Consider the following 55,472-nt stretch of genomic DNA (forward strand, 5'->3'; position numbering starts at 1 on the left):
TAACACTTCTGGACTGCGGTGTTACATAAATCGCGGACATAAAAAAACCGGCCTCGCAGCCGGTTTTTTGTTTCTACGGTTTAGAACGCAGCGTCCTTCTAACCGGAAAGCGCTGTTGGCCTTTGGCGAGCATTACCGTTCGGTACTGGCCACGCCTGAGGGCAGTGACCACGGCAATATTCGTGCGCTGATCGAGCATGGGTTGGCGGGTGTGAAGTTCGCAGCGCAGCCACTGACCCGCCGCTGATTCAATTGGATAACCCGGTTTAATGTGGGAGCTGGCTTGCCTGCGATAGCGGTGTGTCAGCCAACGCCGCTATCGCAGGCAAGCCAGCTCCCACAGTGATTGGGTTAACACTTCTGGACTGCGGTGCGACATAAATCGCGCGCATAAAAAAACCGGCCTCGCAGCCGGTTTTTTTGTTTCTACGGTTTAGAACGCAGCGTCCTTCAAACCGTCGAGGTAACGCTCGGCATCCAGTGCCGCCATGCAGCCAGCGCCGGCAGAAGTGATCGCCTGGCGGTAGACGTGGTCGGCCACGTCACCGGCCGCGAAGATGCCTTCGATGTTGGTGGCCGTCGCATTGCCTTCACGGCCGCCCTGCACGATCAGGTAGCCGTCTTTGGCATCCAGCACGCCTTCGAACAACGAGGTGTTCGGGGTGTGGCCGATGGCGATGAACACGCCATCTACGGTCAGCTCGTCGAAGCTGCCATCGTTGTTTTTCAGGCGAGCACCGGTCACGCCCATGTTGTCGCCCAGGACTTCATCCAGGGTGGCGTTGAGCTTGAGGATGATCTTGCCTTCGGCCACGCGGGCATGCAACTTGTCGATCAGGATCTTCTCGGCGCGGAAGGTCTCGCGGCGGTGAACCAGGGTCACGGTGCTGGCGATGTTGGCCAGGTACAGCGCCTCTTCCACCGCGGTATTGCCGCCACCGACCACCGCCACTGGCTTGTTGCGGTAGAAGAAACCGTCGCAGGTTGCGCAGGCCGAAACGCCCTTGCCCATGAACGCTTCTTCCGACGGCAGGCCCAGGTAACGGGCGCTGGCGCCGGTGGCGATGATCAGCGCGTCACAGGTGTACACGCCGCTGTCGCCGGTCAGGCTGTAAGGCTTTTTCGAGAAGTCGACCGCGTTGATGTGATCAAACACGATTTCGGTTTCGAAACGCTCGGCGTGTTCTTTCATGCGTTCCATCAGCACCGGGCCGGTCAGGCCGTGGACGTCGCCCGGCCAGTTGTCGACTTCGGTGGTGGTGGTCAACTGACCGCCCGCTTGCATGCCGGTGATCAGCAGCGGCTTGAGGTTGGCCCGGGCAGCGTAGACGGCAGCGCTGTAACCGGCAGGGCCGGAACCGAGAATAATCACTCGCGAATGACGGGTATCAGACATGACTCACTCCTATCGACCGCCCGGACTACAGAACGGCTGGAATAAAAAAGGACCGCGAAGCACTTGGGGAAGGCTTGAACTCGCAGATCCTGAAAATAATGGGTGCAGCGTATAGAGGGAGGCAAGATTAAGGAAATACGGAATAACAATCCAGCTCATAGGTGGTCTCTATCCCGTGCCCTCTATTAATCGACACCTTTGTTACCGTTAATGTCGTGATGCGGGCCGTGCTTTCCCGGTACCCCCAAAGCCGGTAAGGTCGGCGCGTTCGCCCCCATTGCCCGGAGTTATCCATGCCCGCCCCCGTTCTTTCAGGCCCACAATACCTGCGCGAAGGCCTCAAACTGGTGCTCAGCCCCGGCTTGCGCCTGTTTGTGCTGCTGCCGCTGGCAATCAACCTGATCCTGTTCGTCGGGTTGATCTACTTTGCCGGCCATCAGTTCAGCCTGTGGGTCGACACCCTGATGCCGACCTTGCCGAGCTGGCTGAGCTTCCTCAATTACCTGTTGTGGCCTTTATTCGTGGTGCTGGTGGTGCTGATGGTGTTTTTCACCTTCACCATGCTCGCCAACATCATCGCCGCGCCGTTCAACGGCTTTCTGTCGGAAAAGGTCGAAGTGGTGGTACGCGGCACCGATGATTTCCCGGCGTTCAGCTGGGGCGAACTGGCAGCCATGGTCCCGCGCACCCTGGCCCGGGAAATGCGCAAACTGGGCTACTTCCTGCCCAGGGCCATCGGCCTGTTTATCCTGTCGTTCATTCCGGTGGTCAACCTGGTGGCCGCACCGCTGTGGCTGCTGTTTGGGGTGTGGATGATGGCGATCCAGTACATCGACTACCCGGCCGACAACCACAAGCTGGGCTGGAACGAAATGCTCGCCTGGCTGCGCAAGAAGCGCTGGCAGAGCATGAGTTTTGGCGGCATCGTTTACCTGGTGTTGCTGATCCCGGTGGTCAACCTGCTGATGATGCCGGCGGCGGTGGCGGCGGCGACGTTGTTCTGGGTGCGTGAACAAGGCGCCGAGGCAATGGCGGTGAAGAAAGCCTGAGTACCCGCGTCTCAGGCCGAAAACCGATGGCGGTCAGCTGCAATGCATATATCCCGACAGCGAATCCTGCCAACCTTTGTCAGGGTCAAAGCCGCGAACAAGACCGCCATTCGACCCGCCGAGAAAAGTCCCCATTCCGTGCTGGATCATGTAGCTCGGGACATAGTCGGGAGGCCCTGCCCGATCGACAGCAGCACAGAGCGAGGCAAGGCTGCTTGAGCCTATTTCCAGCCTTGGCCGCAGGAAGCTCATGAAGAAACTCTCTCGCTGCTCTTGCGTCAAATCAGCAAAATTATTCCTCTGCAAGACGGTGACTGCCTGATGGGCACTTCTGTCCGAAACACGAAGCTGGTCGAAACGGCCGAACGTCCCGGCCACAACATACAGCTGGGCCGCTTTTTCATAATCCCCCGCCTGGATGCAAGCTGCCACGCCGGGGTAGATATCGGCAGGCGTGTGCTTGTTGGTCACAGAAGCAATCGGCACGCAACCCAGCGTGTCATTTGACTGCAGGTTTCCCACACTTTCGTAATTCGTAATTTTCCCGTCACTGCTCGTTTGTAGGGTGTATTGGGGTAATCCCGTGTTGTGAGTGGTCGTTGGCGGGGTGGCGCAACCTGCCAAGGCGGCAGCGACTATCCAGACAAAACGCTTCATCATGATCCCTTTGGTAAACGTTCAATGTAAGAGGTCGCCACAGCGATTCCAGTACCTGGGGCCAACTCCCGAAAAAGAATAGTGCACAATTGCCATCATGCATTTCGTATTTTCCCGAGACGTCACAAATCCATCATCCGAAAGACACAATGACGACATGGCCCGCGCCGACACTGTGGGTCATGACGACAGCTTCGCTCCACATCACCCTGATCACCGAAACCTTCCCGCCAGAGATCAACGGGGTGGCCAATACCCTTGGCCGCCTGTGTGACGGTTTGCGCGCGCGCGGGCATCAAGTCGAACTGGTTCGCCCGCGCCAGGGCAGCGACCAGAGCCGGCCCAGCGACGACGGCCTGATGCTGTGCCGCGGCTGGCCATTGCCGGGTTATCCGGGGCTGCAATGGGGCCAGTCGTCGATGCACAAGCTGTTGCGGCGCTGGACCCGCCAGCGTCCGGATGTGCTGTATATCGCCACGGAAGGGCCGCTGGGTCTGTCGGCGTTGCGGGCGGCGCGGCGCCTGGGGATCAGCGTGGTGAGTGGCTTTCATACCAACTTTCAGCAGTATTCCAACCAGTACGGCCTGGGCATGCTGAGCCGGGTGCTGACCCACTATCTGCGCTGGTTCCATAACCGTTCGACCTTGACCCTGGTGCCCAGCGCCAGCCAGCGCATGGAGCTGGAACGCCGCCATTTCGAGCGCCTGGGCATGCTCGCCCGGGGCGTCGACAGCCAGTTGTTTCACCCGGCCAGGCGCGACAACGGGTTGCGTGAAAGCTGGGCATTGAACAGTGAGCAAATCGCGGTGCTGCACGTAGGACGCCTCGCCCAGGAGAAAAACCTCGGGCTGCTCAAACGTTGCTTCGAAACACTGCAGGACACCTATCCACTGCGCCAGATGAAACTGATCATCGTCGGCGATGGCCCACAACGGGCGATGCTGGAAAAGGAACTGCCGGAGGCGATTTTCTGCGGCACCCTGCGGGGTGAAGAACTGGCCAGGCATTACGCGTCCGGGGATGTATTCCTGTTCCCCAGCCTCACTGAAACCTTCGGCAACGTGGTGCTGGAAGCCATGGCGTCCGGATTGGGGGTGGTGGCGTACGACCAGGCGGCTGCCACGCAGCACATTCGCCATGGCTACAGCGGCGTGCTGGCAATGCCGGGGGATGAAGAAGCGTTTTGCGATGCAGCCAAGTGGCTGCTGGAAGAACCCGAAAGTTTAAGGCGGGTGCGACTCAATGCCCGACAACACGCCAGCCGTCAGGGTTGGCCGGCGATTATCGAGCAGTTTGAGCGGCAGTTGCGTGGGGTGTGTGGCGAGCAGCCGGTGATTGCAGCGCAATCACGTTTGATCTGACACCGGTGTTGGCTGTCAGATCGCTATCGCGGCAAGCCCTGCTCCCACAGGAAAATGCATTCCAATGGGGGAGCGGGCTGGCCAGCGATGGCGTCAGACCAGGCGCCGCTTACACCAACGTCGTCAACGCCTCACGACTGAACGGCAGGATGTCGCCTTCACGCCCTTCACGAACCTTCAGCGCCCAATCCGGATCCACCAGCAGCGCACGGCCTACGGCGACCAGATCAAACTCGTCGTTGTTCAGGCGCTCCAGCAGGTTTTCCAGGCTGGCCGGCTGCGCGACCTTGTCGGTGTTGACCATAAACTGCAGGAACTCGCCATCCAGGCCGACACTGCCCACGGTGATGGTCGGCTTGCCGGTGAGCTTGCGGGTCCAGCCGGCCAGGTTCAGCTCGGAGCCTTCGAACTCCGGCTCCCAGAAACGGCGCGTGGAACAGTGGAAAATATCCACGCCGGCGTCAGACAAAGGCTTGAGGAATTCACCCAACGCCTCCGGGGTTTGTACCAGGCGTGCGGTGTAGTCCTGCTGCTTCCACTGGGAGAAACGCAGGATGATCGGGAAGTCCGGGCCCACGGCGGCGCGGGTGGCCTGGATCAATTCGATGGCGAAGCGGGAACGGTTGGCCAGGCTGCCGCCGTATTCGTCGGTGCGCGGGTTGGTGCCTTCCCAGAAGAACTGGTCCACCAGGTAGCCGTGGGCGCCGTGGATTTCCACGCCGTCCATGCCGATGCTCTGGGCATCCTTGGCGGCTTGGGCGAACGCGGCGATGACATCCTGGATGTCTTGTACGGTCATGCCGTGGACGACAACGTTACCGTCCTTGAGCTTTTCGGTGGGGCCATAGGCGGGCACGCTGGCATCCGGCTCGGTGCCGATGCGCCGAACGCTGCCCACATGCCACAGTTGCGGGACGATCTTGCCGCCTTCGGCGTGTACCGCGTCGACCACTTTCTTCCAGCCGGCCAGGGCCGCTTCACCGTAGAAATGCGGGACGTTCGGGTAGCCATTGGACGCCGGGTGTCCGACCACGGTGCCTTCGGTGATGATCAGGCCTACACCGGCGGCGGCGCGGCGGCGGTAGTACTCGATCACTTTGGAATTCGGCACGCCGCCCGGGGAGAACGACCGGGTCATCGGCGCCATGACCACGCGGGTCGGCAGGTGCAGTGCGCCGAGCTGGAACGGTTTGAACAAGGCTTGGACAGGCATGGGAGCACTCCATCAGAACAGGAATTTATGATGTGGATAATATGGAGAGCGCAGCGTGCTGGATAGCACTATTGATTGGGGTGATTAAGGGGTAAAAGCGGGAAGACTTTGGTGGCTGGCTTTTGTGGCGAGGGGGCTTGCCCCCCGTTGGGCTGCGTAGCGGCCCCAGCAATACCAAGAGGATAGCCAGATAGAGATCAGTGTCAGGTTTCAGGGCTGCTGCGCAGCCCAACGGGGGACAAGCCCCCTCGCCACAACAAGCTCTATCACAACAAGAGAGCGTGTATCAGCTCAATGCTTTTTCGATCGCCTGCACGATGGCAGGGTCATCCGGCGGTGTACGCGGCGAGAAACGCGCCAGGACACGGCCGTCTTTACCCAGCAGGAATTTTTCAAAGTTCCAGGTGATGTCCCCGGGAAACTCGGCGCCCTCACCCGCCAGCAAGCGATACAGCTGGTGGCGATCGTGGCCATTCACCTCAAGCTTGCTGCCCAGGGGAAAGGTCACGCCGTAGTTGAGGCTGCAGAATTCCTGGATTTCTTCTTCGGTGCCCGGTTCCTGCCCAGCAAATTGATTGCACGGCAGGCCGAGTACGGTGAAACCCTGGCCTTTGTATTGCTGATAGAGGTTTTCCAGCGCAGCGTACTGTGGTGTCAAACCACATTTGGAGGCGACGTTGACCACCAGCACGACGTGCCCCTTGAAGGGCGCCAGAGGCAGCTCCTGACCATCCAGGGCTTTGAGTTTAAGGTCGTGGAAAGCACTCATGACGAACTCCAGATATCCCATGTTCTTCGTAACGGCCATTCGAGATTACAGCCGCCAAGTCGGCAAGAATAGCCGCCAAATGAAAAAGGCGCCCGAAGGCGCCTTTTTCCAACTGACAGAGCGTCGCTCAGTCAATTAATGGTGGTGACCACCTTCGCCGTGCACGTGGCCGTGGGCCACTTCTTCCTGGGAAGCGTCACGGATAGCGACGATCTTCACCTGGAAGTTCAGGCGCTGGCCAGCCAGCGGGTGGTTGCCGTCGACGGTCACGTCGTCGCCGTCCAGGTCACGGATGGTGACGATTTGCATCTGGCCGTCCGGAGCGGAAGCGTGGAACTGCATGCCCACTTCCAGCTCGTCGACGCCTTCGAACATGCTGCGGCTCAGGGTGCTGACCAGTTCGGCAGCGTATTCGCCGTAGGCATCTTCAGGTTCTACGGCAACGGTCAGTTCATCACCGACCTCTTTGCCTTCCAGGGCCTTTTCCAGGCCCGGGATGATGTTACCTGCACCTTGCAGGTAGACCAGCGGCGCGCCGCCGGCAGAACTGTCGATGACCTCACCAGCGTCGTTGGTCAGGGTATAGTCAATGGAGACAGCCTTATTGGCGGCGATCGGCATGGGGCGAGACCTTTTGCAGAAGAATGAAGAACGGACAAGTCTAAACAAGGATTTGCCCGAAAGCGAACACAACCCGGACGGACGGGGTCGAACAACTGACCCGACGGTCGTCGGATTTCACCAGGACGAAGACCTGCACTGGGTCGTCGAGCTTTCCTGCGGCCACACCCAGCACCTGCGCCACCAGCCGCCGTGGCAATCCCGGGCCTGGGTCACGGACCCGGCGCAACGCCTTGAAAAAATAGACAAGCCCTTTACGTGCGGCTGGTGTGCGCAAGGCTCAGATAAAGATAACCTTGGCACCTGATTCCCGGTAGGCCGCCAGCCATAGGCCGCCACCGAAGCCATGCACCTCCAGAGAATTCGCATGCAGACTTTTTTTATCGCGCCCACCGATTTTGGTGTGGGTCTGACCTCCATCAGCCTTGGGCTGGTGCGTACCCTTGAACGGGCCGGGCTGAAAGTCGGCTTCTTCAAACCGATTGCCCAGCCGCACCCCGGCGACACCGGCCCCGAGCGCTCCACCGAACTGGTGGCCCGCACCCACGGCCTGAAACCGCCCCAACCCCTGGGCCTGGCCCATGTAGAGCGGATGCTCGGCGACGGCCAGCTGGATGAGCTGCTGGAAGAAATCATCACCCTTTACCAGCAAGCCGCCGTGGGCAAGGACGTGTTGATCGTCGAAGGCATGGTGCCGACCCGCAGCGCCAGCTATGCGGCCCGGGTCAACCTGCACCTGGCCAAGAGCCTGGACGCCGAAGTGATCCTGGTCTCGGCCCCGGAAAACGAAGTGCTCACCGAACTCTCCGGCCGCGTGGAACTGCAGGCCCAGCTGTTCGGCGGCCCGAAAGATCCAAAAGTGTTGGGGGTGATCCTCAACAAGGTACGCACCGACGAAAGCATGGAAGTCTTCTCGGCGCGGCTCAAAGAGCATTCGCCGTTGCTGCGCAGCGGGGATTTCCGCCTGTTGGGCTGCATCCCGTACCAACCGGAACTCAACGCCCCGCGCACCCGCGACGTGGCCGACCTGATGGGCGCCCAGATCCTCAACGCCGGCGATTATGAAACCCGGCGCATGACCAAAATCATCATCTGCGCCCGCACCATGCGCAACACCGTGGAGCTGCTCAAGCCCGGCGTATTGGTCGTGACGCCCGGCGACCGCGACGACATCATCCTCGCCGTCAGCCTGGCCGCCATCAACGGCGTGCCGCTGGCCGGTTTGCTGCTGACCAGCGACACCCTGCCCGACCCACGGATCATGGACCTGTGCCGGGGCGCCTTCCAGGCCGGGCTGCCGGTGTTGTCGGTGAGCACCGGCTCCTACGACACCGCCAACCAGCTCAACAGCCTGAACAAGGAAATCCCGATTGATGACCGCGAACGTGCGGAGATCATCACCGATTTCGTCGCCAGCCACCTCGACGCCCGCTGGCTGCACCAACGCTGCGGCACGCCGCGGGAAATGCGCCTGTCGCCGGCGGTGTTCCGTTATCAACTGATCCAGCGCGCCCAGGCTGCCAACAAGCGCATCGTGCTGCCCGAAGGCAGCGAGCCGCTGACCGTGCAGGCCGCGGCCATCTGCCAGGCACGCGGGATTGCCCGTTGCGTGCTGCTGGCCAAGCCGGCCGACGTGGAAGCCGTGGCCCGCGCCCATGGCATCGAGCTGCCCGAAGGCCTGGAGATTCTCGACCCCGACCTGATTCGCCAGCGTTATGTGGAACCGATGGTAGCGCTGCGCAAAACCAAAAGCCTCAACGCGCCGATGGCCGAGCAGCAACTGGAAGACACCGTGGTGATCGCCACCATGATGCTCGCCCTGGATGAAGTCGACGGCCTGGTCTCCGGCGTCATCCACTCCACCGCCAACACCATTCGCCCGGCCCTCCAGTTGATCAAGACCGCGCCGGGCTGCACCCTGGTTTCGTCGGTGTTCTTCATGCTGTTCCCGGAGCAAGTGCTGGTGTACGGCGACTGCGTGATGAACCCGCACCCCAGCGCGGCAGAGCTGGCGGAAATCGCCCTGCAAAGCGCCGACTCGGCCGCCGCATTCGGTATCACGCCGCGAGTGGCGATGATCAGTTATTCCAGTGGTGACTCCGCCACGGGCGAAGAAGTCGAGAAGGTCCGCGAAGCCACGCTGCTCGCCCACGAGGCCCAAAGCTCGCTGCTGATCGACGGCCCGTTGCAATACGACGCCGCCGCCAACGAAACCGTGGCCCGGCAACTGGCGCCCAACAGCCTGGTGGCGGGCAAGGCCACGGTGTTCGTGTTCCCCGACCTGAACACCGGCAACACCACCCACAAGGCGGTGCAGCGCAGCGCCGATTGCGTGAGCCTCGGGCCGATGCTGCAAGGCCTGCGCAAACCGGTCAACGACCTGCCCCGAGGGGCGCAGGTGGACGACATCGTGTACACGATCGCATTGACCGCGATTCAAGCCGCCAACCGACCTATGGATGTCTAAATGCTGGATTTTCTACCTGCCGCCGTGCGCGGGGTGATCGCCTCGCTGTTGCTGGCGCTGAACACGATCCTGTTGTGCTCGTTCCTGTTTATCGTGGCGCTGTTCAAGGCGTTGCCGTTTGCCAAGCGTTTCAGCGAATGGCTGATGAACCAGACCCACGAGGCCTGGATCAGCAACAACAAGGCCTGGATGAACCTGGTGCGCCGCACCCGCTGGCACATTAAGGGCCTTGAAGGCCTGGACTATGAACATTCGTACCTGGTGACCAGTAACCATCAAAGCTGGGTCGATATCATGGTGCTGCAATACGTGCTCAACCGGCGTATTCGCCCGCTGAAGTTCTTCCTCAAGCAAGCGCTGATCTGGGTGCCGGTGATCGGCCTGGCGTGGTGGACCCTGGGCTTCCCGTTCATGAAGCGCTACACCAAGGCCTACCTGGAAAAGCACCCGGAGAAGAAAGGCAAAGACCTGGAAACCACCCGCAAGACTTGCGCGAAGTTTCGCCACAACCCGGTGGGCATCTTCAACTTTGCCGAAGGCACACGGTTTACCCCCGGCAAGCATGCCCAGCAGAAGTCACCGTTTCGCTACCTGCTCAAGCCCAAGGCGGGCGGTATTGCGTTTGTGCTGGATGCCATGGGTGAACAGCTCAAATCGCTGGTGAACGTGACCATTCACTACCCTGCCGGGCGCCCGGGCTATTGGGATTTGCTCTGCGGGAATGTGAAGGACGTGGTGGTGCAGTTTGAGGAAGTGCAGATTCCAGCCGGGTTTATCGGCAAGAATTATGAGCAGGATGGGGAATATCGGTTGGCGTTCCAGGGCTGGATCAACCGGTTGTGGGAAGAGAAGGATGTGCTTCTCGAACAGCTTCACACAGATTTCCCAGAACGCCGCTGATCAACCTGTAGATACAATCCAATGTGGGAGCTGGCTTGCCTGCGATAGCGGTGGATCAGCCAAGAAGAAATAAACTGACGGTCCGCCATCGCAGGCAAGCCAGCTCCCACATTGACCGAGTTCACACTTGAAGATATGTAAAAAGCCCGCCACCGAGTCATCGGTGGCGGGCTTTTTTGTGCGCGTGACGCTTAGATCGCGCCGCGCTGACGCAGCAGCTCCAGCACTTGCTTGACGCTGTCTTCCAGCGACAGTGCCTGGGTGTCGATCACCAGATCGGCATTCAACGGCACGTCATACGGGAAGGATTCGCCCGGGATGTTATCCCCGCCCGCCGCGTACAAACCTTGCGGGTCACGCTCGGCGCACACCAGCGGCGAAGCCTGCACGTACACGGTCAGCAGACGATCACCGCCGATCAGCGCCTTGGCCTGTTCACGCCCTTCAGCATCCGGGGCAACGAACGCCGCCAGGGTCAGCAAGCCCGCTTCGTTGAACTGACGCGCCACGTGAGCGGCACGACGCCAGTTCTCGGTGCGCCCGGCACGGTCCTGGGGCAAGCCCTTGTTCAGGTCATGGCGCAGGTTCTGGCCATCCAGCACAAACACCGCACGGCCCATGTCGAACAACTTGCGCTCAACCGCGTAGGCCAGGGTGCTTTTGCCCGCGCCCGACAAACCGCTGAACAACACAGTTGCCGGTTGCTGGCCGAAGCGCTGGGCCCGTTCTTCGGTGGCCACGTGAGCCAACTTGCCATGCTGCGCCGCACTGCCGTGAGTCACCGGCGGCGCGATGATCATGCCGGCGGCCACGGTGCCGTTGGTCAACCGGTCGATGACGATGAACGAACCGGTGGTGCGGTTGCTCTCGTAACCGTCCAGGGCGATGACCGCGTCGAGGCTGACCTTGACCCGGCCGATCTCGTTCAGTTGTAAAGCGCTTGCCGGGCCTTCGGCCAGGGTGTTCACGTCCACGCGATGCACGATGCTGGTGATGGAACCCGGCACGTAGCTGGTGGCGCGCTTGATGTCGTACTTCTTGCCCGGCAGCATCGGTTCTTCAGCCATCCACACCAGCATGGCGTCGAAGGCATCGGTCACTTGCGGCACGTTGTCGGCGTGCACCAACAGGTCGCCACGGGAGATGTCGATCTCGTCTTCCATGGTCAGGGTCACGGCCTGGCCTGGGCCTGCGTGTTCCAGTTCACCTTCAAAGGTGACGATGGATTTGACCCGGCTGCTCTTGCCCGACGGCAACACCACAACCTCGTCGCCCTTGTGCACGATGCCGCTGGCCAGGGTGCCGGCGAAACCACGGAAGTTCAGGTTCGGACGGTTGACGTACTGCACCGGGAAACGCAGGTCGGTGTAGTTGCGGTCGTTGGCGATCTCGACGGTCTCGAGGATTTCCATCAGCGACTGGCCGGTGTACCAGGGCGAACGCTCGCTCTTGTTCACCACGTTGTCGCCCTTGAGGGCCGACATCGGCACAAACGCCATGGTGCTCGGCTTGAAGGCGATGCCATCGGCAAACTTCAGGTAATCGGCCTTGATCGACTCGAACACGCTTTGGTCAAAGCCGTTGATGTCCATCTTGTTGACGGCCACCACAATGTGTTTGATGCCCAGCAACGAGGCGATAAAGCTGTGGCGACGGGTCTGGGTCTGCACGCCGTAGCGGGCGTCGATCAGGATAATCGCCAGGTCACAGGTGGACGCACCGGTGGCCATGTTGCGGGTGTACTGCTCATGGCCGGGGGTGTCGGCGATGATGAATTTGCGCTTGGCGGTGGAGAAATAGCGGTAGGCCACATCGATGGTGATGCCCTGCTCACGCTCGGCCTGCAGGCCGTCGACCAGCAAGGCCAGGTCGATGTCGTCGCCGGTGGTGCCGGACTTTTTCGAGTCACGGGTGATGGCTTCCAGATGGTCTTCGTAGATCATCTTGGAGTCGTGCAGCAGGCGCCCGATCAGGGTGCTCTTGCCGTCGTCGACGTTGCCACAGGTCAGGAAGCGCAACATTTCCTTGCGCTCGTGCTGGCCCAGGTAGGCGAGGATGTCCTCGCTGATCAAATCAGATACGTGCGACATGACAGCCCCTTAGAAATAGCCTTGACGTTTTTTATCTTCCATCGAGCCTGCGCCATCGTGGTCGATGACCCGGCCCTGGCGCTCGGAAGTTCGCGTCAGGAGCATTTCCTGAATGATGTCCGTCAGCGTCTCGGCTTCGGACTCCACCGCGCCCGTCAACGGGTAGCAGCCAAGGGTACGGAAACGTACTTTCTTTTTGACGATTCGGGCTTTGTCTTCGTCAGACAGGTGCTCGAGTATGCGGTCGTCGTCGATCATGATCAACGTGCCATTCTTCTCGATCACGTCACGTTCGGCGGCGAAGTACAGCGGAACGATCGGAATGCCTTCCAGGTAGATGTACTGCCAGATGTCCAGCTCGGTCCAGTTGGACAGCGGGAACACGCGGATCGACTCGCCCTTGTTGACGTTGCCGTTGTAGACGTTCCACAGCTCGGGACGCTGGTTTTTCGGGTCCCAGCGGTGCTTGCTGTCGCGGAACGAGTACACGCGCTCTTTGGCGCGGGATTTCTCTTCATCACGACGGGCACCGCCGAACGCGGCGTCGAAACCATGCTTGTCCAGGGCCTGCTTGAGGCCCTCGGTCTTCATGATGTCGGTGTGCTTGGCGCTGCCGTGGGTGAACGGGTTGATATTTTGCGCCACACCATCCGGGTTGATATGGGTGATCAGGTCCAGGCCCAGCTCTTCGACCATTTTGTCGCGGAACTTGTACATCTCCTGGAATTTCCAGCGGGTGTCGACGTGCATCACCGGAAACGGCAGCTTGCCCGGGAAAAATGCCTTGCGTGCCAGGTGCAGCATCACGGCGGAGTCTTTACCGATCGAGTAGAGCATCACCGGGTTATCGAACTCGGCGGCGACCTCGCGGATGATGTGGATGCTTTCCGCCTCCAGCTGTTTCAGATGCGTCAGTTTGTCGACCATGGTTACTCACGGAAAAACGATCTTATGGACGGCCAGCGGGCCGTGTTCGAGCGGGGCATGCTAGCACAGCGCCTGATTCTATTGAGGGAGCCAGCTAGATCGAAACGGTATATCAATATACCGCCGGGTTTGGCCGGGCCAGGCGGATGAATGAGGGTTACCCAGGCAAAACACGGTCAAATGTGGGAGCGGGCTTGCTCGCGAATGCGGTGTGTCAGTCAATGCCTGTGGCGACTGATGCACCGCATTCGCGAGCAAGCCCGCTCCCACAGGTGGATTGCGCGTTTTCAGGTACACCAGGGTGTCTGCATCGCAGGCAAGCCACACACATTTGTCCGGCGGTGTTTTTCAGATCGGGTTCGGGCAATCGATGAACAGGTGTTCGAGGGCGAAACGTCGCGCCAGGTAGTCGCCCAACGCTTGCACACCATACCGCTCGGTGGCGTGATGCCCCGCCGCGATAAAGCTGATGTCGTTTTCCCGGGCACTGTGGAAGGTCTGCTCTGACGCTTCGCCGCTCAGGTACAGGTCCACCCCGGCCAGTACCGCCTGGTCGATGTAACCCTGGCCACCGCCGGTGCACCAGCCGACGCGGCGGATCATTTCGCTGCCTTCGATCAGCAACGGCTCGCGGCCCATGGCTTCCTGCACGCGGCGGGCAAAGTCGCGGGGCGACACCGGTTCGGCCAGGGAACCCACCAGGCCGACGACCTTGAGGTTGTCCGGGTCCAGCGGGCCTTCGACGGTGATGTCCAGTTGCCGGGCCAGTTGCACGTTGTTGCCGACTTCCGGGTGCAGGTCCAGGGGCAGGTGGTAGGCCAGCAGGCTGATGTCGTGCTTGAGCAGGGTTTTCAGGCGGCGCTGCTTCATGCCGGTGATACAGGGGCTTTCGCCTTTCCAGAAATAACCGTGGTGCACCAGCACCAGGTCAGCCTGGGCTTCGACCGCCGCGTCCAGCAATGCCTGGCTGGCGGTCACGCCGCTGACGATGCGCAGCACTTGCGGACGGCCCTCGACCTGCAGGCCGTTGGGGCAGTAATCGGCGATTTTTGCACTATTAAGGTAGCGGTCCGCTTCCTCGACTAAGGTGCTCAGGGCAACGGCCATAAAAGACTCCTAAATATCCCGTTCAGAGGCGCTCACGGCCTCGTATAATGCGCGACATTATGGGCGCTCTCCCGCCCCCTGCAACCCGTCAGGACTTTTCTTAATGCTCAAGGCACTGCGTTTTTTTGGATGGCCATTGTTGGCTGGCGTGCTGATCGCGATGCTGATTATTCAGCGTTATCCACAACTGGTCGGCCTGCCGACCCTTGATGTCAACCTGCAACAGGCGCCGCAAACCAGCGCGGTGGTACAAGGCCCGGTGACTTATGCCGATGCGGTGGTGATCGCCGCCCCCGCCGTGGTGAACCTGTACACCACCAAAGTCATCAACAAACCGGCGCATCCGCTGTTTGAAGACCCACAATTTCGCCGCTATTTCGGCGACAACTCGCCCAAGCAGCGGCGCATGGAGTCCAGCCTCGGCTCCGGCGTGATCATGAGCCCGGAAGGCTACATCCTCACCAACAACCACGTGACCTCAGGCGCCGACCAGATTGTGGTGGCCCTGCGTGATGGCCGGGAAACCCTGGCCCGTGTGGTCGGCAGCGACCCGGAAACCGACCTCGCAGTCCTGAAAATCGATTTGAAAGGCCTGCCTTCGATCACCATCGGCCGCTCCGAAGGGCTGCGGGTAGGTGATGTGGCGCTGGCCATCGGCAACCCGTTCGGGGTCGGCCAGACGGTGACCATGGGCATCATCAGCGCCACCGGGCGTAACCAGTTGGGCCTTAACAGCTACGAAGACTTTATCCAGACCGACGCCGCGATCAACCCCGGCAACTCCGGCGGTGCGCTGGTGGATGCCAACGGCAACCTGACCGGTATCAACACCGCGATCTTCTCCAAGTCCGGCGGCTCCCAGGGCATTGGTTTCGCGATCCCGGTGAAACTGGCCACTGAAGTGATGAAGTCGATCATCGAGCATGGCCAGGTGATTCGTGGCTGGCTGGGCATTGAAGTACAACCGCTGACCAAGGAACTGGCCGAGTCGTTTGGCCTGACCGGGCGCCCGGGTATCGTGGTGGCGGGGATCTTCCGCGACGGCCCGGCGCAGAAAGCCGGCCTGCAACTGGGTGACGTGATCCTCAGCATCGACGGCGAACCCGCCGGCGACGGGCGCAAGTCGATGAACCAGGTGGCGCGGATCAAGCCGACCGACAAGGTGGCGATCCAGGTGATGCGCAATGGCAAAGAGATCAAGCTGCAGGCCGAAGTGGGCCTGCGTCCGCCGCCTGCGCCGGTGAAGGAAGAGGAATAACCTTGGAAGGAGCCCGTTCGCGGGCTCCTGTTACCTAATATTTCAGCGGGAAATTATTCTCATTAGAGATGTTATATTGTTTCAATATCGCTATTGGAACGCTCTATCATGCCGTCTCGAAGATTTGCCCCGCTGGCCGGAATCGCCTTGGGTTTACTGGTGGACCCGGCCTACGCCGAAGACACCGCTCCCCTTGAGCTGGAAGCCACCCGCATCACCAGCGAGGCGTACGAATCGGCCACCGGCCCGGTCAAGGGCTACCGCGCCACCCGCTCCGCCAGCGCCACCAAAACCGACACGGCCCTGCAGGACATCCCACAATCCATCAGTGTGATTCCCGCCTCGGTGCTCAACGACCTGGGCAGCACCCACGTCGAGCGTGCCCTGGAATTCGCCGGCGGCGTGTCCAAACAGAACAACTTCGGCGGCCTGACGCTCTACGAATACAGTGTTCGCGGCTTCACCACATCAGAGTTTTACGTGGACGGTTTCAGCGCCAACCGCGGTTACCCGAGCACACCGGACGCGGCCAATATCGAACGCATCGAAGTGCTCAAGGGCCCCGCCGCCAGCCTGTACGGCCGTGGCGATCCGGGCGGCACCGTGAATATCGTCACCAAGAAGCCTCAGCCCGAGGCCTTCACCACCCTACAGACCAGCGCCGGCAGTTGGGACCGCTACCGCACCGCGCTGGACGTGAACACGCCGCAGGATAGCGAGGGCAACGTCTTATCGCGGGTCAACCTGACGGTGGAAGACAACCACAGCTTCCGCGACCACGTGGACGCCAAGCGGGTCTTCGTCGCGCCCTCCATCAGTTGGCAACTGGACCCGGACACCCGCCTGTTGGTGGAAAGCGAATTCGTGCGCCACCGCTCCACCTTCGACCGTGGCATCGTCGCGCCGAATAACCATTGGAGCGGCGTCTCCCGCTCGACCTTCCTCGGCGAGCCCAACGACGGCGATATCCGCAACCACAACAACCGCCTGCAAGCCACCCTCGAACAACACCTCAACGATGCCTGGCAACTGCGCCTGGCCAGCCATTACAAACAAGGCAGCCTGTGGGGCGACGCGTCGGAAAACCGCGCGCTGGATGCCGATGGCCACACCCTCAGCCGCCGCTACCGGGAACGCTCCACCGGTTGGCACGACAGCATCACCCAACTCGAACTGCGCGGGCGGTTCGACATCGGCCGTTGGCAGCATGAGTTGCTGATCGGCACCGAGTACGAGGACTACCGCAAGAAAGAACGGGTGACCACCATCGCCGGCGGTCCCTATGCCGTAGACCTCTATAACCCGGTCTACGGCCAGCCAAAACCCAACGACGCCCGCTCCGGCACCGACTTTTTCGAACAGGTGAAAAGCCAGGCCCTGAACCTGCAAGACCAGATCATCTTCACCGACCGTCTGCGCGGGGTGATCGGCGCACGCTTCGAACACGTCGAGCAGCGCACCGATGACTTCGCCCGCAACCACGCCAAAAGCCGGCAAAACCACGACGCCCTGACCCAACGCGCCGGCCTGCTCTACCAACTGACGCCGCAAGTGGGCCTGTTCGCCAATGCCTCCACCTCGTTCAAACCCAACAACGGCCTGGACGCCGGTGGCAAATCCTTCAAGCCGGAAGAAGGCGTGGGCTATGAAATCGGCATCAAGAGCGAGCTGTTGGACGACCGCCTGAGCACCACCCTCGCCGCCTTCCATATCGAAAAGGAAAATGTCCTGGCCCTGGACCCGGCCACCGACACCCAGCGCGCCATGGGCAAGGCGCGCAGCCAGGGTTTTGATCTGCAACTGACCGGGCAAGTGACCGACGCCGTACGGGTGATCGGCGCCTTAGCCTACATCGACGCCGAAGTGACCAAAGGCGACAACGTTGTCCCAACGGGCAGCCGGATTCTCGGCGTGGCCAAACGCAGCGGCAGCGTGCTGGGGGTGTATGAATTCCAGGATGGCCTGCTGCGCGGTTCCGACCTTGGCGCGGCCTTTACCTACGTGGGCGATCGCTCGGGTGAAGCCGGGGGCCGCTTCGAATTGCCGGCCTACCACACCGTCGACCTGCTGGCGCACTACAAGGCCAGTGACACCGTCACCGTGGGCCTGAACCTCAACAACCTGTTCGATGAAAAGTACTACGAGCGCTCCTACAGCAATTACTGGGTCAACCCCGGCGAGCCGCGCAATTTCACCGTCAGCCTGACCCTCACCCTGTAAAAGGACGTCACCATGCAAGCCTTAAAATCCCTGGCCGTGCTCGGCCTGCTGTTTGCCACCCAGGTCTCGGCCCACGGCCTGTGGACCGAAGAACGGCGCGGCAATATCGAAGTGATCTACGGCCACGGCGCCGAAGACAATGCGTTCAAGGCGCAGAAAATCAGCGGTGCCTGGGCCTATGACGCGGCCGGCAAAATGATCCCGGTGACCGTGGAACGCCTGCCCGACCATGCGCGCCTGAAGCCGCTCAAGTCGCCCGCCGTCTTGGCCGTGGCGCTGGATAACGGGATGTGGTCGCAGACGGCTGACAAGAAGTGGGTCAACCAGGGCCGCAGTAAAGTGCCGGGGGCGATCGAGTCGACCCAGACCTTCAAGTACAGCCTGGCGATTGACCAGCCGGGGGCGACGTTGCCGAAGCTGGATCAGATCAAGCTGCTGATCTTGCCGGAGGTTGATCCGCTGACGGTAGGACCGGGGAAATTGTTGCCGGTGCGGGTGCTGCTGGATGGCAAGCCGGCGGCGGGCATCAAGCTGATTGGGGATTATCGCAATGCACCGGGCACGCTGAGTACCGAGACCGATAAAGACGGCCGCGCCCAGGTGCTGGTGAGGAATGAAGGGCTGAATGTGATTGCGGCGCAGGTGGAGATCCCGCTGAAGGATAATGCCGATGTGGCGACTCGCGGACTGTTCAGCTCACTGACCTTCCTCGGCGAGCCGCATCACGAGTAACCCCGCAAAGCAATGTAGGAGCCGGGCTTGCCCGCGATGGCGATTTTTCAGTCGAGGCATCTGGTGACTGATCCACCGCTATCGCGGGCAAGCCCGGCTCCCACATTTGATCTCTATCGTTTCGACAATCGGATCACAGTGCAACCGGCGCTCTTTCACACAAGGTATTGAGCGCCACCGCCCACTGTGGGTCGTCATTCAAGCAAGGCACCAACACCAGTTCCTCGCCCCCCGCTGCACGGAATTGCTCCAGCCCGCGATCACCAATCTCTTCCAGGGTCTCGATGCAGTCCGCGACAAACGCCGGGCACATCACCAGCAGCTTCTTCACGCCTTGTTGAGCCAACGCTTCAAGGCGCGCCTCGGTGTAGGGTTCGATCCACTTGGCCCGGCCCAACCGCGACTGGAACGCCACCGACCACTTGCCCTCGGGCAAGCCCATGCGTTCGGCGAAGTCCCGCGCAACGCTGAAGCATTGGGCGCGGTAGCAGGTGGCAAGCACCTCGGGAGAGGCGTTCTGGCAGCAGTCAGCATCCTTGAAACAATGTTGCCCGGTAGGGTCGAGCTTGTTCAGGTGACGCTCGGGCAAGCCATGGAAGCTCAGCAGCAGGTGATCGAAATCCTGTTCCACATAGGCCCTGGCACTGTTGACCAAGGCATCGAGGTATTCCGGCTGGTCATAGAACGGCTGCAAGATCGCAAACGTGATCGCCAGCTTCTTGTCACGCACCACGCGCCGGGCTTCCTCGATGACCGTGGTCACGGTGCTGTCGGCAAACTGCGGGTACAGCGGCGCCAGGGTAACGTTCTTGATGCCCTGGCCGGCCAGCCGCACCAGCACCGTTTCAATCGACGGTTCGCCATAACGCATCGCCAGTTCCACCGGGCCCTGGGTCCATTGCGAAGTCATTTGTTGTTGCAAGCGACGGCTGAGGACTACCAGCGGCGAGCCTTCGTCCCACCAGATCGAAGCATAGGCGTGGGCCGATTGCTCGGGGCGCTTGATCAGGATCAGCGACACCAGCAAACGCCGCACCGGCCACGGCAGGTCGATGACGTAAGGGTCCATCAGGAACTGATTCAGGTAGCTGCGCACATCCGCCACCGACGTGGACGCCGGCGAACCCAGGTTGACCAGTAACAACGCGTGATCCGTCATGCAACATCCTATCTCTAGAGGCGGCTGGACAAGTCGTCCAGGGCCGCGTGCAACTCAGTGAACTGAAAAGTGAAACCGGCCGCCAACAGCCGCTGTGGCAACGCCCGCTGGCCACCCAGCAACAAGCCCGACAACTCCCCCAGGCCAATGCGCAAGGCAAACGCCGGCATGGGCATGAACGCCGGGCGGTGCAGCACCTTGCCCAGGGTCTTGGCGAACTCGAGGTTACGTACCGGGTGTGGCGCGCAGGCATTATAAGGACCGCTGGCGCTTTCCTTGTGCAGAAGAAAATCAATCAGGGCGATTTGATCCTTTATATGCACCCACGGCATCCACTGCCGACCATTGCCGATAGGCCCGCCCAGCGCCAGTTTGAACGGCAGCAACAGCCGCGACAAAAAGCCGCCCTCGGCTGCCAGCACCAACCCGGTTCGCACCAGTACCACGCGGATCCCCAATGCTTCGGCGCGCTGGGCCGTTTCCTCCCAGGCGATCGATAACTGGCTGCCAAAGTCGTCCTGCACCGGGCCACTGTCTTCGGTCAGCTCACGCTCGCCGCCGTCGCCGTACCAACCCACCGCAGAGCCGGAGATCAACACCGCCGGTTTTTGCTCAAGGCCCTCAAGCCACGCCAGCAAGGTTTCGGTGAGACCGATACGGCTGCTCCACAGCAGCGCCTTGCGTTTATGGGTCCAGGGGCGATCGGCAATCGGCGCGCCGGCCAGGTTGACCACTGCGTCTACCGGCTCGTTTACGTCTTGCAGGTGGGCAATGCCGTGCACCTGGGCGCCGCACAATTTAGCCACTTGTTCGGGATGGCGGCTCCAGACCGTGAGGCGATGGCCCTGGGCAAGCCAGTGTTGGCAGAGTTGACGGCCGATCAAACCCGTACCGCCGGTCAGCAAAATGTGCATGAGTTGTTCCTCGTGTAACGTTCGCCGACCACCGTTAGTCTATTTTATAGACAGGGATGTTTTAATCGGGCGCAACGCTGGTTAAACCTTCAGGTTTAACCATAGGTCACGCCAAACGATCAGGTACGCCAAAACTTATACCAAAAAACAATATTGTACAGCTATTGGTGTCGGCGTAGTCTGTACCCAACGGTAAAACGAGGCCTCCCATGACTGTTCCCATCGCGATCATCGGCACCGGCATCGCCGGTCTCTCCGCCGCCCGAGCGTTAAAAGACGCGGGGCACGTTGTACAACTCTTCGATAAAAGCCGCGGCAGTGGCGGTCGCATGTCCAGCAAGCGCAGTGATGCGGGGGCGCTGGACATGGGCGCACAGTACTTCACCGCCCGTGACCGGCGCTTCGTCAACGAGGTGCAACGCTGGCAGGCCAATGGTTGCGCCGAGCAATGGAAGCCCCAGCTGTACAACTTCAAGTCCGGGCAACTCACGCCCTCCCCCGATGAACAGATCCGCTGGGTCGGCACGCCGCGCATGAGTGCGATAACCCGCGCCCTGCTCGACGACTTGCCGGTGCAGTTCGGTTGCCGCATCACCGAAGTGTTCCAGGGCAAACAGCACTGGAACCTGCTGGATGCCGACGGCGAAAGCCATGGCCCGTTCAGCCACGTGATCATTGCCACGCCGGCCCCCCAAGCCACTGCGTTGCTGGCCGCCGCGCCCAAGCTGGCGAGTGCCGCCGCCGGGGTAAAAATGGACCCGACCTGGGCCATCGCCCTGGCCTTCGACAAGCCTTTGGACACGCCCATGGAAGGCTGTTTCGTGCAGGACAGCCCGCTGGACTGGCTGGCCCGCAACCGCAGCAAACCGGGGCGCGACACCACCCTCGACACCTGGGTACTGCACGCCACCAGCGCCTGGAGCAAGCAACACCTGGACCTGTCCAAGGAAGCGGTGATCGAACACCTGCACGGTGCCTTCGCCGAACTGCTGCACAGCGCCATGCCGGCGCCGTCCTTCACCCTCGCCCACCGCTGGCTGTATGCACGGCCGTCCACCAGCCATGAATTTGGCGTGCTGGCCGACGCCGACCTGGGCTTGTACGTGTGCGGTGACTGGTGCCTGTCGGGCCGTGTGGAAGGGGCCTGGCTCAGCGGCCAGGAGGCAGCGCGGCGGTTGATCGAGCACCTGCAATGAACCGCATCAATCCCGCCAAATTGCTGCTGTCGAAGTGGACAGCGGCCCGCCCGCAGCACAAGGAAAAACATTTCCTGGTCACTAAATTGCTGCGGGACGACGAAGGCGATGTGCAGGAGATCGAGCTGGAAGCCGTGATGAGCCATCGCGTGCAGCGCCTGGCCTGGCAAACCCTGCAAAACGCCGAAGACTGGAAAATCGGCTGGAAATAGCCGCCCGGCAAATACCTGTACAAATTATTTGACTTGTACAGCTTCAAACCTATGATGAAATTAAGTTGTACAGAAATTTAACTCTGTACAGGAATTTCACAGAGGTTTGGCCATGCCCAGCACCCCGTCCGCCAGCGGCAAACCGAAAATCGCCATCAGCGCCTGCCTGCTGGGGGAGAACGTGCGCTTCAACGGCGGCCATAAACAATCCCAACTGTGCAGCCAGACCCTCGCGGATTATTTCGACTTTGTGCCGCTGTGCCCTGAAGTCGCCATCGGCCTGGGCATTCCCCGTGAACCCATCCGCCTGGTGGGCGACCCGCTCAACCCCCAGGCCGTCGGCACCGTGCACCGCGAACTCAACGTGACCCGGCCGCTGGACGAATACGGCCAGCAAATGGCCGCTGAACACACTGACCTCTGCGGCTACATCTTCATGCAGAAATCCCCGTCCTGTGGCCTGGAGCGGGTCAAGGTCTATCAAGACAACGGCATGCCCATCGACGGCGGTGGGCGCGGCATCTATGCCCAGGCGTTTTGCGCGCGCCACCCTAACCTGCCGGTGGAAGAAGACGGTCGGCTGAACGACCCGGTGCTGCGGGAAAACTTCCTGACCCGGGTGTTTGTCTACGCCACCTGGCAGCAACTGCTCGCCGAAGGCCTGACCCGCCACCGCCTGCTGGAATTTCACTCGCGCTACAAATACCTGCTGATGGCCCACAGCCCGGTGCATTACAAAAGCCTGGGCAACCTGCTGGGCAGCATGCCCAGGGGTGTCGACCTCGACGCCTTGGCCGCCGGCTATTTCAGCGAGCTGATGAGCGCCCTGACCCAGTGCGCCACCCGTGGCACCCACACCAACGTGCTGCAACACATCAGCGGCTACCTCAAGCAAGCCATCAGCGCCGAAGACAAGCAGGAAGTGCAGACCCTCATTGGCCAATACCGCCAGGGCATCGTGCCGCTGGTGGTGCCGCTGACCCTGCTCAAGCACCACTTTCGCCAGCATCCGGACCGCTACATCGCGCAGCAGGCTTACCTGCAACCGCACCCGGAAAACCTCAGCCTGCGTAATGCGATTTAACCTATGACTTTTCCCCTGCAAGAACCGGCCGAAGACATCGCCGAGGCCCTCGAACAAGGCTGGCTGCCGATCCGCGAGGTGGCACGCCAGACCGGCGTCAACGCCGTAACCCTGCGCGCCTGGGAACGCCGCTACGGCCTGATCGTGCCCCAGCGCACGCCCAAGGGGCACCGGCTGTTTTCCGCCGAGCACGTGCAACGCATCCACACCATCCTCACCTGGCTCAACCGCGGCGTGCCGGTCAGCCAGGTGAAGAACCTGATCGACACCGCGCACACCACCAGCGAGCCGCCGGTGGAGAACGAATGGCACAGCCGCCGCCAGCACCTGTTGCAGGCCATCAGCGAACTGGCCGAGCGCCGGGTGGATGACGCCTTCAACCAGGCCATGGCGCTGTACCCGCCGCGCACCCTGTGCGAGCAGCTGTTATTGCCGTTGCTCAAGGAACTTGAGCTGCGCTGGCAAGGCCAGTTCGGTGCGCAGATGGAGCGGGTGTTTTTCTATTCCTGGCTGCGCAGCAAGTTCGGCGCGCGGATGTACCACAACAACCGCCAGCTCAACGGCGCACCGTTGCTGCTGGTCAATCATTCCGACCTGCCGCTGGAGCCGCACCTGTGGCTCACCGCGTGGCTGGCCAGCAGTGCCGATTGCCCGGTGGAAGTCTTCGACTGGCCCTTGCCGGTGGGCGAACTGGCTCTGGCGGTCGAGCATCTGCAACCGCGCGCGGTGCTGCTGTATTCGAGCAAGGCGCTGCATCTGTCGGCGCTGGGCAAACTGTTCAGCGGCATCGACTGCCCAAAACTGATAACCGGACCAACGGTATGCATCCACCACGCCGAGTTGTCCGTATTAACCGATGAAATCCCTGAATTGCTCCTGGCGGAAGACCCGTTATCGGCCCATCAGGCACTGCTTAAACATGGACTTATTTAAATGCACTTGATCTGGCTGCGCACCGACCTGCGCCTACATGACAACACCGCCCTCGCCGCCGCCGCACAGCGCGGCCCGACAGCGGCTGTCTACCTGATCAGCCCGGAGCAATGGCTGGCCCATGATGATGCGCCCTGCAAAGTCGACTTCTGGCTGCGCAACCTGCAGACCTTGAGCGTGGCACTGGGCGAGCTGAACATTCCGCTGTTGATCCGCCATGCCTCGACCTGGGACCAGGCACCGCAAGTCTTGGCAGACCTGTGCCAGGAACTGTCGGTGGAGTCGGTGCACGTCAATGACGAATACGGCATCCACGAAGAGCGCCGCGACGCCGCCGTGGCCAAGGCCCTCGAAGCCCGGGGCGTGACATTCCACCCTTATCTGGACCAGTTGCTGTTCGAGCCGGGCAGCGTACTGACCAAGACCGGCACCTACTTCCAGGTGTTCAGCCAGTTCCGCAAAGTCTGCTACAACCGCCTGCACAGCGCTTTGCCGCGCCTGGTGGCCACCCCCAAGGCCCAAGCGCCGCTCGCGCTCAAAAGCGACCCGATCCCGGATCGCGTCGACGGTTTTGCCCCCCCCAGCGAGGCCTTGCGCGCGCTTTGGCCTGCGGGTGAAGCCGAAGCCCGGCGCCGTCTCGAGCAGTTTGCCGACGCACAAATCAGCTACTACAAAGACGAACGCGACTTCCCGGCCAAGCCCGGCACCAGCCAGCTCTCGGCCTACCTGGCCGCAGGCGTGGTCTCGCCGCGCCAATGCCTGCATGCCGCGCTGCAAAGCAACCAGGGCGAATTCGAAAGCGGCGACGTCGGCACCATCACCTGGATCAACGAACTGCTGTGGCGCGAGTTCTACAAACATATTCTGGTGGGCTACCCACGGGTCTCCCGCCACCGCGCCTTCCGCCCGGAAACCGAAGCCGTGGCCTGGCGCAACAGCCCCGAAGACTTGAAGGCCTGGCAGGAAGCACGCACCGGCCTGCCGATCATCGATGCGGCGATGCGCCAACTGCTGGAAACCGGCTGGATGCACAACCGCCTGCGCATGGTGGTGGCGATGTTCCTGACCAAAAACCTGCTGATCGACTGGCGTGAAGGCGAGCGTTTTTTCATGCGCCACCTGATCGACGGTGACCTGGCGGCCAACAACGGCGGCTGGCAGTGGAGTTCGTCCACCGGCACCGACTCAGCGCCGTATTTCCGGATTTTCAGCCCCTTGAGCCAGTCGGAAAAATTCGACGGCGAAGGCGTGTTTATCAAGCACTGGCTGCCGCAACTGGCGGCGCTGAACAAAAAAGAAGTGCATAACCCCGACGCCGTGGGCGGCCTGTTTGGCGTGGCGGACTATCCTCGTCCTATCGTCGATTTGAAAAAGTCCCGCGACCGCGCCCTCGCCGCCTTCCGTAGCCTGCCTTCTCGCCAGGCGGCTGGAGGCAACTATGAGTGATTTCCTGCGCCGCTTCGCCCAGGCCTTTGCCAGTGTGGACAAGCACAACCTGCACCTGCTCGACAGCCTGTACAGCAAGGACATCAGCTTCACCGACCCGCTGCACGAGGTGCAGGGGCTGACGGCGCTGCACCGTTACTTCGCCGAGCTGTACGACAACGTCACCCAGCTGCGCTTTGACTTCCATGGCTTCGATCAAGTGGCAGAAGGCGAAGGCTACCTGCGCTGGAAAATGAGCTTCTGCCACCCGCGCCTGGCCAAGGGTGAAGTGATTCGCGTCGAAGGCTGCTCGCATCTGTTGTGGCGCGACAAGGTGTACCGCCATCGGGACTATTTCGACGCGGGTGCACTGCTGTATGAACACCTGCCGGTCCTCGGCGGCGTGGTCAGTTGGTTGAAAAGGAGAATGGGATGAGCCTTACACCTCCACGTCGCTATTGGTTGACCGGTGCCAGCAGTGGCATCGGTGCCGAACTGGCCAAGGCACTGCTCGACAGCGGCGCCCACGTGGCCGTCAGCTCCCGTTCCAAGCCGCCGCTGGAACAGCTCGCCAAGCAATACCCCGGGCAAGTGCTGGTGGTGGCGGGCGACCTGACCAACAGCCAGACCGTGCGCGAAATTGGCGAACATATCGGCGTGGTCTGGGGCTCGCTGGACACCGTGATCCTGAATGCCGGCACCTGCGAATACGTGGATGCCAGGCAATTCGACGCCTCGATCATCGAACACGTGGTGCGCACCAACCTGCTGGCCAGCAGTTACTGCATCGAGGCCGCCCTGCCCCTGTTGCGCGCCGGCCATACCCCGCACCTGGTGGGCGTGGCCAGCGCCGTGACCTACCTGCCGATGCCCAGGGCCGAAGCCTATGGTGCCTCCAAGGCGGGCCTGCGTTATCTGTTCGAATCCCTGCGCATCGACCTGTCACCCGAAGGCATTGACGTCACCGTGGTCAGCCCGGGTTTTGTCGACACACCGCTGACCGCCCGCAATGACTTCCCGATGCCCTTGAGCTGGCCTGCGGACAAAGCCGCGCGGCATATCTTCGCCAAGTTGCAAAACCGCCCCTTGGAAATCGCCTTCCCGGCCCTGTTTATTGCCACGATGTGGCCGCTGTCGAAGCTGCCGAACCGGGTGCAACTGATCATCGGCAAACGCATGCTGCGTAGCCCGCCACCGAAAAAGGACGACCTGTGAAGATCGCCATTATCGGCAGCGGCATCGCCGGGCTGACCAGTGCCTATCTGCTCAGCCGCCGCCACGACATCACACTGTTCGAGGCAGGCGACCGCATCGGCGGGCACACCCACACGGTGAACGTCACCGTGGAAGGCAAAAGCTACGCGGTGGACACCGGTTTTATCGTGTTCAACAACTGGACCTACCCCAACTTCATCAAGCTGCTGGGGCAGATCGGCGTGAAATTCAAACCCACCGAGATGAGCTTTTCGGTGTGCGACCCCAACGCCGGGATCGAGTACAACGGCAACAACCTCAACAGCCTGTTTGCCCAGCGCCGCAATATTCTGTCGCCGGGGTTCTGGGGCATGCTGCGCGACATCCTGCGCTTCAACCGCCAGGCACCGCTGGACCTGCAGGAACAACGTATCAGTGCCGAGATGACCCTGGGCGACTACCTGCAAGCCGGCGGTTATGGCCAGCGGTTTATCCAGCATTACATCGTGCCCATGGGCGCGGCGATCTGGTCGATGTCCCTGGCCGACATGCTCGGGTTCCCCCTGCAATTCTTCGTACGTTTCTTCAAGAACCACGGGTTGTTGTCGGTGAGCAACCGGCCCCAGTGGTGCGTGATCGAAGGCGGTTCGAGCCGCTACATCGAGCCGCTGACCCAATCGTTCCGGGAAAAGATTCGCCTCAATTGCCCGGTCACCCGGGTGGAACGCACCGCGATCGGCGCGGTTGTCCACAGCGCCGCAGGCAGCGAGGGGTTCGACAAGGTGGTGTTCGCCTGCCACAGCGACCAGGCCCTGGCATTGCTGGGCGATGCGAGCCTGGCTGAGCAGCAGATCCTCGGCGCCCTGCCCTACGCCGACAATGACGTCGTCTTGCACACCGATACCCGTTTGCTGCCCGACCGCAAACTGGCCTGGGCCAGCTGGAACTACCGCCTGGACGGAGGCGCGCAAAAACAGGCCGCCGTGACCTACGACATGAACATCCTGCAAGGCATCCACAGCGCCACCACCTTTTGCGTCAGCCTTAACCAGACGGCGATGATCAACCCGCTGAAAGTCCTCGCCCGCTACACCTACGCCCACCCGCAATACAGCCTGGCCGCCGTGGCCGCGCAGGCGCGTTGGGAAGAGTTGTACGGCGCACAGCACACCTATTATTGCGGCGCCTACTGGGCCAACGGGTTCCACGAAGACGGCGTGGTCAGCGCATTGCGCGTGGCCAAGGCGTTCGGTGAACTCCTGTGAACAGCGCCCTGTACAGCGGCTGGATCGCCCATCGGCGGTTTACCCCCAAGGGCCATGCGTTCCGCTACCGGATCGGCCTGCTGTACCTGGACCTCAGTGAACAGGACGAGGTGTTCGGCTTGTCGCCACTGGCGGGCGACCGCTGGGCACCGTTCGCGTTTCGCCAGCAGGATTACCTGCGTGAATTGACCCGTCACGGCATGAGCTTGACCGATGCCGTACGCCAAGAAGTCGGCAAGGCCCTGGGGCGCATCCCACTGGGCGCAATCTGCCTGCTGACCCAGGCCCGCAGTTGGGGCCTGGCTTTTAATCCGGTGAGTTTCTTCTACTGCTTCGAGGCCGATGGAACACTGGCCGCGATCCTCTGTGAAGTGACCAACACCCCGTGGCGCGAGCGCTATCACTACGTGCTGCCGGCCCAGGCGTTGCCTGCCGATGAACACCAGCACTTTGCCGTGACCAAGGCGTTTCATGTCTCGCCGTTTTTGCCCCGGGACCTGGAATACCGCATGAGCTTCAGCCCACCCGCCGCCAAACTGGGCGTGCACATGGCCGACTGGCAAGGCGAGCTGAAAGTCTTCGACGCTACCTTGAGCCTGCAACGCGAAGCCTTGAACCGCGCCAGCCTGCACCGTTACCTGTGGCGCTTCCCGTGGATGACCGCCAAGACCTGCCTGGCTATTTACTGGCAGGCCCTGCGCCTTTTGCTTAAACGCACGCCGATTTTTTCCCATCACGCCGCCGAAGGCGCTTCTCGCACCGCAGTCGGGTATACCAAGGATCGCCGCCATGAAATCCCCTAGCTTATCGGTCAAATCCAACCGCTTGAACGTCAACGGCATGACCGCCGCCTTGCTGCGTAAAGCGGTGTTGCGCCAGCTCGGCCAACTGCGCCACGGCCAGTTGGTGGTGGTCGAGGACGGTGAACGGCAAGTCTTCGGCGCACGGGAAGCGCACCTGCTGGGGGAAATCCAGATCCTCGATTCAGCGGTGTGGGGCCTGGTGGCGGCCAACGGCTCTATCGGCGCGGGCGAGGCGTTCATTCATGGTTACTGGAGCAGCCCGGACCTGACCGCCGTGGTGCGAGTGATGGTCAGTAACCTCGACGTGCTCGATGCGCTGGAAGGCGGCCTGGCCAAGCTCGCGCGCCCCTTCACCCAAAGCCTGCACTGGCTCAACCGCAATACGCGCAAGGGCTCGCAGAAAAACATCGCCGCCCACTACGACCTGGGCAACGACCTGTTCGAAGAATTCCTCGACCCGACCATGATGTATTCGGCCGCACAATTCCTCACCGACGACGACACCCTGGAACAGGCCCAGTTAAACAAGCTGGAACGCATCTGCCAGAAGCTTGCACTGAAACCGTCCGATCACCTGCTGGAAATCGGTACCGGCTGGGGCAGCATGGCGATTTATGCGGCGCAGCAGTACGGCTGCAAGGTCACCACCACGACCTTGTCCAAAGAGCAGTTTGCCTACACCGAAAAGCGCATCGAGACCCTGGGTTTGCAGAACCAGGTGACGTTGCTGCTGGAGGATTACCGCGACCTGACCGGGCAGTACGACAAGCTGGTGTCCATCGAGATGATTGAAGCGGTGGGCCATCGTTTCCTGCCCACCTATTTCAAACAGTGCGCGCAGTTGCTCAAGAGCAACGGCCTGATGTTGCTGCAAGCCATCACCATTCGTGAGCAGCGTTATGAACAGGCCAAGAGCAGCGTGGATTTTATCCAGCGCTATATTTTCCCCGGCGGCGCCCTGCCCTGCGTGCAGAAGATGCTGGAGATCGTCAGCCGCGACACCGACATGAACCTGCTGCACATGGAGGATTTCGGCCTGCACTACGCGCGAACCCTACGCCTGTGGCATGAGAACTTTCGCCGCGCCCACAGCCGCCTGACGGAAATGGGCTACGACGAATACTTCCTGCGCCTGTGGGAGTTCTACCTGTGCTACTGCGAAGGCGGTTTTATGGAGCGCACCATTGGCACCGCGCAAATGCTGCTGGCCAAGCCGGCGGCGCTGACCCAGCCGCTGCTCGGGCGCTTTGATGCTTAAACCGCTGGCGAATGCCGTGCTGTTTCAGTGCGGCTGGTTCGCCTGTGTGTTGGGCGGCGACAGCCTATGGCTCTTGGTGGGGGTGGCCGTGCTGGCAATCCACCTGCTGTGGATAAGTTCATGGTCGCAGGAAGGCCAGGTGATTCTAGCTGTCACCCTGCTGGGCACGGTGATCGACACCGCGTTGCGCGGGTTCGGGGTGTTTCATTTCAGCCTGCCCGGGCCGTTGGCGCCGGTGTGGCTGATCCTGTTGTGGGCACTGCTGGCAACCACGCTGCGCCATTGCCTGGCCTGGAGCGCCCGCCCCTGGTGGCGCGCGAGCCTGCTGGGCGCGGTGGGTGGGCCACTGTCTTATTACGCGGGCAGCCAATTGGCCGGGGTCAGTTTCGGCTTTGGCACCGTGCCGACCTTTATCGGCCTGGCGCTGCTCTGGGGCATGATCTTCCCGTTGTTGCACTGGGTAGCCCGGCAGTTGGCACACTGACGTCCGTCAGGCCTTTCACACACGTATAAGCCGCTTGCCTTACACTGCGCGCCTATGACCAACATCCCCCACACCCAAATCGCCGAACCTGCAGTCACCTGCTCCACCTGCGCTGCGTGCTGCTGCCAGTTGGAAGTCATGCTGATCACCGACACCGGCGTGCCTGATCGTTTTATCGATACCGACGATTGGGGCGGCGAAGTCATGCTGCGCCTGGATGACGGCTGGTGCGCGGCGCTGGATCGGGACACGATGATGTGCACGATTTATGAGAAACGGCCGCTGATCTGCCGGGAGTTCGAGATGGGCGCACCGGAGTGCATTGAAGAGCGCCAGGGGATTGCGACGGTGTATCGCTGATTTCTGAACCGATACAGATCAACCGTGGGAGCTGGCTCGCCTGCGATAGCGTCAACTCGGTGCAACTGATGCACCGAGGTGCCTGCATCGCTGGCAAGCCAGCTCCTACAGGGATTTTGCGGTGTTCTTGAGAATTACAACGGCATCGTGTAGTGCAGCGAATAGCTCTCGACACCATCGTTGTTGCTGCTGATCCCGGCATTGGAGTAATGGGTGGCCCGAATGCCCACTTCACTCCCACCGACAAAGCGCAAGCCGAAACCCAATCGGTCTTCAAACTGGAAGGCCTGGCCAATATTGTTGTCTTCAACCCGCGTGCGGGACAACACGGCCACGCCCACCCCGGCCTCGATGTACGGTTTTACCTTCTCCCCGGCAAACTCATACACAAACACCGGCGAGAACGACAGGCTGCTGACGCTGGCGCGCTTGTCACCGTCCCAGTAGGTATAGGCGCCGCTCCAGTAACCGGTCACACGGCCGGTATCGGTCTGCCACCAGCTTTTATCCCAATCCGACGTCAGCCCCAGGCGATAGGTCATGGTCGAATCGCTGGTGCTCCCCACTCCAAACTCCAGGCCCGCGGCCTGTGCCGAAAACGAGTGCCCCAATACAGCGGCCGCAATCGCAGCCAAACAGAACAAGCGCTTCATAAGAAACATCCTTTCCGAACGAAGTTGTATGATTTTGTACAGGCTAACTCGCTATAGAAGCTGTCGCATAGGCGGAAGTTCAGCGGAAAACGAGCTATTTCACGTTTTTTTCACAGGCCAAAACTACGCACAACGCCGGGAGATTTCCATAGGGTCGGTAGGATATTTCTGAAGTGCCGCGGATCGCCGCTGGTCCAGAACTGGGCAGGCTGGGGATTGCCGGTGGCCAGCAGTTCGCGATCACTCAAAAGACGCTGCAATTGACGTGCTACCGCAGCGCCGGTGTCGATCAGAATGATCGTCGGCGGCAACATCCGGGCGAGCAATGGCTTGAGGAACGGGTAGTGGGTGCAGCCGAGGATGATGGTGTCGCAACCGGCCGCAATCAGCGGTTCGACATAGCCCTGCAACAACTCACGCAACGCCGGGCTGTTCAGGTCGCCGGTCTCGATCAGCTCCACCAAGCCCGGGCACGGCTGGGTAATCACCCGCACATCGGTGGCGAAGCGGTCGAGCAAGGCGGCGAACTTGGCACTTTGCAAGGTGCCGGTGGTGGCCAGCACCCCGACCACGCCACTGCGGGTCGCGGCGGCGGCGGGTTTGACCGCCGGCTCCATGCCTACCAGCGGCCAGTCGGGATAGTCCTGGCGCAACTCGGCGACCGCAGCAACCGTCGCCGTGTTGCAGGCAATCACAAAAGCCTTGGCGCCTTTCTCCCGGAAAAACGCTGCCACCCGTCGCGAGCGTTCAAGGATGAACGCCGGGGTTTTCTCGCCGTAGGGAATGTGCCCGCCGTCAGCCACATACAGCAGCGACTCGTGGGGCAGCAGCCGCTGGATTTCGTCCAGCACCGACAGGCCGCCGACACCGGAGTCGAACACACCGATTGGCGCGTCCTTAACCATGCTGGCTACCGCAGACGCTGCAACCGGGGTCGCGCTTGACCCGCAGCTCGCGGAAACGCGTGGTCAGGGCGTCGATCAACAACAGGCGCCCCACCAACGGCTCGCCGAATACGGCCAGCAACTTCAAGGCCTCAAGGGCTTGCAGGCTGCCGACCAACCCCACCAACGGGCCGATCACACCGGCCTCGCTGCAGGTCAGTTCGGCTTCGCTGCCGTGCCCGTATAAACAGTGGTAGCAGGGGCTTTCGGCCCGGCGTGGGTCGAACACCGACAGCTGGCCTTCGAGGCGAATCGCCGCACCGCTGACCAACGGTTTACCGGCGGCGACACAGGCAGCATTGACCGCTTCGCGGGTGGAGAAGTTGTCGCTGCAGTCGAGCACCACATCGACCGCCGCCACGGCGGCCGCGAGGGAATCCTCATCCAGCGCGCGGCGATGGGCAACCAACTGGATTTCAGGATTGATCGCGTTCAGGCGGCGAATCGCCGAGTCAACCTTGCTCAGGCCGACGCTGTCGGTGTCGTGGATGATCTGGCGTTGCAGGTTGGTCAGGTCAACGGTGTCGAAGTCCGCCAGATGCAACTCACCCACGCCCGCCGCCGCCAGGTAAAGCGCTACCGGCGAGCCCAGGCCACCGAGCCCGACGATCAGCGCGCGGCTGTTTTTCAGGCGCAACTGACCGTCGATGTCGACATGCTGCAACAGAATCTGTCGGCTATAGCGCAACAGCTCCTGATCGTTCATCACGGCCGGCGCCCCAGGGTAATGCGTTCGTGGCCGCCCAGGTCGATACGGCTGTGGACGTCTGCGAAGCCTTCGCCCAGCAGCAGGTCGCGTACGGCCGAGGCCTGGTCGTAACCGTGTTCCAGCAACAGCCAGCCAGCCGCGTCGAGGTGTGCAGGCGCCTGGGCAATGATCAGCCGCAGGTCGTCCAGGCCATCATGCCCGGCCACCAGCGCACTGGCCGGCTCAAAGCGCACATCACCGGCCACCAGATGGGGATCGGTGTCGGCGATATAAGGCGGGTTGCTGATGATCAGGTTGTAAGTGTGGCCTTCGAGGGCGCTGAACCAATGGCTGTTCAGCACCGTGGCGTTCTTCAGGTGCAGGCGCTGGCGGTTGCGCTCGGCCAGGGCCACGGCTTCCAGCACGCGGTCGACGGCGGTGACCTGCCAGGCCGGGCGTTCGCTGGCCAGGGCCAGGGCAATCGCGCCGCTGCCGGTGCCCAGGTCCAGGACCTTGGCCGGTGTGGCGGGCAGCAGTTCCAAAGCCGCTTCCACCAACATCTCGGTTTCCGGGCGCGGGATCAGCGTGTGCGGCGCCACTTCCAGGTCGAGCTTCCAGAAACCTTGCTGGCCAAGGATGTAGGCCACAGGCTCGCCGGTGCGGCGGCGTTGCAGGTAGTCGGCAAAGGTCAGTGCGGCTTCGCTGCTGACGATTTTTTCCGGCCAGGTGTGCAGGTAGCTGCGGGGCTTGCCCAAGGCAGCCGCCAGCAACAATTCAACGTCCAGGCGCGCAGTGGGCGAGTCCGGCAGGTCGGCGGCGCGTAACAGGCTGGCAATAATGGTCATTTATTCACCTATCGCCGCAAGCTGGTCGGCCTGGTATTCGGCCAACAACGGCTCGATGACCGCATCAACGCCACCGGCGAGGATTTCATCCAGGGAGTACAGCGTCAGGTTGACGCGGTGGTCGGTGACCCGGCCCTGGGCAAAGTTGTACGTACGGATACGCTCGGAACGGTCGCCCGAGCCCACCAGCAATTTACGCTCGCTGGCAATTGCGTTGGCGGCGGCGCTGGTCTGCTGGTCGTTGAGCTTGGCCGACAGCCAGGACATGGCCCGCGCACGGTTCTTGTGCTGGGAACGTTCTTCCTGGCACTCCACCACAATGCCCGACGGCAAGTGCGTGATACGGATCGCCGAGTCGGTCTTGTTGACGTGCTGACCCCCGGCGCCCGATGAACGGTAGGTGTCGACCCGCAGGTCCGCCGGGTTGATCTCGATCGCTTCCTGCTCGTCCGGCTCGGGCAACACGGCCACGGTGCACGCGGAGGTGTGGATACGACCCTGGGACTCCGTCGCCGGCACCCGCTGCACGCGGTGTACGCCGGACTCGAACTTCAGCTTGCCGTAGACGTTCTCGCCTTCAACCCGGGCGATGACTTCTTTATAGCCGCCATGCTCACCGATGTTCTCGGACAGGATCTCGACCCGCCAGCCGCGACGCTCGGCATAACGCGAGTACATGCGGAACAGGTCGCCGGAGAAAATCGCAGCCTCGTCACCACCGGTGCCGGCGCGGATTTCAAGGAACACGTTGCGCCCGTCGTTCGGGTCCTTGGGCAGCAGCATGCGTTGCAGGTCGCCTTCCAGCTCGATCAGCTTGTCCTTGGCTTCACGCACTTCTTCAACGGCCATTTCGCGCATGTCCGGGTCACTGTCCTTGAGCAGCGCCTGGGCGCCTTCGAGGTCAGCCTGCACCTTGAGCAACTGCGTATAGGTGCCCACGATCGGTTCAACTTCCGCGTATTCCTTGGAATAGGTGCGGAACTTGGTCTGATCGGAGATGACCTCGCCATCGCCGAGCAAGGCGGTCAGTTCTTCGAAACGGTCCTGAAGGACGTCCAGTTTATTGAGCAGTGACGCTTTCATTGCGGTTTTTTATCCGAAGAGCTTTCTGTCGCGCCCTCACCGAGGGCAAAGAGTTCCTGAGCCATGGCCAGCGCATCGAGGCGGCCTTCGGCGGTAAGCTTTTTCAACTGGACACTGGGAGCGTGCAGCAATTTGTTGGTCAGGCCGCGCGCCAGTTGCATCAGCACGTCTTCGGCGCTGCTGCCGTTGGCGAGCATACGCTGGGCCTTGATCAGCTCCTCGTCCCGCAGGCGTTCGCCTTGCTGGCGGTAGGCCTTGAGCACGTCCACCGCCGCCAGTTCACGCAGGCGCACCATGAAATCGTCGGCACCGGTGCTGACCATTTCCTCGGCGGCCTGGGCAGCGCCCTGGCGACTCTTGAGGTTTTCGGCGACCACTTCGTGCAGGTCGTCGACGCTGTAGAGGTAAACGTCGTCCAACTCGCCGACTTCGGGTTCGATGTCCCGGGGAACGGCGATATCCACCATGAAGATCGGCTTGTGCTTGCGCAGCTTCAAGGCGCTTTCCACCGCGCCTTTACCGAGGATCGGCAACTGGCTGGCGGTGGAACTGATGACGATGTCGCTGCGCACCAGTTCGGCCGGGATGTCGGAGAGCAACACCGCATGGGCACCGAACTGCTCGGCAAGAATGCTGGCGCGCTCCAGGGTGCGGTTGGCGACCACGATGCGCTTCACGCCCAGCTCATGCAGATGGCGGGCGACCAGGGTGATGGTCTCGCCGGCGCCGATCAGCAGGGCCTGGCTGCGTTGCAGGTCACTGAAAATCTGTTTGGCCAGGCTGACGGCGGCAAACGCCACGGACACCGGGTTTTCACCGATGGCGGTGTCGGTGCGCACCTGCTTGGCCGAGTTGAAGGTGGCCTGGAACAAGCGCCCCAGCAGCGGGCCGATGGTGCCGGCCTCACGGGCCACGGCGTAGGCCGATTTCATCTGCCCAAGAATCTGTGGTTCACCCAACACCAGCGAGTCGAGCCCGGAAGCGACGCGCATCATGTGACGAACTGCCGCATCCTCTTCGTGCACATAGGCGCTTTGGCGCAGCTCGTCGAGGCTCAAATGGTGGTAATCGGCCAGCCAGCGCAGCACCACATCGGCAGAAAGATGCTCCTGCTCTATATAGAGCTCGCTGCGATTGCAGGTCGAAAGGATCGCAGCTTCGCGACTGTCGGTGAGCCGGCAGAGCTGCTGCAAGGCCTCAACCAACTGCTCGGGAGTAAACGCCACGCGCTCGCGGACGTCTACAGAAGCAGTCTTGTGGTTAATACCGAGTGCAAGGAAGGCCATTCAATATCGCTGATGATGTCGGGAAGCCGACAATTGTCCTACTTCGAATGATTCAGAACAACCACCGTAGGCTATTGTCCTAGTAGCTTACGCCTATAAAGGCCATCTGTAGGAGCGAGCTTGCTCGCGATGGTCGTTAACGATAACGCTGGCTTACGGGATAAAACGCGTTGTCCTCTGGTTCTTCGCGAGCAAGCTCGCTCCTACACGGTTATGTTTGGCCGAAGGCTTGTGTCATGATGATCCGACCGCAGGTTAGTCGTCCTCTTCCTATATGAATAGATCTTCCGCGTTGCTCCTTGCTTTTGTCTTCCTCAGCGGCTGCCAGGCCATGGCACCCGTGTCGCCGGACGGTACGCCGCCGGTCGAAGACAGCACCCCCGCCCCTGAAAAGCCCAAGGTTTACTCCTCGTTCAGTGAAGAGACGGTCTTCAGTCTGCTGAGCGCAGAGCTGGCCGGCCAGCGCAATCGTTTCGACATTGCCCTGGACAACTACGTGACCCAGGCCATCAATACTCAGGATCCGGGGATTTCCGAGCGGGCGTTTCGCATCGCCGAGTACCTGGGCGCCGATCAGGCGGCCCTGGATACCTCGCTGATCTGGGCGAAAAACGCCCCGGACGATCTCGAAGCGCAACGGGCAGCGGCCATTCAACTGGCCCGCGCCGGGCGCTATGACGACTCCATGGTGTATATGGAGAAAGTCCTGCAGGGCAAGGGCGACACCCATTTCGACTTCCTCGCGCTGTCGGCTGCCGACACCGATCAGGACACCCGCAACGGCCTGATGAAGAGTTTCGACCGCCTGCTGCAAAAACACCCGAACAACAGCCAGCTGATTTTCGGCAAGGCGCTGTTGCTGCAACAGGACGATGAGCCCGAGGCCGCGCTGAAGCTGCTGGAGCAACACCCGCCGGAAGACGGTGAAATAGCGCCGATCCTGCTGCGCGCCCGCCTGCTGCAAAACCTCAACCGCGGCAAGGAAGCGATTCCGCTGCTGGAAAAAAGCATCAAGAAGTACCCGGGCGACAAGCGCCTGCTGCTGACCTATGCCCGCATGCTGGTTGAACAGGACCGCATGGAAGACGCCAAAGTGCAGTTCGCCAACCTCGTCCAGCAATACCCGGACGACGATGAATTGCGTTACTCCCTGGCGCTGGTGTGCCTGGAAGCCAAGGCGTGGGATGAAGCCAAGGGTTACCTGGAAGACTTGATTGCCCGCGAGAGCCACTTGGATTCGGCGCACCTGAACCTGGGCCGCATCGCCGAAGAGCGTAACGACCCGCAGGCCGCGCTGCTTGAGTACGCTCAGGTGGGTCCCGGCAATGATTACCTGCCGGCGCAACTGCGCCAGGCCGACATCCTGATGAACAACGGCCGCACCGACGAGGCCGAAAAGCGCCTGGCGGCCGCACGGGATGCCGAACCGGACTACGCGATCCAGTTGTACCTGATCCAGGCCGAGACCTTGTCGGCCAACAACCAGGGCGATCGCGCCTGGAAAATCCTGCAGCAAGCCTTGCTGCAGTACCCAGACGACCTGAACCTGCTGTACACCCGTGCCATGCAGGCGGAAAAACGCAATGACCTGGCGCAGATGGAAAAAGACCTGCGCCTGATCATCAAGCGCGACCCGGACAACGCCATGGCACTGAACGCCCTGGGTTACACCTTGTCCGACCGTACAACGCGTTACGCCGAAGCCAAGGATCTGATTGAAAAGGCTCACCAGCTCAACCCGGAAGACCCGGCCGTACTCGACAGCCTCGGCTGGGTGAATTACCGCCTGGGCAACCTGGATGAAGCCGAACGCTTGTTGCGCCAGGCGCTGGAGCGCTTCCCCGACCAGGAAGTGGCCGCACACCTGGGCGAAGTGCTCTGGGCCAATGGCAAGCAACGCGAAGCGCGACAAGTCTGGGAGAAGTTCCTCAAGGAACAACCCGAAAGCCCAATCCTGCGCAGCACCATCAAGCGCCTGACCGGATCCGAGACCCTTTAATTTTATGTTTTTGCGCCACGTCATCGTCTTCAGCTTTATCGCCCTGCTCGCCGGCTGTTCGGGCCTTGGCACCCGTGAATCTGTCGAAGGCCCGGGCAACCCGGCGCAATGGCAGCAGCACAAGGATCAACTGAGCAGCCTTGACGGCTGGCAGATCGAGGGCAAGGTCGGCATTCGCGCCCCGAAAGATTCGGGCAGCGGCACCTTGTTCTGGCTGCAACGCCAGGACTATTACGACATTCGCCTGTCTGGCCCGCTGGGCCGCGGTGCGGCACGCCTGACCGGCCGACCGGGGCAAGTCAGCCTGGAAGTGGCCAATCAGGGCCGCTATGAAGCGCCAACGCCAGAAGCCCTGCTGGAAGAACAGATGGGCTGGAAACTCCCCGTCTCCCATCTGGTGTGGTGGGTACGTGGCCTTCCCGCACCGGACAGCAAGAGCCGCCTGAGCCTCAACGGCGACAGCCGCCTGGCCTCGCTGGAGCAGGATGGCTGGCAGGTCGAGTACCTCAGTTATGTGCAACAGAACGGTTACTGGCTGCCCGAGCGCATCAAGCTGCACGGCACCGACCTTGACGTCACGCTGGTGATCAAGGACTGGCAACCTCGCAAGCTGGGGCAGTGACATGACTGTGCAACGCCTGACCCTGCCCTCCCCGGCCAAACTCAATTTGATGCTGCACATTCTCGGTCGCCGTGCAGACGGCTATCACGAGTTGCAGACCATCTTTCAGTTTCTCGACTACGGCGATGAGCTGACCTTCGCCGTTCGCGATGACGGTGTGATTCAGTTGCACACCGAATTCGAAGGCGTGCCTCACGACAGCAACCTGATTGTGAAGGCCGCGAAAAAACTTCAGGAACAATCCGGTTGCCCATTGGGCATCGACATCTGGATCGAAAAAGTCCTGCCCATGGGCGGCGGCATCGGTGGCGGCAGCTCGAATGCTGCAACCACGTTGCTCGGCCTGAATCACCTGTGGCAGCTGGGTTGGGACCACGATCGCCTCGCGGCGCTGGGCCTGACACTGGGCGCGGACGTCCCGGTTTTCGTGCGTGGGCACGCCGCTTTTGCCGAGGGCGTGGGGGAGAAACTCACCCCTGTAGACCCCGAAGAGCCGTGGTATGTCGTGCTTGTTCCGCAAGTATCTGTAAGTACAGCAGAAATTTTTTCAGATCCACTGTTGACACGTAACTCTCCTCCCATTAAAGTGCGCCCCGTTCCCAAGGGAAACAGTCGAAATGACTGCTTACCGGTTGTAGCAAGGCGTTATCCAGATGTACGTAACGCTTTGAATTTGTTAGGTAATTTTACCGAAGCAAAATTAACCGGAACTGGAAGTTGTGTGTTTGGGGGCTTCCCAAGCAAAGCTGAAGCTGATAAAGTCTCGGCCCTTCTTACAGAGACCCTTACAGGGTTTGTAGCAAAGGGAAGCAACGTTTCGATGTTGCATCGCAAGCTGCAAAGTCTGCTCTAAAGGAACCGAGTACTGGGTACTCGTTGCAACAGATACAGGGGCGTCGCCAAGCGGTAAGGCAGCAGGTTTTGATCCTGCCATGCGTTGGTTCGAATCCAGCCGCCCCTGCCATTTTCTATACTCATCCAGGTTACCCTCAGCCTCTAGGTACTGCGCGTGTCCAAGATGATGGTCTTTACGGGGAATGCTAACCCCGATCTGGCTCGGCGTGTTGTACGTCAGCTGCATATCCCTCTCGGTGACATCTCTGTCGGTAAATTCTCCGACGGCGAAATTACAGCCGAGATCAATGAAAACGTCCGCGGTAAAGACGTCTTCATTATTCAGCCGACTTGCGCTCCGACCAACGATAACCTGATGGAACTCGTCGTGATGGCTGATGCCTTCCGCCGCTCCTCAGCGACTCGAATCACAGCTGTAATCCCTTACTTTGGTTATGCCCGTCAGGATCGCCGTCCGCGTTCCGCACGTGTGGCCATCAGCGCGAAAGTCGTTGCTGACATGCTGACCGTGGTAGGCATCGACCGTGTTCTCACGGTTGACCTGCACGCTGACCAAATCCAGGGGTTCTTCGATATTCCGGTAGATAACATCTACGGCTCCCCCGTTCTGGTGGATGACATCGAAGACCAGCGCTTTGAAAACCTGATGATCGTGTCCCCGGACATTGGTGGCGTCGTGCGTGCACGGGCTGTTGCCAAATCCCTGGGCGTGGACCTCGGGATCATCGACAAACGCCGTGAGAAAGCCAATCACTCTGAAGTGATGCATATCATCGGTGATGTCGAAGGGCGTACCTGTATTCTGGTTGATGACATGGTCGACACCGCCGGCACCCTGTGCCACGCGGCGAAAGCCCTGAAAGAGCACGGTGCCGCAAAAGTCTTCGCCTACTGCACACACCCTGTGCTGTCGGGCCGAGCGATCGAGAACATCGAGAACTCAATGCTGGACGAACTGGTGGTGACCAACACCATCCCGTTGTCCGCTGCCGCTCAAGCCTGTTCGCGTATCCGTCAACTGGATATCGCGCCGGTAGTTGCCGAAGCGGTTCGCCGCATCAGCAACGAAGAATCGATCAGCGCGATGTTCCGTTAAGGGTCACCCCTTAGCGACATCAACCTGACGAAAAGCGCCCCGCCCCAGCACTCTGTTGGGGCGGGGCTTTTTTGCCCATATCGCCTTTAGCGCTGGTCGCAAACGCTAGGGCGAATGTGGTTATTTTGGAGATACAACATGAACGATTTTACTTTGAATGCTGAACTGCGTTCCGACCTGGGGAAAGGTGCGAGCCGCCGCCTGCGTCGTCTCGCAAGCCTGGTTCCAGCTGTAGTTTACGGTGGCGAAAAAGCCCCTGAATCCATCAGCATGCTGGCTAAAGAAATCGCCAAACTGCTCGAAAACGACGCGGCTTACAGCCACATCATCGAGCTGAACGTGGGTGGTTCCAAGCAGAACGTCATCATCAAGGCACTGCAACGTCACCCAGCTAAAGGCCACGTGCTGCACGCTGACTTCGTTCGCGTAGTAGCCGGTCAGAAACTGACCGCTATCGTGCCTGTGCACTTCGTTGGCGAAGCGGCTCCGATCAAGAAAGGCGGCGAAATCTCGCACGTTACCGCCGAGATCGAAGTTAGCTGCCTGCCGAAAGACCTGCCTGAGTTCATCGAAGTCGACCTGTCGGCTGCTGAAATCGGCGACATCATCCACCTGTCCGACCTCAAAGCCCCTAAAGGCGTTGAGTTTGTCGCACTGGCTCACGGTGATGACAAAGCTGTTGCAAACGTACACGCTCCACGCGTTGCACCAGAAGCTGAAGAAGGCGCTGCAGAGTAATTCACTCTGTAATGCCGGAGCTTGAGGAAACATCGCGGACCGGAACGTAGCGAGAAAGCGGGCGAGAATGCGAGGTTGGCCTCTAACGGTTGATAAGCGTTTGTCGTCCACTTTCGCCGCACCAACGGCGATGTTATCCACAACTCCAAAGGAAGGGCCCCTGTCGTGACTGCCATTAAACTGATCGTTGGCCTGGGAAATCCAGGCGCCGAATACGAACAGACCCGGCATAACGCGGGGGCCCTTTTTGTTGAGCGCATCGCCCACGCCCAAGGTGTCAATCTTGTGGCCGATCGCAAATATTTTGGCCTGACCGGGCGCTTTTCGCATCAGGGTCAGGATGTTCGTCTGTTGATTCCCACCACCTACATGAACCGCAGCGGCCAGGCTGTCGCGGCGCTTGCGGGCTTCTTCCGGATCAAACCCGAAGAAATCCTGGTGGCCCATGACGAACTTGACCTGCCACCCGGCGTTGCCAAGCTCAAGCAAGGCGGCGGCCATGGCGGGCATAATGGCTTGCGCGACATCATCGCGCAGTTGGGCAATCAGAATACGTTCTACCGCTTGCGGCTTGGCATTGGCCACCCGGGCGTTGCCAGTATGGTTTCAAATTTCGTCCTGGGTCGTGCGCCACGCGCCGAACAGGAAAAACTCGATGCCAGCATCGATTTTGCCCTCGGCGTGCTGCCGGATATCTTCGCCGGTGAATGGAACCGTGCGATGAAAAACCTGCACAGCCAGAAGGCCTGACTCTTTACCCGAGGGGAAACACCATGGGATTCAATTGCGGCATCGTCGGCCTACCTAACGTCGGCAAGTCCACCCTGTTCAACGCCCTGACCAAATCCGGCATTGCGGCGGAGAACTTCCCCTTCTGCACCATCGAACCGAACACCGGTATCGTGCCGATGCCCGACACACGCCTGGACGCCCTGGCGGCCATCGTGAATCCAAAGCGCATCCTGCCGACCACCATGGAGTTCGTCGACATCGCAGGCCTGGTAGCCGGCGCGTCGAAAGGTGAAGGCCTGGGCAACAAGTTCCTCGCCAACATCCGTGAGACCGATGCCATCGCTCACGTGGTCCGCTGCTTCGAAGACGAGAACGTGATTCACGTCTCCAACAGCGTCGACCCGAAACGCGACATCGAGATCATCGACCTGGAACTGATCTTCGCCGACCTCGACAGCTGCGAGAAGCAACTGCAGAAGGTCACGCGTAACGCCAAGGGCGGCGACAAGGACGCAGTGGTCCAGAAAGCCTTGCTGGAGCAGTTGATCGCGCACTTCACCCTGGGCAAGCCGGCACGCAGCCTGATGAAGAGCATGAGCACCGACGAAAAGGCGGTGATCAAGGGCTTCCACCTGCTGACCACCAAGCCGGTGATGTACATCGCCAACGTGGCTGAAGACGGTTTCGAAAACAACCCGCTGCTCGACGTGGTCCTGGCCATTGCCGAAGAAGAAGGCGCCATCGTTGTTCCGGTGTGCAACAAGATCGAAGCGGAAATCGCCGAGCTGGAAGACGGCGAAGAGAAAGACATGTTCCTCGAGGCTCTGGGCCTGGAAGAGCCTGGCCTGAACCGTGTGATCCGCGCCGGCTACGAAATGCTGCACCTGCAGACCTACTTCACCGCCGGCGTTGAAGAAGTCCGCGCCTGGACCGTCAAGGTCGGTGCCACTGCCCCACAAGCCGCTGGCGTGATCCACACCGACTTCGAAAAAGGCTTTATCCGCGCCGAAGTCATCGCCTACAACGACTTCATCCAGTTCAAGGGTGAAGCCGGTGCCAAGGAAGCCGGGAAATGGCGCCTGGAAGGCAAGGAATACATCGTCAAGGATGGCGACGTAATGCACTTCCGTTTCAACGTGTAAGCGTCACCTGCGGCCCATGCCGCCAAACAAAAAGCCGATGCCCTGCATCGGCTTTTTTGTGGGTGACCGTTTTTAACGGGGTAACCAAGCACTACGACACACTCTTTCACTTTATCTCTAAAACAATAACAGCCATTGAAAAAAATATTGGACACCCTGCCAACAACAAAAAAATCTTCAAACTCAAGAATCCGCAATCACTTTAGGATTTATCCTTTAAATAACGAGAAAGCAAACTCGTAAAATGACTTGCCTTCCTACCAAACGGCCCACCCTTAATATTTTCTATACATTGATGGCGGCCAGCCAACTTCTTACCAAGATGACAAACCCGATATTTTCCGATTTACTTCCGAGCAATGGAATGGACTCAAAAGCCTAACAACAGTGATGCGGTCCAATATTGGAGCAATAGCAATATGTCGGTCTCTTATCACCGTGAGGATGCAACAGACTCACCCCTCAGTGAATGCCCAAGCATAGAAGCAACTATCCATAATACCGCTGCACTTAATATCGATATGCTACTGCTGGGCGAAACGGGAACAGGTAAAGACACGCTGGCCCAACGCATCCATCTCCTGTCGCGCCGAAAGGGTAACTTTGTTGCCGTAAACTGCGCTGCGATTCCGGAAAGCCTCGCTGAAAGCCAACTGTTCGGTGTCAACAGCGGCGCCTATACCGGTGCGATGCAATCACGGGCCGGTTTCGTCGAAGCGGCACACCTGGGCACCTTGTACCTCGATGAAATTGACAGCATGCCCCTCAACCTGCAGGCCAAGTTGCTGCGAGTGCTGGAATGCCGTGGCGTTGAGCGCCTGGGCTCCACGCGGTTTATCCCGATAGACATGCGCGTCATTGCCTCCGCACAGCAATCGCTGCATGAAATGGTGGAACAAGGCGCCTTCAGGCGCGACCTGTACTTTCGCCTCAACATTGTCGATATCCGGCTGCCGCCCCTGCGCGAATGCCGTGAGCGGATTGTCCCGTTGTTCCTGAACATGATCCGCGAAGAATCAGAGTACTTTAAGTGCACCGCGCCTTCGCCGCCCGCCTCATTGCTGCAGCGATTGCTGTGCCATCCCTGGCCGGGCAATGTCCGTGAACTGCGCTCGACAGCCAAGCGCTTTGTGCTGGGCCTGCCGCCCCTTTCAGAGCCGGTGCCGCGCCCTCGGGAGATCGAAACCGGTCTCAAGGAACGGCTACAGCAAATCGAGAAAACGCTGATAGAAGAGTCCCTGAAGCGGCATGGGCACAACGTGGATATCGTGTCGGTTGAATTGGGGATTGCCAAGCGCACGCTGTATTACCGGATGAAGCAGCTGGAAATATCGTTGAACTGATGTCTCGAAAGCACGCATTCATCATGATGTGTTTCTCGGTGACACGTTGAAAAAGCAAGCACCAACATTTTGAAATGTTCCGGCCAATAACATACGGAACCACATGACTTTCGAGCACCACACATTCATAGGCTGGAGCAGGTTAAACACCAGCAATGAAAAGTATCATAGATATTTAAACACCAGCCGATCATGTTTAAAGCATTATAACTTTGGAGATTGACTATGACTATTCCAAGCGGCTCGTCCTTTCTCAACAACGCTTCAAGTTACGGAAGCGCGTTATCGGCCTCAAGTTCCTTGCAGAACGAACTGGAAAATGCGAAAGCGATCCAGGCCGAGGGTGTGCGCCTGAGCAATGAATCCAAAAAGCTTAACAACGTCGCTACGGCGGCTAAAGAGCTGCGCTAACCGTGTTCATCTCCCCCTATTCATTAATCGGGGGAGATGTTCCAGCTCACAAAACCCTACACAAAATCATACGACAGGTTTTACATGCGCACAGAAGGAAATACCTCATCAGGTCGTAATAGTTTTCATCCCGGCGACGGCTCAACGGACTTTTCAGCCTCCAGTACCGATATTGATTTTTTCAACTCAACACTGGAGCACGCGTCACCGACGATGACAGCAACGACAAAACCTGGCGCAACAAACCTGCTGGCGGACGCATCAGAACAGCTCATCCACTCGACCAACCGCCTGAACAAAAGTTTAAAAGCCATGAGTAAAGACGCAAGCCTTGAGGACTTCAAAAAATACCCAAAAGAACTTTCAAACTCGCTACTGCTCTCGCAGCTTTTAGTGAGGAGCCTTGGCAAAACCACTCAATGCATCGACAAAATCTGTAACTTGCAGTAGCAAAGAATGAATCATATTCCGCGTATCGCGCTGCTTATATCCCTGGTTTTTATGCTCAACGGTTGCAGTGACCGTGTCGAGCTCCATCGCCAACTCTCCGAGCAAGAGGCCAATGAGGTCATCGCGGAACTGGCAGACAAACATATCCGCGCCCAAAAAGTCCCCGCCAAAGATGGTGTTGTCGTGGCAGTCAACGCAGCCGACATCGGCCGTGCCGTACGCACCCTGGAAGCTGCCGGCCTGCCTCGGGTTGCCCGCACCACACTGGGGGATACCTTTCGCAAGGAAGGCGTTATCTCCACACCGCTGGAAGAGCGCGCCCGTTACATCTATGCCTTGTCCCAGGAGCTTGAGGCGACCTTATCCAACATTGACGGAGTGATCGTCGCCCGCGTGCACGTGGTACTGCCCGAACGCATCGCACCAGGAGAGCCGGTGCAACCCGCATCGGCGTCGGTCTTCATCAAGCATGACCCGCGACTGGACCCCGACAATATCCGCGCACGTGTACGCAGAATGGTCGCGAGCAGCATCCCGGGCATGACCACCGCAGTGGACAACCCGCAGAAACTGACGGTGATCTTCGTACCGGCGACGGCCTACCAGGAACAGCAACGCCTGGCTTATTTCGGGCCTTTCCTGGTACCCGCCGATGACATCGGGTTCTGGCGGGCCTGCGTGGTGTTGTCGCTGGCCAGTTTGGTACTGGCCGTGCTCGCCGTACTGTTCTTGCGCAATCGGCGCCAGCGTTTATTACAAGGGACGCCGGCACCCGGCGAGTCGATGACGCTTCCATGATGCCTGCTCCCGATCTGTCGATGAGTGAGCGTCTGGCGTGGGCTCAATGGTGGGCCTTTCCCTGGAAGTCCGCCCACGAAGACTGGAGGGCCGCTGACAAGCACCCCGCGATCAATGCGCTGTATCGCACGGGGGTACTGGCCACCAGCACCCTCGCAGGAATTGCGCCCTGCTTGCCTCCTGCCCCTCACCCCGCCGTGCTCAGGTTGGTCCTCGCTTCAACGGAACAACGCAACCTGTTGCTGGCGCTGATTCACAGCACCTTCAGCCCGGCCAGTGCAGCGCCGTTGAGTGAAGAGCATCAGCAATGGTGCACGCGTCTTTCCAAGGCGCTGCCGCCTGACATGCTGTTGCCCCACGATGACCCGTTGCAGTTGCTGCGCAGTTGGGTAAAACCCGCCACATGGCAGCGCCTTCGGTTGCGTTTCCCCTATGAACGTGTGCTTGAGATGGAAAAAAGAACCCTCTCATTCGAAAACGGGCACAGCCGGCTGAACACGCTCTGGCAAGCCGTTGTATGGCGCATTACGGCAACCACCCATGACCACCTGCCGCCTGACCGGCAAGGAGATCAGTGATGCTCTGCCGCCTCAGGATTGAGTTACACAGCGGCCCCTCCGGGTTGCCGCAAACCCTGATCCCTCGGGAAACGCTCGCAGACTGGGCGCAGGCCAACCAGCTTTTGGTTCGCGCCAACGCCCAGGCCGAGGCGTTGCTACGCCAGGCCGAAGAACACTGTGAGGCGCTGCGGGAAAAGGCCGGGCTGGAGTTCTGGCAACGCGCCGATGCCCAGCTCACGCGCTGGGAACGTGAACGTCAGGCGATGTGCGACAGCCTTGAGCAGCACGCCACCTCGATCGCCAACCAGGCAATCCGCAGCCTGCTTGACGACACCGTAGCCCCCAAACGCCTGGAGGCCCTCCTGCAGCAGTTGCTGACGAGCCAGGTCCCCAAGATCAAGGCGGTGCTGCTCTGCCATCCACCTGAAATCGAGGAGGTCAGGCAGCATCTCGTCAATCATGGCGTGACGCTGTGGACGCTTCACGGGGACGACACTCTCAGCCCTCAAACCCTGGTACTGAAAACAGACGAGGGAGACTTTCGTATCAGTTGGAGCGCAATGCTCGAATCGTTCTTCAACAACAACGGGCATTAAAAACGGCGTCAGCGCTCAGTTCCCGCATTTCAAATAATGTCCTCAAGCAGGGAACTGATTGGCCAGTACTCACCACAACACCTGCACAACCCAACAGGAAATGCTCATGGACTACTCAAAAGATTTAGGGCGCAAACTGGCTCATACGGACAACTCCGTGCAAAAGAACTACAACGCGGCGTTTGAGTCGGGCGTAGACATAGACTCCATCCACACATTTACCAAACACCTTTTCCTGTCCACCAGCCGGATCCGCGTTGAAGCCGATGTGCGCAACAACGCCGTGCTGATCTACGACCTGCCGGAGCGCCAGGGGATGTACCGCGAGTTGATCGCCCAGCTCGACGTGGCGCGCAAGCTGGTGGAAATCGACGCAATCATCCTCGACATCGAGCGCACTCAATTGCGTGAATTCGGGGTTAACTGGGGCTTTCAAAACAGCCGTTTCCGTGGCGGCGTGAACATGGCCCCCGGCACCTCATCGCAACTGTCGATCGAAAACCGCGACCGTTTCTATGCCGATGTCCGGGCACTGGAGCAACGAGGCCTGGCGACCATGGTGTCGAACCCGTCGGTGCTCACCCTGGAAAACCAGCCGGCGGTGATCGACTTCAACCGCACCCAGTACCTTACGGCCGGCACCGAGACCGCCACCATCCTGCCCATCACGGTGGGTACCAGCTTCCAGGTGGTGCCCCGGGTGATCACCACCCGCGGGCAGCACCAGATCCATCTGGTGGTGGATATCGAGGACGGTAACTTCGACGAATCCAACCCCGAGCGCATCGGGCCCGATGTACGCCGGGGCAAGGTCAGTACCCAGGCGGTGATGGCGGAAAAACGCTCCCTGGTGGTCGGCGGGTTCCACGTGACCGAACGTACCGACAAGCAGAGCAAGGTACCGCTGCTGGGGGACATACCGCTGTTGGGTAAAACGTTGTTCTCTTCCACCGAACGCCAGAACAACCGCCGCGAACGCCTGTTTATCCTGACCCCACGCGTCATCGGCGATCAGGCCGACCCTTCACGTTACTTGCCACAGGAAGACCAGGCGGAACTGCAGGCGGCACTCAAACCTCTGGCCCGGCGCTATGCCGAGCATCAGCCGGTGATCAAGCGCAGCGACATCACCAGCGCCCTGGCCCACCTCGTCAGCGGGCAAGTGCCCACGGCCTTCAAGGCGGCACCGATGCCACTGGGGCTGGGCACCTTGTGCGCCACCCGGGACCTGCTGGCACTCAATACCGAGCGCAGCCAGTGGTATGTCGGCCCGCAGTTCAACGTGGCCGTGGTAGTGCTGCGTAACCAATTCAATCGCAACGTGCGCATCGATGAAAAGGAGTGCAGCAACGCCCAGACCCTGGCGGTGAGCGTCTGGCCGCGCGCCTGGCTCAAGCCGGGCGAAGAGGCCGAAGTGTTCATCGCCATGCGTCCCGTCATCAAAGATGAACACATCGGTGTGCCCCGCCCTTCCCTGCTCACACCTGCCCGGAGCAACGCCCAATGAACCGTCGACTCCCCTGCGTCACCTTGATTGGCCTCGCCCTGCTCATCGCCGGTTGCACGCCAACGTGCAAGGGCGACTCTTGCTCACGCCCGCAATCGAGCGCCGACAAAATGGTGGTCTGGTGGCCACCGCAGATGCGCGTCGAGCCCGGCCCGGCAGGCGAGCGGTCGGATTACCAGACCGTATCCCTGGAACGGTGAACCCCATGGGGTTGCCCGACGATGATCAACATCGCCAGGTGTTCCTGGACAACCTGGTGAGCGGCAATGACGCTCACCTGCCCCTCGCTCCAGGGATTGCCCTGCTCCCGATCAAGGCCGGCACCCTGCGGGGGCTGGCCTTGCAGATAGCCCCCGAGGCCCTACAGGCCGGGCAGTTGCAGAACGTGCTCGAGCGACGCTTCGAGCACGCGCTGGCGTTCCATGGGTGCTTTGTCTATCAGGATGCCAGGGGCGTGCTGGTGATCTGGCACGCGCTGCCGACGCCCCCGGGTAGCGGTGCCGCGCTCAATGATACCGTCAGCCGGATGCTGTCCCTGGCCAGGCTGGAAGCGCTGGACGTACACCGCACTCACTAGGGTGCCGCACGCCTAACGCTGCTCCAACTCCGGCAAGTGGAGGGTGTCGCGCTTGGCTTCATCATTCAATTCACGCAACGTCCGGTAGATGAAGGCCACCGCCTGCAAGGTCTCCCGGGGAATGTTCGCCCCCAGCTTGTTCTCATACAGCGTACGCGCCAGCCACACGCACTGGATGACGGGTACATCGGCCGCCTTGGCCCGGTCGATCAGTTTGCGGGCCTCGGCGTCTGTGCCCTTGTCCACCAACAAAGGCAGCGGGGTTTTCCCGGGGCGATAGTAGAGCGCGACAGCAAAGTGCGTAGGGTTGACCACCAGCATGTCGGACTCTTCAAGCTTGGGCAGCTTGACCTTCGGTTCTTCCTGGGCCAGCTGATAGGCCAGTGCACGGCGCTGGCCTTTTACATGGGGGTCGCCTTCCATGTCCTTGTACTCCTTCATCACCTCCACCTGGGTCATGCGCATGCGCTTGGCGAAGAAGTGTTTCTGCAACGTCATGTCGATCAACGCCAGCACCAACAGCAGCCCCAGGCAGGCGTGCAGCAAGTGCCGGAACAACGTGATCAGCGCCAGGATATAACTCTGCAGATCGCTGGTGGCCAGGTTGATCAACGCCGCCAACGACGGCCCGATCACCACATACAACACCAGGGTCAGGAGCAGCGCCTTGCCCAGCCCCATCAACAGGTTCATCACCGACTGGGCGGAGAACATCTGCTTGATCTGGTTCAGAGGATTGAGGCGGTTCAAGTCCGGCTTCAGGCTTTCCGGGGCGAACAGGAACCCGATCTCGAACCCCGCCTGCAACTGCGACAACACAAACGCCGGGATCAACAGGATCAGGTCTTCGCGCTGGGTGCTTTGGGCCATTTCAGGCGGCCACATGCGCGCGCTGTTTTCCAGCAGGTGGGTCAACACGTCCGCGTCGGTGTTACGCAGCATGAACGCGCGCAACGGCTGGATGGCCTCACTGCCCGTCGATAGAAGCGTCTGGACGTTGCTCATGTCCACCGGCGTTGCCTTGACGTTCTGGGCGATTTCGTACCCCACGGGGGCCATGATAAACAGCGTCGCCGCCAGCGCTATCCCGTTGATAGCCATGCTCGGCGGCACCTGCTGCACGCCGATGGCGTTGCGGGTAATCATCAGCACGATGACGATCTTCAAGAAGGCCGTGCACACGATCAACAACATCGGCATCAATGATAACGCGCCGAGAAACACCGCCAGCACAAGAGGGTCGACTCCCTGGAGCATCATCGGGCGAAAATCACACGTGACAACTGCAGCCCCAGGCGCCCGTCCACTTCCACCAACTGCCCCTGGCCAATCGGGCGGTCGCCGTAATACAGCCCCGCCATGCCGGGGGCGTAACCGGAGAGGCCCAGTACGGCGCCGGGGGCCAGATTGCGCAGCTCGCCCAAGGTCAGGTTCAGGGTGCCACAGCGCACATTCAGGGCCATGCTCAACTCGTCGAAAGGCTCATGGCCGAAGACGTCCACCACCGGTTGTTCATCCTCATGCCCCGGGTACTGCTGTGTTGCAAAATCCTCGTCCACGGACGTTTCCTCGATCGAAATAAGTGTCAGGCGTAACGGCCCGGATTCATCGTCAATGCGGCCGTGCAGCCGGTGCCTGCCGAGGTGCAAGTGGCCGTTGCCCTGCACATCGAACAAGGGTTTTTCAAGCATCACCACATCACCGGCTCGCAGGTGGCGCACCTGGATAATCGGCAGCCGCAGGCGCCCCAGCGTCACCGCAAGCGCCAGTTGAAACGACGCAGGCAGCGGCCCGGCGACGGGTTGCCAGGGGCCGGCGTCGCACAGCGCCAGCAAGGTCTCGGGTGCCATCCACAGAAAACCCACTACCCGGGACGCCCCCAGCGTCACCGTGAGCCGGCAGCCGAACGTCAACTTGCGGGGGGCCGGCAGCAAGCGCAGGTAACCGAACAGCGTCCGCACCTCGGGGCTCAGGTGGTGCAGGAACAATTCCCAGAACCACGAATCCGGGTCGTTGCCGGCCTCTGCCAACGTCACCGGGCACTCCCCCAGAAGGCTGAACAACGGCCCGGGCTCGGCGAACGCCAGCACCCCGCACGCACTCTCGAAACACATCGGTTTAACACCCGTCGGGGCACGGCCCGGTACCATCAGCAACTCACCGTGTTGCCCCGAGACCTGGAACGGCATACGCACGCCACGGCCTAATCGACGCCGCGCCATCACTGTGTTTGCGCTCACCACGGGCACGTTCAACACCGGCATGATCATGCCGGGCCCACGTCTACCAGGTGCACATGAACAGGTTGCGCCAAGGCACCCGCCAACCCGTCCTCAAGACGTTGCCGCACACCGGGTAGCCAGGCCGCGGTGTGCGCCTCCTCCGCCTCCAGCTCAACGTTCCAGGCCCCCTGTTCCCGGCGCACACTCGCGTTGATCCGCCCCAGGCGCGGCACGTACAGCATCGCCTGCAACGGCCACTGCGAAACGCCCTGTATTCGGGGCACCAGTTGCTCGGCCATGGCCTCAATCATCCGGGCCTCGGTGGGCGCCGTCATCGCCGCACGGGAGGAACCGTAACCGCCGCCCTCACGGTCGCGGGTAAACAGCCGGGCAAACAACAGCCCTTGCTCCAGAGGTACAAATACCCCCGCACCGGGTTCACGTTCGTCCCGAGGCTCGCGCAGACGCGGACGCTCAGGTTTGTTCGCTGGAACTTGCGTCATCGTTCTCTTCCTGCACCAACAAAAGGGATAACTCCTGGAGTTTTTCAACTTCCCGCAAACACTGGGTGACGTGACGCTGCGCGCTGTCGACCTGGGTGAGTTGTTCATCACGCTGGCCGTGTAACGCATTCAACTGCCCCTCCTCACGCCGGGTGTCGGCCGAGAACGTACGCTCCTGGGCATTCCAGGACTTGAGGTCGCCAAACGAGATCACTTGCCCTTGATGCTTGCCCAGCAGCTCTGCGGTTTTGCGGGCTTCTTCCTGGCGGGTGTGTTCGAGCGCATCCTGTGCCTGCTGGATTTGCGCCAGCAGCGCCTGCTGAAGCCGCTTGGCCGCCCGCAACGTGCGCTCGGCCCGATCGGCCCGATGCTTGCGCAGGCGCCGCAGGGTGTCGATTTCAGAAAGGGACATCGGTGGTCAACTCCGTCAAAAGCGCCAGGGTCGTCTCCATGGGCGCCGGCTCACGCAAGTCCTGGCGCAAGAAGCCATCGACCGCCTGGCGGCTGTTCACCGCCAGGTCCGTCAAGGCATCGCTGCCAGGCTGGTACTCGCCCAGCTTGAGCATCAGCTCGATTTGCTGGTAGGCCGACAACAAACGCCGCAATGCGGTGCCGGCCTTGATGTGCGCAGGCTCGGCCACGTTGCTCAAAATCCGCGAAAGGCTGGCCAGGACGTCCACCGCCGGGTAGTGGCCGCGTTCGGCCAACTTGCGGGACAGCACGATACCCCAGCAAACGCTGGAGCAGGGCGACGGCATCCCGGGTCACCTCGGGATAGGTCAGGGCCAGGCGCTCAATCAAACTCCGGCAATTGGACAAGATGCCACCCAACTGATCGCAGCCACGCAGCCCCACCAGCAGTGTGAGCAATTTGGCCGAGGCAATCGAGGGGGTCAGCGCCGCAATATCGTCGGCCAGGGCCCGGCGCATCAGCTTGAGCCCCTGGCCAATTTCCTCACCGCCAAACAGCCCCAACAACGCTTGCAACATGGTTGCCAGGGATTGTCGGGTGACCACGCTGGCGTAATACACCCCACGCACCGCCTGACGCAGCTGCGGATCATCACTGCTGGCCTGCAACGCCAGCGCCGTGTTCAGGCCCGCCTGAATCTGCGGCTTGAAGCGCATCTCCAGCTTCGTCAGCGCCTCGCGAGCGAGTTTCGCCTCGTTGGTGCGCACCTCGGCATCAGCCTGCGCGGCCACTTGCTGAAGCACCACGTAGGCCCGGGCCGGGTCGTTGCCGGTGATCTCCAGAAACTTGTCGACGCTGGGGTTCACCAATAATTGAACCCTGACATTACGCGCGACAGTCGCCAGCGTTGCCTGAGCGGGATGCCCCAACTGCTCATAGAGTTGCGCCAGTTGCTCGACCGGGGTCACCCGCAACCCTATCTGCCGTCGCCCCAACGCACGACTATTGAGCTCGACCTCCTGGCTGAACAGCGACCCCAGATCGTCATTGATCGTCGCGGTGGTCGCCTGGGCGGCTGGCCGGTTATCAACCCTTATAAGCGCAGACTGATCCAGGCTCTGGGGATTTTGCACATCAACAGGGGAATCGACTTTCATGAGGAATGCCAGCACAGGAAGTTTCGTATCCTTGTGTGGCAGGCAAGCCCATTACGGTTCCATCGTTATCGGCGATACGGGGGCATTTGAAAAGATCAGCACAACCCCAGGGTGATTTGTGCAAAACCTTGCGTAAAAAATCACAGAAAAAAAATATTTATTTATATATATCAATAGGTTATAGAGATTTATTCCTTGGCACAGGCAGTGCTAACAGGGTTCCCGTCGAAATCATTTCGACCGTGTCTACCCTGAGGAAAAAATCATGGATATTCCTATCGATGTTTTAGTTCACCTTACACCTGACCCGCACCGCTCCATCCAGAACCTATCGGAAGACCACCACAAGAAACTCCGCCGGTTCATTCATAAACGCGTGCTCAACCCGGAAGATGCAGACGATATTCTGCAACTGACGTACCTGGAAGCCTGGCGCAACAGGGACCGCTTCAGCGGCCAGGCCACACTCAGTACCTGGATGTGCGGGATTGCCCAGAACCTGATCCGCAATCACTTCCGGCGCCTGTATGCCAAGCCCGTGCATTGCGAGTTCGATGAGGCGCTGTGGCATGGGCAGGAAGAAAACAACAACCTGGACTGGCAGTTCGAGATCAACCGCAAGCTCGAAAGAACCCTGCGGGCGATCACGCATTTGCCGGTAGAAATGCGCAAAACCCTCTACGCCTCGCTGGAGACCGACGGCAGTTACCAGGACACCGCCGACGCCATGGACATCCCCATTGGCACCGTGCGCTCACGTTTGTCCCGGGCGCGCGAACAACTGAAGCGGGCCACCTACAACCCGCTGCAGCCGTAAATCAGGGCACCGACGTAACGCCGATACCCTTTGCAGGAGCAACTGATTTACCCGTTTGATGCAAGCGTTGGGCAGCAAGGATATCTGCCCGACTCGATTGGCTTGAAGTCAGGCCTTTTTGGTACGCGGCAACAGAATCGCCAACACCCCGAACAGCGGCAGGAACGAGCACAGCGTGTACACGTACTCGATGCCGTGGATGTCTGCCAGGTGCCCCAGCAGCGCAGCCCCAATCCCGCCAAAACCGAACATCAGACCGAAGAACACCCCGGCGATCATCCCCACATTGCCCGGCACCAGCTCCTGCGCGAACACCACAATTGCTGAAAACGCCGAGGCCAGGATAAAGCCGATCACCACACTCAGGATGCTCGTCCAGAAC

At 60.6% G+C, this 55,472-nt stretch carries 58 protein-coding genes, 1 tRNA gene and 2 pseudogenes (1 of these 61 running past the window's edge); 39 read left to right on the top strand and 22 right to left on the bottom strand.

Going from position 1 to position 55,472, the window contains the following annotated elements; translation table 11 throughout:
• On the top strand, positions 1-247 hold a 247-nt coding region (locus HX855_RS04840; protein WP_178947994.1), incomplete at its 5' end, for a HopJ type III effector protein.
• Positions 248-433: 186 nt separating this feature from the next.
• Here the strand turns inward: HX855_RS04840 and trxB are convergent.
• On the bottom strand, positions 434-1,396 hold the full coding sequence (gene trxB, locus HX855_RS04845) for a thioredoxin-disulfide reductase (RefSeq protein WP_177087474.1): 963 nt from the start codon (positions 1,394-1,396) through the stop codon (positions 434-436).
• Positions 1,397-1,689: 293 nt separating this feature from the next.
• Here trxB and cysZ point away from each other — a divergent pair, with 293 nt between their 5' ends.
• Positions 1,690-2,445 carry a sulfate transporter CysZ gene (gene cysZ / locus HX855_RS04850; RefSeq protein ID WP_177087472.1) on the top strand — a complete coding sequence of 252 codons (756 nt, stop codon included), beginning with the start codon at positions 1,690-1,692 and terminating at the stop codon, positions 2,443-2,445.
• A gap of 33 nt (positions 2,446-2,478) precedes the next feature.
• On the opposite strand, the gene HX855_RS04855 is transcribed toward cysZ, so the two are convergent.
• On the bottom strand, positions 2,479-3,102 hold the full coding sequence (locus HX855_RS04855) for a hypothetical protein (protein WP_177087470.1): 624 nt from the start codon (positions 3,100-3,102) through the stop codon (positions 2,479-2,481).
• Between the two features lie 182 nt (positions 3,103-3,284).
• Here HX855_RS04855 and HX855_RS04860 point away from each other — a divergent pair, with 182 nt between their 5' ends.
• Positions 3,285-4,463: a glycosyltransferase family 1 protein gene (locus HX855_RS04860; protein WP_177087468.1), complete on the top strand. Its 1,179-nt coding sequence runs from the start codon at positions 3,285-3,287 to the stop codon at positions 4,461-4,463.
• Between the two features lie 109 nt (positions 4,464-4,572).
• Here the strand turns inward: HX855_RS04860 and HX855_RS04865 are convergent, their stop codons facing one another.
• From HX855_RS04865 to HX855_RS04875, 3 genes are all read right to left on the bottom strand, one after another.
• Positions 4,573-5,676, bottom strand: coding sequence for an NADH:flavin oxidoreductase (locus HX855_RS04865; RefSeq protein WP_177087466.1), 1,104 nt, complete (start codon positions 5,674-5,676; stop codon positions 4,573-4,575).
• A 286-nt stretch (positions 5,677-5,962) separates the two neighbouring features.
• Positions 5,963-6,445 (bottom strand): glutathione peroxidase, encoded by a 483-nt coding sequence (locus HX855_RS04870; protein ID WP_177087464.1) that lies wholly within the window; start codon positions 6,443-6,445, stop codon positions 5,963-5,965.
• A gap of 135 nt (positions 6,446-6,580) precedes the next feature.
• Positions 6,581-7,066 carry a peptidylprolyl isomerase gene (locus HX855_RS04875; protein ID WP_003208457.1) on the bottom strand — a complete coding sequence of 162 codons (486 nt, stop codon included), beginning with the start codon at positions 7,064-7,066 and terminating at the stop codon, positions 6,581-6,583.
• On the opposite strand from HX855_RS04875, the gene HX855_RS04880 reads away from it, so the two are divergent.
• From HX855_RS04880 to HX855_RS04890, 3 genes are read left to right on the top strand one after another with little or no spacing between them, the layout of a single operon-like run.
• Positions 7,035-7,373 carry a DUF3565 domain-containing protein gene (locus HX855_RS04880; RefSeq protein ID WP_177087462.1) on the top strand — a complete coding sequence of 113 codons (339 nt, stop codon included), beginning with the start codon at positions 7,035-7,037 and terminating at the stop codon, positions 7,371-7,373. The genes HX855_RS04875 and HX855_RS04880 overlap by 32 nt on opposite strands.
• Positions 7,374-7,433: 60 nt before the next feature.
• Positions 7,434-9,533: a phosphate acetyltransferase gene (gene pta, locus HX855_RS04885; RefSeq protein WP_177087460.1), complete on the top strand. Its 2,100-nt coding sequence runs from the start codon at positions 7,434-7,436 to the stop codon at positions 9,531-9,533.
• Positions 9,534-10,433: an acyltransferase gene (locus HX855_RS04890; RefSeq protein WP_177087458.1), complete on the top strand. Its 900-nt coding sequence runs from the start codon at positions 9,534-9,536 to the stop codon at positions 10,431-10,433.
• A gap of 191 nt (positions 10,434-10,624) precedes the next feature.
• Here HX855_RS04890 and cysN read toward each other — a convergent pair whose 3' ends face one another.
• The 3 genes from cysN to HX855_RS04905 form a co-directional block, all read right to left on the bottom strand.
• A complete protein-coding gene (gene cysN / locus HX855_RS04895; protein WP_177087456.1) occupies positions 10,625-12,523 on the bottom strand; it encodes a sulfate adenylyltransferase subunit CysN in 1,899 nt (632 codons plus the stop codon).
• 9 nt (positions 12,524-12,532) lie between these two features.
• Entirely contained in the window at positions 12,533-13,450 is a 918-nt protein-coding gene (gene cysD / locus HX855_RS04900) for a sulfate adenylyltransferase subunit CysD (protein ID WP_003171640.1), read from the bottom strand.
• A 348-nt stretch (positions 13,451-13,798) separates the two neighbouring features.
• On the bottom strand, positions 13,799-14,557 hold the full coding sequence (locus HX855_RS04905) for a Nif3-like dinuclear metal center hexameric protein (RefSeq protein WP_010177002.1): 759 nt from the start codon (positions 14,555-14,557) through the stop codon (positions 13,799-13,801).
• A gap of 103 nt (positions 14,558-14,660) precedes the next feature.
• Here HX855_RS04905 and algW point away from each other — a divergent pair, with 103 nt between their 5' ends.
• The 3 genes from algW (at position 14,661) to HX855_RS04920 (ending at position 18,767) form a co-directional block, all read left to right on the top strand.
• Entirely contained in the window at positions 14,661-15,815 is a 1,155-nt protein-coding gene (gene algW, locus HX855_RS04910) for a Do family serine endopeptidase AlgW (protein ID WP_177087454.1), read from the top strand.
• Between the two features lie 108 nt (positions 15,816-15,923).
• Positions 15,924-18,035, top strand: coding sequence for a TonB-dependent siderophore receptor (locus HX855_RS04915; RefSeq protein WP_177087452.1), 2,112 nt, complete (start codon positions 15,924-15,926; stop codon positions 18,033-18,035).
• A gap of 12 nt (positions 18,036-18,047) precedes the next feature.
• Positions 18,048-18,767 carry a DUF4198 domain-containing protein gene (locus tag HX855_RS04920; protein WP_177087450.1) on the top strand — a complete coding sequence of 240 codons (720 nt, stop codon included), beginning with the start codon at positions 18,048-18,050 and terminating at the stop codon, positions 18,765-18,767.
• 133 nt (positions 18,768-18,900) lie between these two features.
• Here HX855_RS04920 and hemH read toward each other — a convergent pair whose 3' ends face one another.
• Positions 18,901-19,926: a ferrochelatase gene (gene hemH, locus HX855_RS04925; RefSeq protein WP_177087448.1), complete on the bottom strand. Its 1,026-nt coding sequence runs from the start codon at positions 19,924-19,926 to the stop codon at positions 18,901-18,903.
• Positions 19,927-19,940: 14 nt separating this feature from the next.
• Entirely contained in the window at positions 19,941-20,840 is a 900-nt protein-coding gene (locus HX855_RS04930) for a TIGR01777 family oxidoreductase (RefSeq protein WP_177087446.1), read from the bottom strand.
• A 209-nt stretch (positions 20,841-21,049) separates the two neighbouring features.
• On the opposite strand from HX855_RS04930, the gene HX855_RS04935 reads away from it, so the two are divergent.
• The 12 genes from HX855_RS04935 to HX855_RS04990 all read left to right on the top strand — a co-directional run bounded on the left by HX855_RS04935 (position 21,050) and on the right by HX855_RS04990 (position 31,054).
• Positions 21,050-22,036 (top strand): NAD(P)/FAD-dependent oxidoreductase, encoded by a 987-nt coding sequence (locus tag HX855_RS04935; RefSeq protein WP_177087444.1) that lies wholly within the window; start codon positions 21,050-21,052, stop codon positions 22,034-22,036.
• Complete coding sequence (locus HX855_RS04940) at positions 22,033-22,248, top strand: TIGR02450 family Trp-rich protein (RefSeq protein WP_003208432.1); 216 nt, start codon at positions 22,033-22,035, stop codon at positions 22,246-22,248. The genes HX855_RS04935 and HX855_RS04940 overlap by 4 nt, the downstream gene beginning before the upstream one ends.
• Before the next feature lie 112 nt (positions 22,249-22,360).
• On the top strand, positions 22,361-23,332 hold the full coding sequence (locus tag HX855_RS04945) for a DUF523 and DUF1722 domain-containing protein (protein WP_177087442.1): 972 nt from the start codon (positions 22,361-22,363) through the stop codon (positions 23,330-23,332).
• A gap of 3 nt (positions 23,333-23,335) precedes the next feature.
• A complete protein-coding gene (locus tag HX855_RS04950) occupies positions 23,336-24,265 on the top strand; it encodes a MerR family transcriptional regulator (protein WP_177087440.1) in 930 nt (309 codons plus the stop codon).
• Positions 24,266-25,711: a deoxyribodipyrimidine photo-lyase gene (phrB, locus tag HX855_RS04955; protein WP_177087438.1), complete on the top strand. Its 1,446-nt coding sequence runs from the start codon at positions 24,266-24,268 to the stop codon at positions 25,709-25,711.
• Positions 25,704-26,126, top strand: coding sequence for a nuclear transport factor 2 family protein (locus HX855_RS04960; RefSeq protein WP_177087436.1), 423 nt, complete (start codon positions 25,704-25,706; stop codon positions 26,124-26,126). Before phrB ends, HX855_RS04960 begins: the two co-directional genes overlap by 8 nt.
• Positions 26,123-26,905 (top strand): SDR family oxidoreductase, encoded by a 783-nt coding sequence (locus HX855_RS04965; protein WP_177087434.1) that lies wholly within the window; start codon positions 26,123-26,125, stop codon positions 26,903-26,905. Before HX855_RS04960 ends, HX855_RS04965 begins: the two co-directional genes overlap by 4 nt.
• On the top strand, positions 26,902-28,149 hold the full coding sequence (locus tag HX855_RS04970) for an FAD-dependent oxidoreductase (protein ID WP_177087432.1): 1,248 nt from the start codon (positions 26,902-26,904) through the stop codon (positions 28,147-28,149). Before HX855_RS04965 ends, HX855_RS04970 begins: the two co-directional genes overlap by 4 nt.
• Positions 28,146-28,952, top strand: a complete 807-nt coding sequence (locus HX855_RS04975) for a DUF1365 domain-containing protein (protein ID WP_177087430.1) — start codon at positions 28,146-28,148, stop codon at positions 28,950-28,952. The genes HX855_RS04970 and HX855_RS04975 overlap by 4 nt, the downstream gene beginning before the upstream one ends.
• A complete protein-coding gene (locus tag HX855_RS04980) occupies positions 28,939-30,210 on the top strand; it encodes a cyclopropane-fatty-acyl-phospholipid synthase family protein (RefSeq protein ID WP_177087428.1) in 1,272 nt (423 codons plus the stop codon). Before HX855_RS04975 ends, HX855_RS04980 begins: the two co-directional genes overlap by 14 nt.
• Positions 30,203-30,694 carry a DUF2878 domain-containing protein gene (locus tag HX855_RS04985; RefSeq protein WP_177087426.1) on the top strand — a complete coding sequence of 164 codons (492 nt, stop codon included), beginning with the start codon at positions 30,203-30,205 and terminating at the stop codon, positions 30,692-30,694. The genes HX855_RS04980 and HX855_RS04985 overlap by 8 nt, the downstream gene beginning before the upstream one ends.
• A 54-nt stretch (positions 30,695-30,748) precedes the next feature.
• On the top strand, positions 30,749-31,054 hold the full coding sequence (locus HX855_RS04990; protein ID WP_177087424.1) for a YkgJ family cysteine cluster protein: 306 nt from the start codon (positions 30,749-30,751) through the stop codon (positions 31,052-31,054).
• A gap of 134 nt (positions 31,055-31,188) precedes the next feature.
• Here the strand turns inward: HX855_RS04990 and HX855_RS04995 are convergent, their stop codons facing one another.
• From HX855_RS04995 to hemA, 6 genes are all read right to left on the bottom strand, one after another.
• Positions 31,189-31,707 (bottom strand): acyloxyacyl hydrolase, encoded by a 519-nt coding sequence (locus HX855_RS04995; protein ID WP_177087422.1) that lies wholly within the window; start codon positions 31,705-31,707, stop codon positions 31,189-31,191.
• 110 nt (positions 31,708-31,817) lie between these two features.
• Entirely contained in the window at positions 31,818-32,612 is a 795-nt protein-coding gene (gene murI, locus HX855_RS05000; protein WP_177087420.1) for a glutamate racemase, read from the bottom strand.
• A complete protein-coding gene (locus HX855_RS05005) occupies positions 32,605-33,360 on the bottom strand; it encodes a molybdopterin-synthase adenylyltransferase MoeB (protein WP_177087418.1) in 756 nt (251 codons plus the stop codon). The genes murI and HX855_RS05005 overlap by 8 nt, the downstream gene beginning before the upstream one ends.
• On the bottom strand, positions 33,357-34,184 hold the full coding sequence (gene prmC, locus HX855_RS05010; RefSeq protein ID WP_177087416.1) for a peptide chain release factor N(5)-glutamine methyltransferase: 828 nt from the start codon (positions 34,182-34,184) through the stop codon (positions 33,357-33,359). Before prmC ends, HX855_RS05005 begins: the two co-directional genes overlap by 4 nt.
• Positions 34,185-35,267 carry a peptide chain release factor 1 gene (gene prfA / locus HX855_RS05015; protein WP_177087414.1) on the bottom strand — a complete coding sequence of 361 codons (1,083 nt, stop codon included), beginning with the start codon at positions 35,265-35,267 and terminating at the stop codon, positions 34,185-34,187.
• Positions 35,264-36,553, bottom strand: coding sequence for a glutamyl-tRNA reductase (hemA, locus tag HX855_RS05020; RefSeq protein WP_076014969.1), 1,290 nt, complete (start codon positions 36,551-36,553; stop codon positions 35,264-35,266). Before hemA ends, prfA begins: the two co-directional genes overlap by 4 nt.
• A 274-nt stretch (positions 36,554-36,827) precedes the next feature.
• Here hemA and HX855_RS05025 point away from each other — a divergent pair, with 274 nt between their 5' ends.
• From HX855_RS05025 to HX855_RS05105, 17 genes and pseudogenes are all read left to right on the top strand, one after another.
• Complete coding sequence (locus HX855_RS05025; protein ID WP_177087411.1) at positions 36,828-38,552, top strand: tetratricopeptide repeat protein; 1,725 nt, start codon at positions 36,828-36,830, stop codon at positions 38,550-38,552.
• 4 nt (positions 38,553-38,556) lie between these two features.
• Complete coding sequence (lolB, locus tag HX855_RS05030) at positions 38,557-39,174, top strand: lipoprotein insertase outer membrane protein LolB (protein WP_008432261.1); 618 nt, start codon at positions 38,557-38,559, stop codon at positions 39,172-39,174.
• Position 39,175: 1 nt separating this feature from the next.
• A complete protein-coding gene (gene ispE, locus HX855_RS05035) occupies positions 39,176-40,027 on the top strand; it encodes a 4-(cytidine 5'-diphospho)-2-C-methyl-D-erythritol kinase (RefSeq protein WP_177087409.1) in 852 nt (283 codons plus the stop codon).
• Positions 40,028-40,063: 36 nt separating this feature from the next.
• A tRNA-Gln gene (locus HX855_RS05040) sits at positions 40,064-40,138 on the top strand.
• Positions 40,139-40,183: 45 nt separating this feature from the next.
• Positions 40,184-41,125, top strand: coding sequence for a ribose-phosphate pyrophosphokinase (locus HX855_RS05045; RefSeq protein ID WP_003208392.1), 942 nt, complete (start codon positions 40,184-40,186; stop codon positions 41,123-41,125).
• Positions 41,126-41,263: 138 nt separating this feature from the next.
• Positions 41,264-41,863 (top strand): 50S ribosomal protein L25/general stress protein Ctc, encoded by a 600-nt coding sequence (locus HX855_RS05050; protein WP_177087407.1) that lies wholly within the window; start codon positions 41,264-41,266, stop codon positions 41,861-41,863.
• Positions 41,864-42,028: 165 nt separating this feature from the next.
• A complete protein-coding gene (pth, locus tag HX855_RS05055; protein WP_003208389.1) occupies positions 42,029-42,613 on the top strand; it encodes an aminoacyl-tRNA hydrolase in 585 nt (194 codons plus the stop codon).
• 23 nt (positions 42,614-42,636) lie between these two features.
• Positions 42,637-43,737, top strand: coding sequence for a redox-regulated ATPase YchF (gene ychF / locus HX855_RS05060; RefSeq protein WP_076014965.1), 1,101 nt, complete (start codon positions 42,637-42,639; stop codon positions 43,735-43,737).
• Between the two features lie 419 nt (positions 43,738-44,156).
• Entirely contained in the window at positions 44,157-45,080 is a 924-nt protein-coding gene (locus tag HX855_RS05065) for a sigma 54-interacting transcriptional regulator (protein ID WP_177087405.1), read from the top strand.
• A 225-nt stretch (positions 45,081-45,305) separates the two neighbouring features.
• Positions 45,306-45,491, top strand: coding sequence for a hypothetical protein (locus HX855_RS05070; protein ID WP_177087403.1), 186 nt, complete (start codon positions 45,306-45,308; stop codon positions 45,489-45,491).
• Positions 45,492-45,575: 84 nt separating this feature from the next.
• The gene (locus HX855_RS33185) at positions 45,576-45,941 is read left to right on the top strand and encodes a type III secretion apparatus protein RspB (RefSeq protein ID WP_256353033.1); all 366 of its coding nucleotides are present in this window, start codon (positions 45,576-45,578) and stop codon (positions 45,939-45,941) included.
• 6 nt (positions 45,942-45,947) lie between these two features.
• A complete protein-coding gene (gene sctJ / locus HX855_RS05080) occupies positions 45,948-46,739 on the top strand; it encodes a type III secretion system inner membrane ring lipoprotein SctJ (RefSeq protein ID WP_177087401.1) in 792 nt (263 codons plus the stop codon).
• A complete protein-coding gene (locus HX855_RS05085; RefSeq protein ID WP_177087399.1) occupies positions 46,736-47,317 on the top strand; it encodes a type III secretion protein in 582 nt (193 codons plus the stop codon). Before sctJ ends, HX855_RS05085 begins: the two co-directional genes overlap by 4 nt.
• The gene (sctL, locus tag HX855_RS05090) at positions 47,317-47,895 is read left to right on the top strand and encodes a type III secretion system stator protein SctL (RefSeq protein ID WP_177087396.1); all 579 of its coding nucleotides are present in this window, start codon (positions 47,317-47,319) and stop codon (positions 47,893-47,895) included. The genes HX855_RS05085 and sctL overlap by 1 nt, the downstream gene beginning before the upstream one ends.
• 238 nt (positions 47,896-48,133) lie before the next feature.
• Positions 48,134-49,402, top strand: a pseudogene (gene sctC, locus HX855_RS05095) (type III secretion system outer membrane ring subunit SctC); the annotation flags it as partial.
• On the top strand, positions 49,399-49,602 hold the full coding sequence (gene hrpT / locus HX855_RS05100; RefSeq protein ID WP_177087394.1) for an HrpT family type III secretion system protein: 204 nt from the start codon (positions 49,399-49,401) through the stop codon (positions 49,600-49,602). The pseudogene sctC and the gene hrpT, both read left to right, overlap by 4 nt.
• 5 nt (positions 49,603-49,607) lie before the next feature.
• A complete protein-coding gene (locus tag HX855_RS05105; protein WP_177087392.1) occupies positions 49,608-49,979 on the top strand; it encodes a transcriptional regulator in 372 nt (123 codons plus the stop codon).
• Positions 49,980-49,991: 12 nt separating this feature from the next.
• On the opposite strand, the gene HX855_RS33190 is transcribed toward HX855_RS05105, so the two are convergent.
• The 5 genes and pseudogenes from HX855_RS33190 to sctW all read right to left on the bottom strand — a co-directional run bounded on the left by HX855_RS33190 (position 49,992) and on the right by sctW (position 54,273).
• Positions 49,992-51,239, bottom strand: coding sequence for an EscU/YscU/HrcU family type III secretion system export apparatus switch protein (locus tag HX855_RS33190; protein ID WP_256353032.1), 1,248 nt, complete (start codon positions 51,237-51,239; stop codon positions 49,992-49,994).
• Positions 51,236-52,249 carry a FliM/FliN family flagellar motor switch protein gene (locus tag HX855_RS05120; RefSeq protein ID WP_177087390.1) on the bottom strand — a complete coding sequence of 338 codons (1,014 nt, stop codon included), beginning with the start codon at positions 52,247-52,249 and terminating at the stop codon, positions 51,236-51,238. The genes HX855_RS33190 and HX855_RS05120 overlap by 4 nt, the downstream gene beginning before the upstream one ends.
• A complete protein-coding gene (locus HX855_RS05125) occupies positions 52,246-52,704 on the bottom strand; it encodes a type III secretion system HrpP C-terminal domain-containing protein (RefSeq protein WP_177087388.1) in 459 nt (152 codons plus the stop codon). Before HX855_RS05125 ends, HX855_RS05120 begins: the two co-directional genes overlap by 4 nt.
• A complete protein-coding gene (locus HX855_RS05130) occupies positions 52,676-53,116 on the bottom strand; it encodes a YscO family type III secretion system apparatus protein (RefSeq protein ID WP_177087386.1) in 441 nt (146 codons plus the stop codon). The genes HX855_RS05125 and HX855_RS05130 overlap by 29 nt, the downstream gene beginning before the upstream one ends.
• A pseudogene (sctW, locus tag HX855_RS05140) lies at positions 53,103-54,273 on the bottom strand (type III secretion system gatekeeper subunit SctW). The gene HX855_RS05130 and the pseudogene sctW overlap by 14 nt, the downstream one beginning before the upstream one ends.
• A gap of 265 nt (positions 54,274-54,538) precedes the next feature.
• On the opposite strand from sctW, the gene HX855_RS05145 reads away from it, so the two are divergent.
• Complete coding sequence (locus HX855_RS05145) at positions 54,539-55,090, top strand: RNA polymerase sigma factor (RefSeq protein ID WP_177087384.1); 552 nt, start codon at positions 54,539-54,541, stop codon at positions 55,088-55,090.
• A gap of 108 nt (positions 55,091-55,198) precedes the next feature.
• Here the strand turns inward: HX855_RS05145 and HX855_RS05150 are convergent, their stop codons facing one another.
• On the bottom strand, positions 55,199-55,472 hold the final stretch of the coding sequence (locus tag HX855_RS05150) for an MFS transporter (RefSeq protein WP_177087382.1). 944 nt of this gene lie beyond the right edge of the window; only the last 274 of its 1,218 coding nucleotides appear in the window; its start codon lies off the right edge, out of view — the gene reads right to left on this strand; its stop codon occupies positions 55,199-55,201.

It is taken from the genome of Pseudomonas sp. IPO3778 (genome assembly GCF_013386825.1).
Classification (GTDB): domain Bacteria; phylum Pseudomonadota; class Gammaproteobacteria; order Pseudomonadales; family Pseudomonadaceae; genus Aquipseudomonas.

What these genes read in the sequence shown, in the direction of transcription:
- trxB (WP_177087474.1), bottom strand. Translation starts at nt 1,396, where the DNA reads ATGTCTGATACCCGTCATTCGCGAGTGATTATTCTCGGTTCCGGCCCT.
- cysZ (WP_177087472.1), top strand. Translation starts at nt 1,690, where the DNA reads ATGCCCGCCCCCGTTCTTTCAGGCCCACAATACCTGCGCGAAGGCCTC.
- HX855_RS04855 (WP_177087470.1), bottom strand. Translation starts at nt 3,102, where the DNA reads ATGAAGCGTTTTGTCTGGATAGTCGCTGCCGCCTTGGCAGGTTGCGCC.
- HX855_RS04860 (WP_177087468.1), top strand. Translation starts at nt 3,285, where the DNA reads ATGACGACAGCTTCGCTCCACATCACCCTGATCACCGAAACCTTCCCG.
- HX855_RS04865 (WP_177087466.1), bottom strand. Translation starts at nt 5,676, where the DNA reads ATGCCTGTCCAAGCCTTGTTCAAACCGTTCCAGCTCGGCGCACTGCAC.
- HX855_RS04870 (WP_177087464.1), bottom strand. Translation starts at nt 6,445, where the DNA reads ATGAGTGCTTTCCACGACCTTAAACTCAAAGCCCTGGATGGTCAGGAG.
- HX855_RS04880 (WP_177087462.1), top strand. Translation starts at nt 7,035, where the DNA reads ATGGAGACAGCCTTATTGGCGGCGATCGGCATGGGGCGAGACCTTTTG.
- HX855_RS04875 (WP_003208457.1), bottom strand. Translation starts at nt 7,066, where the DNA reads ATGCCGATCGCCGCCAATAAGGCTGTCTCCATTGACTATACCCTGACC.
- pta (WP_177087460.1), top strand. Translation starts at nt 7,434, where the DNA reads ATGCAGACTTTTTTTATCGCGCCCACCGATTTTGGTGTGGGTCTGACC.
- HX855_RS04890 (WP_177087458.1), top strand. Translation starts at nt 9,534, where the DNA reads ATGCTGGATTTTCTACCTGCCGCCGTGCGCGGGGTGATCGCCTCGCTG.
- cysN (WP_177087456.1), bottom strand. Translation starts at nt 12,523, where the DNA reads ATGTCGCACGTATCTGATTTGATCAGCGAGGACATCCTCGCCTACCTG.
- cysD (WP_003171640.1), bottom strand. Translation starts at nt 13,450, where the DNA reads ATGGTCGACAAACTGACGCATCTGAAACAGCTGGAGGCGGAAAGCATC.
- HX855_RS04905 (WP_010177002.1), bottom strand. Translation starts at nt 14,557, where the DNA reads ATGGCCGTTGCCCTGAGCACCTTAGTCGAGGAAGCGGACCGCTACCTT.
- algW (WP_177087454.1), top strand. Translation starts at nt 14,661, where the DNA reads ATGCTCAAGGCACTGCGTTTTTTTGGATGGCCATTGTTGGCTGGCGTG.
- HX855_RS04915 (WP_177087452.1), top strand. Translation starts at nt 15,924, where the DNA reads ATGCCGTCTCGAAGATTTGCCCCGCTGGCCGGAATCGCCTTGGGTTTA.
- HX855_RS04920 (WP_177087450.1), top strand. Translation starts at nt 18,048, where the DNA reads ATGCAAGCCTTAAAATCCCTGGCCGTGCTCGGCCTGCTGTTTGCCACC.
- hemH (WP_177087448.1), bottom strand. Translation starts at nt 19,926, where the DNA reads ATGACGGATCACGCGTTGTTACTGGTCAACCTGGGTTCGCCGGCGTCC.
- HX855_RS04930 (WP_177087446.1), bottom strand. Translation starts at nt 20,840, where the DNA reads ATGCACATTTTGCTGACCGGCGGTACGGGTTTGATCGGCCGTCAACTC.
- HX855_RS04935 (WP_177087444.1), top strand. Translation starts at nt 21,050, where the DNA reads ATGACTGTTCCCATCGCGATCATCGGCACCGGCATCGCCGGTCTCTCC.
- HX855_RS04940 (WP_003208432.1), top strand. Translation starts at nt 22,033, where the DNA reads ATGAACCGCATCAATCCCGCCAAATTGCTGCTGTCGAAGTGGACAGCG.
- HX855_RS04945 (WP_177087442.1), top strand. Translation starts at nt 22,361, where the DNA reads ATGCCCAGCACCCCGTCCGCCAGCGGCAAACCGAAAATCGCCATCAGC.
- HX855_RS04950 (WP_177087440.1), top strand. Translation starts at nt 23,336, where the DNA reads ATGACTTTTCCCCTGCAAGAACCGGCCGAAGACATCGCCGAGGCCCTC.
- phrB (WP_177087438.1), top strand. Translation starts at nt 24,266, where the DNA reads ATGCACTTGATCTGGCTGCGCACCGACCTGCGCCTACATGACAACACC.
- HX855_RS04960 (WP_177087436.1), top strand. Translation starts at nt 25,704, where the DNA reads ATGAGTGATTTCCTGCGCCGCTTCGCCCAGGCCTTTGCCAGTGTGGAC.
- HX855_RS04965 (WP_177087434.1), top strand. Translation starts at nt 26,123, where the DNA reads ATGAGCCTTACACCTCCACGTCGCTATTGGTTGACCGGTGCCAGCAGT.
- HX855_RS04980 (WP_177087428.1), top strand. Translation starts at nt 28,939, where the DNA reads ATGAAATCCCCTAGCTTATCGGTCAAATCCAACCGCTTGAACGTCAAC.
- HX855_RS04985 (WP_177087426.1), top strand. Translation starts at nt 30,203, where the DNA reads ATGCTTAAACCGCTGGCGAATGCCGTGCTGTTTCAGTGCGGCTGGTTC.
- HX855_RS04990 (WP_177087424.1), top strand. Translation starts at nt 30,749, where the DNA reads ATGACCAACATCCCCCACACCCAAATCGCCGAACCTGCAGTCACCTGC.
- HX855_RS04995 (WP_177087422.1), bottom strand. Translation starts at nt 31,707, where the DNA reads ATGAAGCGCTTGTTCTGTTTGGCTGCGATTGCGGCCGCTGTATTGGGG.
- murI (WP_177087420.1), bottom strand. Translation starts at nt 32,612, where the DNA reads ATGGTTAAGGACGCGCCAATCGGTGTGTTCGACTCCGGTGTCGGCGGC.
- prmC (WP_177087416.1), bottom strand. Translation starts at nt 34,184, where the DNA reads ATGACCATTATTGCCAGCCTGTTACGCGCCGCCGACCTGCCGGACTCG.
- prfA (WP_177087414.1), bottom strand. Translation starts at nt 35,267, where the DNA reads ATGAAAGCGTCACTGCTCAATAAACTGGACGTCCTTCAGGACCGTTTC.
- hemA (WP_076014969.1), bottom strand. Translation starts at nt 36,553, where the DNA reads ATGGCCTTCCTTGCACTCGGTATTAACCACAAGACTGCTTCTGTAGAC.
- HX855_RS05025 (WP_177087411.1), top strand. Translation starts at nt 36,828, where the DNA reads ATGAATAGATCTTCCGCGTTGCTCCTTGCTTTTGTCTTCCTCAGCGGC.
- lolB (WP_008432261.1), top strand. Translation starts at nt 38,557, where the DNA reads ATGTTTTTGCGCCACGTCATCGTCTTCAGCTTTATCGCCCTGCTCGCC.
- ispE (WP_177087409.1), top strand. Translation starts at nt 39,176, where the DNA reads ATGACTGTGCAACGCCTGACCCTGCCCTCCCCGGCCAAACTCAATTTG.
- HX855_RS05050 (WP_177087407.1), top strand. Translation starts at nt 41,264, where the DNA reads ATGAACGATTTTACTTTGAATGCTGAACTGCGTTCCGACCTGGGGAAA.
- ychF (WP_076014965.1), top strand. Translation starts at nt 42,637, where the DNA reads ATGGGATTCAATTGCGGCATCGTCGGCCTACCTAACGTCGGCAAGTCC.
- HX855_RS05065 (WP_177087405.1), top strand. Translation starts at nt 44,157, where the DNA reads ATGTCGGTCTCTTATCACCGTGAGGATGCAACAGACTCACCCCTCAGT.
- HX855_RS05070 (WP_177087403.1), top strand. Translation starts at nt 45,306, where the DNA reads ATGACTATTCCAAGCGGCTCGTCCTTTCTCAACAACGCTTCAAGTTAC.
- HX855_RS33185 (WP_256353033.1), top strand. Translation starts at nt 45,576, where the DNA reads ATGCGCACAGAAGGAAATACCTCATCAGGTCGTAATAGTTTTCATCCC.
- sctJ (WP_177087401.1), top strand. Translation starts at nt 45,948, where the DNA reads ATGAATCATATTCCGCGTATCGCGCTGCTTATATCCCTGGTTTTTATG.
- HX855_RS05085 (WP_177087399.1), top strand. Translation starts at nt 46,736, where the DNA reads ATGATGCCTGCTCCCGATCTGTCGATGAGTGAGCGTCTGGCGTGGGCT.
- sctL (WP_177087396.1), top strand. Translation starts at nt 47,317, where the DNA reads ATGCTCTGCCGCCTCAGGATTGAGTTACACAGCGGCCCCTCCGGGTTG.
- hrpT (WP_177087394.1), top strand. Translation starts at nt 49,399, where the DNA reads ATGAACCGTCGACTCCCCTGCGTCACCTTGATTGGCCTCGCCCTGCTC.
- HX855_RS05105 (WP_177087392.1), top strand. Translation starts at nt 49,608, where the DNA reads ATGGGGTTGCCCGACGATGATCAACATCGCCAGGTGTTCCTGGACAAC.
- HX855_RS33190 (WP_256353032.1), bottom strand. Translation starts at nt 51,239, where the DNA reads ATGATGCTCCAGGGAGTCGACCCTCTTGTGCTGGCGGTGTTTCTCGGC.
- HX855_RS05120 (WP_177087390.1), bottom strand. Translation starts at nt 52,249, where the DNA reads ATGATCATGCCGGTGTTGAACGTGCCCGTGGTGAGCGCAAACACAGTG.
- HX855_RS05125 (WP_177087388.1), bottom strand. Translation starts at nt 52,704, where the DNA reads ATGACGCAAGTTCCAGCGAACAAACCTGAGCGTCCGCGTCTGCGCGAG.
- HX855_RS05130 (WP_177087386.1), bottom strand. Translation starts at nt 53,116, where the DNA reads ATGTCCCTTTCTGAAATCGACACCCTGCGGCGCCTGCGCAAGCATCGG.
- HX855_RS05145 (WP_177087384.1), top strand. Translation starts at nt 54,539, where the DNA reads ATGGATATTCCTATCGATGTTTTAGTTCACCTTACACCTGACCCGCAC.